The following is a 41,359-nucleotide window of genomic DNA, read 5'->3' as shown; positions in this document are numbered from 1 at the left end:
GAATTCTAACGAATTACCGATTCCTGTCCCACTCTCTAATTGTTATTCTTCATCCATTGACAAGACAGATAAGAATGCTTCCTGTGGTACTTCTACAGATCCAATGGCCTTCATCCGTTTCTTACCAGCTTTTTGTTTTTCAAGAAGCTTGCGTTTCCGTGAGACGTCCCCACCATAACACTTGGCCAAGACGTTCTTACGAAGGGCCTTGATATCTGTACGGGCTACGATCTTATGACCGATCGCTGCTTGGATAGGCACTTCAAACTGTTGACGAGGGATAATCTTCTTGAGTTTCTCAACAATCAACTTACCACGTTCATAGGCAAAGTCCTTGTGAACGATAAAGCTGAGGGCATCGACGGTATCGCCATTGAGAAGGATATCCATTTTAACCAATTTAGAAGGACGGTATTCAGACAACTCGTAATCAAAGCTTGCATAGCCACGAGTAGAGGATTTCAATTTATCAAAGAAATCAAAGACAATTTCCGCTAGTGGGATTTGATAGATGACATTAACCCGATTTTCATCGATGTAGTCCATGGTCACAAAGTCCCCACGTTTGCGTTGGGCCAATTCCATCACAGCACCGACAAACTCTTGTGGCACCATGATTTGTGCTTTGACATACGGTTCTTCGATCGAAGCGATCTTGGTTGGATCTGGAAACTCAGAAGGGTTTGAGACATCCAGTGCTTCTCCATCTGTCAAATTGACCTTGTAGATAACAGACGGTGCTGTCATGATCAAGTCAATGTTGAACTCGCGCTCCAAGCGCTCCTGGATAACGTCCATATGAAGGAGACCCAAGAAACCACAACGGAAACCAAAACCAAGGGCTTGAGAAGTTTCTGGTTCAAATTGAAGACTAGCGTCATTCAATTGCAATTTTTCCAAAGCTTCCCGAAGATCATTGTATTTGTTAGATTCGATTGGGTAAAGACCGGCAAAGACCATTGGGTTCATTTGCTTGTATCCATGTAGGGGCTCACTTGCCGGATTAGTCGCTAGAGTCACCGTATCCCCGACACGGGTATCCGCAACAGTCTTGATAGAGGCCGCAATATAGCCAACATCTCCCGTCGCAAGGAAATCACGGCCGACTGCTTTAGGAGTAAAGATCCCAACTTCTGTGACATCAAAGGTCTTGCCATTGCTCATGAGCTGGATCTTATCGCCTGGTTTAACCATTCCATTGACCACACGGACCTGAAGAATTACCCCACGATAGGCATCATAAACAGAGTCAAAGATCAAGGCTTGAAGAGGGGCTTCAACATCCCCAGTCGGTGCTGGAACTTTCTCAACGATCTGCTCCAAAATCTCTTCAATCCCAATACCAGCTTTGGCAGAGGCTAGGACAGCTTCACTAGCATCCAAGCCGATGACATCTTCTACTTCTGTGCGCACCCGTTCTGGATCTGCAGCTGGCAAGTCAATCTTGTTAATGACTGGAAGGATTTCCAAATCATTGTCCAGCGCTAAGTAGACATTGGCTAGGGTCTGAGCTTCAATCCCTTGAGCGGCATCCACTACGAGAATGGCCCCCTCACAAGCAGCGAGCGACCGCGAAACCTCATAGGTAAAGTCCACGTGTCCTGGTGTGTCAATCAAGTGGAAGATATAGGTTTCCCCATCTTTAGCCGTGTAGTTCAACTCGATGGCATTAAGCTTGATGGTAATCCCACGCTCCCGTTCCAGGTCCATGCTGTCCAAAAGTTGGGCTTGCATCTCCCGACTAGACACGGTTTCGGTTTTTTCTAAAATTCGATCGGCCAAGGTTGACTTTCCATGGTCAATATGGGCGATGATCGAGAAGTTCCGAATCTTCTCTTGTCGTTTTTTTAATTCTTCAAAATTTGGCATAATCATCTTCCTAGTAAATTTAATCGTACTCTTCATTATAACAAAAAAGATAGGCCTTTGCCTATCTTAATTCATTATTTTCAAAAATCGCTTCTGCGTTTTATTACCCTCATAGCCTATTCGTTCGTAAAAGAGATGAGCTTCTTTTCGATGAGAGGCAGAATTTAAACGGATAAAAGCATAATGCTTGCTTTTGGCAAGTTCTTCAACTCGCTCCATCAATTGGCGACCGATCCCACGTCCTTGTGCAGATGGAAAAACCGCAAGACCCAAAATATTTAAACCAGCATCACTATAGAGGCTTTCATAGACTTCCGCTTCCACATAACCAAGAATATTTCCTGTTTGTTCCTCTTCATAAACAAAGCAAAAATGACCCGAATCAGGCGAATTAAATTTATTGATCTGAGCTGCCACTTTCTCAAGGGTCGAATCATACCCCAATGCTTGGTGACATAAATCTCTAATTTGACCTGCATCTTTGACTTGAACAGTACGAATCATAGCTCCACCTCCATGAACCCTATGGTATTATCTTAGATCATTTTCCTCAAAAAGTAAAGGAATATCTGATAAAATTCAAAATGAAAATCCGATTTAGATCAAATTCATCTTTTTTCGCATTTCTCAGGGATTTCTATTTACTTTTTCGATTTAATTCATTATAATAGTAAGGGTAAATACAAGGAGGTGAGTACGTTGGCCAGAGGTCGTGGAAAAGCAAGCCCTCAAGACAAAGAGGCATTACGGATTATATCGGAAAAGATTAGAGAATTACTGAAAGAACAAGGGAAAAAGCAGATCGAATTATCTCGTATTACTGGAATCCCTGCAAGTACCCTGACTGGATATGTAAAAGGAACTTCTCTTCCCGTTCCCGAAAATTTAGAGAAGATTGCAGCCTTTTTCCAGGTAGCAGTTGCTGATATTGACCCTCGATTGCGCAATGATTTTGTAGTCATTGATTCAGAGATTGAACGATTGTATAAACAGCTCGATGAAGGAAATCAAGAAAATCTTCTTTCTTACGGAAAGAGTCTCTTGACCCATCAGAAAGAAAGACAGAAAATTGAAAAGCAATACCACTCTTATTCTGTCTATGATTCTTTTGCAGCTTATCAAAATCAGAAACAAGCTGATATCGTCTGGTTTGATCAAAAGATTCCTTACGATTTGGCTTTTTGGATTCATACGGATTCCCTCGAGCCTAAATACGAAAAAGGTGCCGTTGTGTTAATCAAGCAAACCTATTATGATCAAGCAGGGGCAATTTATGCCATTGATTTTGATGGACAAACGTTGATCAAACGTGTCTTTCGTGAGGCCAACGGTATTCGACTGGTTTCCCTCAATAAGAAATATAGTGATCAAATCATTCCACTAGATGAGGAACCTGGGGTGATTGGAAAAGTGATTGATGGCTTTGTTCCTCTTGATTTGGAGGAAATCAAATGATTCAATTAATAGCGATTGACTTGGATGGCACCCTCTTACACGAGGACAAGAGTTTATCCAAAGGAAATATTGAAGCACTTCACCGGGCCCATGAAGCCGGTTATGACATTGTGATCTGTACGGGGCGCCCCTTAGCAGGTGTACGTCCTATCTTTGAAGAGATTGGACTACCTGATGGTAACTACTATATGATTATCAATAACGGGTGTACAACCTTGTCGACTAAGAATTGGGAGATCATTGGCAAGGAAGAATTAAGCCTTGAGGACATGCACCGGTTGCATGTTTTGACGAAAGATTCAGACGTCCAGCTGACCTTATTCGACATGGATCATTACCTAGTAGTCGCACCTGAAGCCAGTGAACTGGTTACGATGGATGCCGGCATCGTAAATAGTAAACCGACACCTGTCTCAGAAGAGGATCTACCCAACCTTGTTCCTATTTTTCAAGCTATGTATGTGGGGGATCCTTCTGCTATTGATGCCTTTCAAGCTCAGCACGAGGCTGCATTAGAAGCTGATTTTAATACTGTTCGTTCACAGAATATCCTATTTGAAATCCTTCCAAAAGGTGCGAGCAAGGCTTCTGCTTTACAAGCATTAAGCAAAACATTAGGCTACAGTCGAGACCAGGTTATGGCTCTTGGAGATGCCAATAATGACCTTGAGATGCTTCGTTTTGCTGGCTATAGCGTCGCTATGGGAAATAGCAATGCTGCTGTCAAGGAAATAGCTGACTTCATCACCTTGACCAATGATGAGGATGGTGTGGCCCATGCTATTCACAAATTAATTGAAACTGAAAAAGGAGAATGATTATGAAATACGCAAATCTGTTGGACCGTTTTATTACCTATGTAAAAGTTAACACACGTTCAGACGAAAACTCTACAACCACTCCAAGTACCCAATCACAAGTTGATTTTGCAACCAACGTCTTGATCCCTGAGATGAAACGCGTGGGTCTTCAAAACGTCTACTATTTGCCAAACGGCTATGCCATTGGGACACTTCCAGCTAATGATCCAAGCTTTACACGCAAGATTGGATTTATCTCTCACATGGACACCGCTGACTTCAATGCGGAAAATGTCAATCCACAAATTGTTGAGAATTATGATGGGGGTGTCATTGCTCTAGGGGATTCTGGTTTCACACTGGATCCAGCTGATTTTGCTCATTTGAACAACTACAAGGGACAAACCTTGATCACGACGGACGGTACTACTCTTCTGGGTGCAGATGATAAATCTGGTATAGCTGAAATTATGACGGCTATCGAATATCTGACAGCGCATCCTGAAATCAAACACGGAGAGATCCGTGTCGGCTTTGGTCCAGATGAAGAAATCGGAGTCGGCGCAGATCAATTTGATGCAGAGGATTTTGACGTAGACTTTGCCTATACTGTCGACGGTGGTCCTCTTGGAGAGCTTCAATACGAAACCTTCTCAGCAGCTGGAGCTGAAATTACCTTCAAAGGACGCAATGTCCACCCAGGTACAGCCAAAGGTCAAATGATCAACGCTCTTCAATTGGCCATTGATTTCCATAACAAACTCCCTGAAGGAGCACGTCCAGAATTAACCGAAGGCTATGAAGGCTTCTACCACTTGATGAACATCGATGGAACTGTCGAGGAAGCAAGTGCCAGCTACATCATTCGGGACTTTGAAACTGAAAGTTTTGAAAAACGCAAAGACCTCATGAAATCTATTGCCGATCAGATGAATGCGGAACTCGGTAGTGAACGCGTTCTCCTCACCCTCAAAGACCAGTACTATAACATGAAGCAAGTGATTGAAAAAGATATGACACCGATTACCCTAGCTAAGGAAGTCATGGAAGATCTTGGAATCACTCCAATCATTGAACCGATCCGCGGTGGTACAGATGGATCTAAAATTTCCTTTATGGGGATTCCAACACCAAATATCTTTGCCGGTGGTGAAAATATGCATGGTCGCTTTGAATACGTTAGCCTCCAAACCATGGAACGCGCAGTTGATACCATTATCGGTATTGTGACCAAAAAATAAGTAACAAAAAGGATTCGGATAGATTGTCCGGATCCTTTATTGTAGGTTAGAAAGCTTGACAATATCTTTGACCTGATCAATGGTCTGAATTAGGTGAAGGCTTGTCTCATTAATAGGAAGATAATAGACTTTATCTGCCAAAGATTCTGTAAAAGGACGATTGGTGAGTAAGATCACCTGTTGTCCTTTTTCTATCAGTTCTTTCGCCTGCTTTCTCACCTTTTGGTAAAAACGCTCATCACAGATTTCTAGATCATCCACCAAGACACAAGCCGCGTCCAAACCCAATGATTCATTGGTTCCATTTTGGGTCAGATAATAGGCTGCTCCCGCTTTGACCTCATATAAGCCAGCTGATGGCTCAACCGGAAGAAAGGCTGGGCTTGTTGCAACTTCTGCTCCTTTTTCCATCGCTACAAAGTTGGCTAGGACCTGCAAATAAATAGGGGATAATTTACTTAAATCCAAGAGTTCCTCAAACTCAAAACCACGTTTCAGAGCCTCTAAGATATAGAAGAGCCGATGGGGCATATGACGAGCTATTTTTTGGATTAACTCATCATCGCTCATTTCTTCAGGAAAGACAGTCAGCAGTTTTTTATCTTTAATGGTTTCTAAGGCCTGTTGGTAAGCTTCATCGATCCTCTTCCCAAATCCATAAACTGCCCCATAAGAGTGAATTTGTGTATTGAGACGAGCATTCTGTGCAGCATCTGAAAAGATCGGAATCTTAAAGAAAATATAGTCTAGACTGGGTTCATAGACAGCCTTTAGATCCTGTAATAAGGGGTGAGGCAAATGCTCGAGCGAGCGCCCCAATTGCAGCTGCACGCCTTGCTCAAACAAGGAATAGCCCAAGCCCATAGAGGCCATCGAGATACTATCTGAAGCAAATGGATTAACCTCTAAGATATAAAAAGCATAGCTCGTCGGATCTAGAGCAAACTTAATGGAAATGGCTCCTGTCAGCTTCAGATAGCGACTGATATGGATCGCCGCTTCACGAAGATTTTGAAACTCCCGGTCAGTCAGGGTAACCGCTGGCATGAATTGGTAAGAGTCACTGGAGTGAATCCCAACAGGATCAATGCTTTCAATAGAGGCCACCAGGTAGTGATTGTCTTCACGATCCCGCATGACTACAAAATCCAGTTCCTTAAAGCCATAGGTCGAAAACTCCAGCAAACACTGCTGACTTGGAGAAACCGAAAGTCCCGTCTCCACGGCTTCACACAAGTCATCCAGGTTATGAGCGATCTTTCGACCCTGCCCTTGCTTACTCGCTACTGGCCAGATCATAATAGGAAATTGAATGCCTTCAGAAAACTCAATGGCTTCTCGAACAGAACCAACCAGTGCGGAAGCGGGTACCTGATAGCCTAACTCTTGAAAGAGGCGTCGTTGATCCGCCTGCTGATAAAAGGTCCGGTAACGTTGAAGGCTCGGCCCGATAATCCTAATCGATGCGTCTTTGAAAAATCCAGTTTCTTCCAATCGAAACAAGAGGTTCAAAATCTGTTTATCCGCAAAGGCTAAGAGCAAACGGGATCCTGTATAAGAAAGAAGAGTCGTTCTAAAAGCATCCAGCTTGAGCTTACTGACTACAACCTGATCTGCAGCTTCTTGTGTAATAGCATTTTCTTCGCCCAGGTAAAGGACAAGAGCATCCCCATCCTTGGCATTCAGTTTTTCTGCTTCCTTTACCGCAGCCAAGAGGCTAATATCCTGATAAGAATCTCCACAAAGGAGAAGCAATTTCTGGTTTTGTTTCATCATTCCTTCTCCCTTCTACTTTCGTGAATTTTGGCATCAATCAATTCTAAAAATTCATCGTAAAAATAGAGATTTTCCCTTGGCCCTGGACTCGCATCCACTTGGAATTGAACCCCTAAAATCGGTTGGTAACGATGACGAAAAGCTTCAATACTATGGTCATTGACGTTTTCATGCGTGACCAATAAATCATGGGGTAGGCTATCGCGTGCGATACTATACAAGTGATTTTGACTGGTTATCTCGATTTTTCCAGTCGCAATTTCACGCACAGGAATATTTAAACCGAAATGCCCAACTTCCATGGGAGCTAGCTCAGCTCCGTAGGCTTGAGCCAGCAGCTGAGCTCCCAAGCCCATGCCCCAGATCGGAATCTGACCATTGAGCTTTTTGATCAAGCGACAAAGTTTTTTCACCTGATGGGGATCGCCAGGCCCACTGGATAAAATAACGCCATCGGGCTGCTGTTCCATCAGTTCATCATAAGAGATATCATAGGGATAGACCGTGACGTTACAGTCCCTTTGACTCAGCTGGCGTAAGACAGAGTGCTTGACCCCTAGATCAATCAAGGCAATACTCTTTCCAAAACCTGGTACAGCATAGGCCGTTTTTGTCGAGACTTGACGCACTTGGTCTTTGGGAAGAACCGTTGCTCGCAACTGATCCAGGATATGCTCGATCGAATCCCCCTTGTTAATGACAGTTGCCTTCATCCGTCCATACTTGCGGACAATTTTTGCCACCTGCCTCGTATCAATTCCTACAATACCAGGGATTTTTTTTCGCTTCAAGAATTCATCCAAGGTCATCTGCTGCCGCCAATTGCTCGGCATCTCCACCAGATGCTGAACCACTACTGCCAAACAAGTGGGTGTAATGGATTCAGAATCATCCCGATTGATCCCTGCTGCACCAATAACCGGGAAGGTAAAGGAGAGAATCTGGCCACTAAAAGCCTGATCCGTGATCAATTCTTGATAACCTGTCATGGCTGTGGTAAAGACTAACTCACCCGTCACATATAGGTCTGCACCAAAGGCTTCTCCTTCAAATACAGTCCCATCCTCTAGGACCAATAATCGTTTCATCGAACCCCTCCCTTCTTTTATTCTAATCCAATTTTATCATAGTTCCTCAAAAAAAGGAAAGTCAGATTCCATGTAGCGATCTACTCTGTCCTCTTTCTTTCCTTTCAATGAATTGTCGGTTATCTTATTTTGCACCGCGACCTTTAAGGACGGCTTCAATGATGGCCATACGGACAAAGACACCGTTGGTCATTTGTTCTACGATGCGTGATTTAGGAGCTTCTACCAAGTGGTCCGCAATTTCAACGTCACGGTTCACTGGTGCTGGGTGCATCAAGATCGCAGTATCTTTCATACGGTCATAACGTTCTTGAGTCAAGCCATGAAGACGATGGTAGTTTTCTTTAGAGAAGAGTGATTCGTAATCATGACGTTCGTGTTGCACACGCAAGAACATCATGACATCTACTTCTTCAATGACTTCATCGATAGTGACGAAGGTTCCATAGTCTTCAAATTCCGCACTTCTCCATTCGTCTGGACCTGCAAAGTAGAGGGTTGCTCCCAAACGTTTCAAGATTTGCATATTTGATTTTGCCACACGTGAGTGATCCAAGTCACCGGCGATACAAACTTTCAAGCCATCAAAGTGACCGAATTCTTGGTAGATAGTCATCAAATCAAGCAAGCTTTGGCTTGGGTGTTGACCTGAACCGTCCCCACCATTGACGATAGAGGCTGTGATCGTTGGGCTTTCAACCAATTCTTTGTAGTAGTCCACTTCAGGGTGACGGATGACGCAGACATCTACTCCAAGAGCTGACATGGTCAAGATGGTATCGTAAAGTGTTTCCCCTTTGTTCACAGAGCTTGTCTTCACATCAAAGTCAAGGAGATCACATCCCAATTTCAACTCTGCCACTTCAAAGGCTTTGTGGGTACGAGTTGAAGGTTCAAAGAAAAGATTTGAGATGATATGTTGGTCTTCGTAGGCTGCTTTAGCTCCGTTTTTGAACTCAATCCCACGTTTGATCAATGCCATTACTTCTTCATTGGTAAGAGTTTCCATTGAGACAAGGTTTTTAAGAGCGATTTGATTTTCAGACATGTTGATTCTCCTTTTATAATGTGAATGCAAATAGTTTACAATTTGTTTAAGCTTCTTTGATGAGGACGCGGTCTTGACCGTCTAGCTCCACCATCTCGACAATGATTTCCTCTGACTTACTTGTCGGGATATTTTTCCCAACAAAGTCCGGACGAATCGGCAACTCCCGATGCCCACGGTCGACGAGAACCGCAAGACTCACTCGAGCAGGACGACCGTGACTGACCAGATTGTCAATGGCAGCGCGTATCGTGCGACCTGTATAGAGGACGTCATCGATCAAGATAACTTCTCTATGAGCGATATCAACTGGTAAAACCGTTGTATCTTCTGTCGCCTTCATGTCATCTCGGAAAGGCTTGGTATCTAGTTCTGCTACAGGGACATCGATTTGTTCCAGCTGAGAGAGACGTTCTTGGATCCGGCGAGCGATGTAAACACCCCTCGTCTTGATCCCCACCAGCACAATCTGGCTTAAATCTTTGTTTCGTTCAATGATTTCGTAGGTGATGCGGGTAATGGCCCGTTTCATCGTCAAATCATCAACGACTTCTTTGGTTTTCATTCAGTCCTCCTTAGTTGTAAAAGAAAAACCTCCTTTTTCAAGGAGGTTCAGCAAATGGATGGTCTAAGAGGATAGAGTCTCGCCCTATGGTCCTAGCCATTGTTTTTCACAGTCTCCTTGCCTGCCTCACGGGACAGGATTAAAGGATTTATTTAATTGAGATAACTATATCACAGTTTCAAACGACATGCAAGAAAAAACTCAACATTTTTCAAAAAAATTTAAAAACCCGACTTTTCGTCTGAATAATGTTCGGTTTTTACTAAGAAACAGCCGATTTTCGCTTGATATTTTTGATCCCATAGAGCACATAGCCAGCTAAGAGATAGGCGATAAAGATGATCACCACCCATTTGCCCACAAAGGCCCAGCCGTATTTATTAACATTGATAAAGAAATAGGCAAAGGGACTATCTTTTGCACCTGGAATTGGCCACTTCAAGACCAATCCATTGAGAAGGGCAAAGAGCATGTAAGCCAGTGGAATCAAGGTCCAAAGGAAGGGATCGAGCTTACGGTATTGCTTGGATTTGTCAATCACTAGGGTATCAAAGAAGAACATCAAAGGAACGATGTAATGACAGAGGAAGTTTTCCAAACGATAAAACTTCTCTGGTGTCGCCAGAGGCGCCAACATAAAGTGGTAGATGACAAAGGTAATCATAATAGCCATAGTCACTGCCCCCTTCATGCGAAGGTAGCCTTGGGTCTGGGTCGAACGACCTCGAACCATGCGCCAAACCATGTCTCCCATAAAGAACATGACCAACATGTTAGATAAAATGGTGTAATAGAGCATCATGCCAAAGCCACCATGCTTGGTCAGTTGCAGATAAACACCGAGTACACTTAAGATAAACAATAGAAAACGATAGCTAAATAATAGTTTGAATTTCATAGTATTCTCCTGAAAGAAAAGGGGCTAGGCCCTTCCTCTTATCTTTAGATTTTCTTCACAAATTCTGATTTGAGCTTCATTGCACCAAAGCCATCGATCTTACAATCGATGTTGTGGTCTCCTTCCACGATACGGATGTTTTTCACGCGCGTCCCTTGTTTCAAATCCTTCGGTGCACCCTTCACTTTCAAATCTTTGATCAAGGTCACCGTATCGCCATCAGCCAATTTATTTCCGTTGGCGTCAATCGCTACGACACCCTCTTCTTCTTCGACCTCAGCTGGGTTCCATTCATACGCACACTCTGGGCATACCAAGAGCGCTCCATCTTCATAGACGTATTCAGAGTTACATTTTGGACAGTTTGGTAAGTTATTCATTTTTATCTCCTTATTCAAATTAACTTTCATAGTATACCATGAAAGCGAAAATTTGACAAATTCTGCTCGACTGTAGCATTTTCATAAAAAAAGGAGGCGACTTGGCCTCCCTACTTAGATGATATTTTTTAATCTTCCTGCAATTCTTGAATATCTCGAATCACGCGCACGCCTGCTTGATTCTTCTCGCGCAGTTCAGCATCAGAGTAAGGGAAGGTATTGATCAAGATACTTTCCATCCCGATACTTTGGGCAACAGCGACATCTGTTGTAAAGTCATTCCCCACCATGACAGTTTTCTCAGGGTTCAACTGGTGTTCTTTCATGACTGCCAAGAGGAACTCTGGCTGAGGTTTGCGAATACCTGTGTCAGACGACAAGTAAATGGCATGGAAAAGCTCTCTCAAACCAACCAAATCAATCTCCGGATTGGTAAAATCTGCTTGGGCATTGGATAAGAGAAAGATTCGGCAACCTGCAGCTTTCATATCCTCTAATACTTCTTTCGTATGAGGATAAAGCTCCAACCGCTTGCGAGAAAGGACACGGAAAGTCCGCGCAATCAAACGCCCCCACTCTTTGAGGTGGGCAACACTATTCCCACTTGGATGACCTTCTAAATACAATTGTACAAAGATAACCGTCAGATCAATCTCTGGGTAGGCAACTTGTTTTTCCTTAGCCAAGTCTTCTTCGGCTTGTTGCACCAACTCTCTATAACGCAGGCGCAGACCTTCTCCTGTGTAACTTGCCCCGTAGGATTGGTAAATCTGAGCCATGGTATCCCATAAAATGGGACTCGACTCATCGGTTTCGATGTCGACCAAGGTTCCATAAAAATCAAAAATATAGTTTTTAAATGCGTACTTGTGCGGATTCATCTCTTACTCCCGTAACAAACATCGTAAAGGTTGCCTTGCAGACATTGGCCCCATCTTGATTGGTAATATCGACATCCACAACTCGAGTCGTCCGTCCACTGTGGACACATTCGCCATGGATCGTGAGGACATCACCCAGACGCCCTGCTTTCAAGTAATTAATCGAGGATTGCAAGGTCACCCCATCGACCCCTTGAGAAACCACGACCAACCCACTGACTTGGTCACACAGGGTAAATAGATAGCCTCCGTGCGCATTTCCATAATAGTTGAGCGATGATTCCACGACCTTGGTTGTCACCACTACATGGCCATCTCTCATCTTTTCGATTTCATAATTTTCAAATGCAGCAATTGCATCAAAGTGAAAATCTTTCATATACTTGCCACCTTTTCTAGCATCTTTTCAACTCCTCTATCATACTACAATTAAGAAGCAGATACAAGCAAAGGGGCAATTCCTTAGAAGCAGAAAAGGAGACTCCAACTAAGTAAGAAGACGATACTAGGAACAATGTATTTTCTTGGGTGCTTCCAACATTCCCTCTTTAAATTCCATTTTCTTAAAGGGAAATAGATTTCAATCAGTAAGTGCAAAACAGCTTCAACTACTGCTAGAATCATCACTCCTAGTAGAAATAGAATCCCCAAGTCAGGCATGACCACCATTTTTAATAACAGAGCTACAAATAGATTGACAGATAGGAAATAAGTCAGCAATACACGGTAATACATCAAGTAAAAGAACCGACTCTTAGGTAGGGACTTGACATGATCAATCAAATCTTTATCAGCAGAAATGAGAGTGGTTAATGGCGTATTGACAGAAGCAATTGTTAAAAGGATGATGATTTTTAATGGAGCCTCATAATCCTGTATCAGAATGAGAAGGAGGAAGATGAGAGTAAAGACAAAATTGATGGAAAAATAACGCTCTTGAAACAAGGAAATCCAAAAATAATTGCCACTTCTTCTCTTTGCGACGAGCAGCTGATCATGTTTTGAAATCGCGATCAAGTCCTCATTTTTAAAAATAAAGACAGCAATGAAGGCTGAAAGTAAGATCATATAGGACACTTGTTGGACCCATAAAGAAGATCCTGTAAGAACAGTCGTTACAGAAATGAGCACTCCTCCTAGAAAACTAGGCCTGGTATTGAACTGGATAAAGACATAAAACACACTTAGTATCACCAGTAGAGAAAGGAGGACGAGCTTAAAGGATTGTAGCAGGTCTAACCTGACTCCTAAAAAGAGGATCAATAACAGCACGCGCTCTAGTAAATTGAGAAGAAAGGTTACCGTCAGAAAAGAACCTTTGAAACGATTGAGAGACAAAGGAAGCTGGTAATAGGCCTGGACCCTGTCCATCGAAAAGTAGGAATACAACAATTGAAAGGTTGATAGAGCAGTGACAATAGCCGTACTGATCAATAAGACTTGAAAGCTCGTAGAAAATTTGGCCCCAACAACATGGTAATAAAGAGCAAAGGCTAAGGAAGTCAAGAACAAGAAGAACCGATTTTTAGACACCAAATCTCTAAAAATAGCTAGTAGCATGCTCTACCCCCTCTGACGATTGACGTCATGAAACCAATCTTCTAAATTCGATTCAATCGCGTCTAGGTGACCACCTTCAATAGAATAAGCTGTATCACAGACTCGAACGATACTCTCTGCAATATGCGAACTCATCAGAATAGCGCCTTCATCTTTATACTGCAATAGTAAACCATATAGAAATTCTGTCGCATCAAAATCAAGGCCATCAAATGGTTCGTCCAAAATAAGGAGGGGAGGTTTGAGATAGAAAGCTGTGATCAGGAAGACTTTCTTCTTATTTCCCGTTGACAAACTACCGATATCGGTGTTGAGAAATTCTTCAAAATGAAAACCTGAGATCAGGTCCTGCAATACCTTTTCATCTCTCTTTCGATGATACAAACGACAGACAAAATTAAAATAATGAACAAAATCCCAGTTTAAAAAACTATTGTTTTCAGTAAAAACTGTATAGGTGCGGCTCTTATAGAAATTCGTATGAAATGAGGTCGCCTTATCTTCTAAGGTAACAGTCTCAATTGCATACTGCCGATGATCAAAGACACTACTTAAAGCTTTTAGCAAGGTTGTCTTCCCAGCTCCATTTCGACCAATCAACCCTACTACAGAATGATTGGGTACAAGCAAATTCACGTCTTTTATAATGGGCTTGTCTTTTTTATACCAAACATTTAGCCCCTTGATGTTTAAACACTCAGTCTTCATCGACGCACTCCTTTATAAAGGTAAGAAGCCCCAACTAAAAGCAACAGCAAAGCGTATAACCATTCCTTTTGAAAGGCAAAGACTAAGGCACCGATCAAGAAGCAAATTCCTATAAGGATTCTAAATTGTAATTTCATATCTTGCCTTCTTTCTATTCACAGTATGAAAGATTACAATTGTATTTTATGCTTATACTATAGTACTTTTTCTGAGCAGATTCAAGCACGAATGGAATATTCTTTCTTCTTTCACCTTAGAAACAAAAAAAGCTAGATCCCTCTAGCTCTTTGCTTAAAATCTTAATTTTTCCCAGTCGTCGTCTGTCCGTTTTCGATAATAGTACTCGGACAAATCTGGGTCTTCCATCACTTCCAGCAGAGGAAGCATGTCGTAAGATAAGTCCAACCTTTCTAATTGGTCCTTCTCAACCCAATAAACTTCTCCTTCATCAGACGATCTGAGCTGGCCTGTAAATTCTGTCGCTTTGTAGCAAAAGACGATGTAGCGGCCGCCCTCATCTTGTGGCCAGTCTTTGACTGCGACCAGTTTTGGATTTGTAATTGTCAGTCCTGTCTCTTCGTAGATTTCACGAATGACGGATTCTACAAGGCTTTCTCCTTCTTCGATATGGCCACCTGGAAAAGCATAGCCAGCCCAGTGAGTCTTTTCAGGTGAGCGGTATTGGAGGACTACTTTCCCATTTTCAAGATCTTCGACCATGCAAAGATTGCACAGTATAGTAGGCGTTGTACGTGACATATATTTCCTTTCTATGATATTGACAATTAATCAATATAAACTTTTTTCTTTATCTCTTTTTTCATCACAAAGGGATTTACCAGCTCATGGTATTCATCATAGGCATCCAAAAGAGAGCCTCTCTGAAAGACAATTGACTTCTCTTTTAAATAATATTCCGAGTGAATCGTTACCGGACCATGGCCATCAAAGGAATAGACTAGCTCAATAGCAAATACCAAGATCAGGCTAGCAAAGAGACTCAAAAGAACACTAACGAGATTCTTCCAATTTGGAGCATGTTTTCGATAGAAGCGATACCAGATGTGACTAAAAGCCGTCACAGCTCCAAGATACAGCCAGGGATTCCACAGGAGCGGTGTAAAGGCATAACCATAGAAGCTCAATATAAAGTTCACAAGAACAAAAAGCAACAGAATCAGATACAGGATCCGAAACATGTTCAAATACTTTCTCATGTTTGGTCTCCCCTTCGTAATAATTGGATTAAACTGGATCTCCTAAAGAAACATCAACAGAAAATGATAACCTAACCGGAGCCAATGTTCTATAAGGGGCGAATCCGGATCATTTTTTTTACTATCTAAAAATAGACTTAGCGACAACAAAAGTAAGCTAAGGGCTATAACTATTCTAAGAACGAGTCTCATACCGCCAAGAGCCAAAGAAACTAAAGAACCAATGAGTGGTAAAGGGGAAAATATAAGTGCTACTAAGCCGAAATAGATCTTAACCAATGATAAAACCAATAAACTATAAACGACAATCTTCGTAAAAAGAGAGACCCTTTTATCTTCTTTTTTCAGTTGTGAAATGGAATAGATAACATAAATCATATACATAAATAGAAACATATTTATTTCCCCTATTTCCTATAGATTTTATTCCTATTTTATACAACATCCGTTTAGAATACAACTTCTTACCTAGACTCACCCAACAAAGACAAGGACAGGATCAGAGTTTCTTCACTTCTGCTGCTACCTTCTGGAGATGGTGTTGCCGCATGCTAGCGGTGTTTACATCCCGACCGACTTCACCCAAGATGCAGACGCGCTTGGTTTTAATCCCACAGTGGTTCAAAACTGCATTCTTTAAGACAGAAATACCATAACTATCTGGAATGTTGAGAGGGCCTGAAAAGATCTTGTACCACCAAGTAGGCGCCATAGAGGTCGCATATATACTAGCTGTTTTCCCTTTGAGCAACTTCTTGAATTGCTTGCCTCTGAGGTAATTCCAGATAAAGCTGCCCTGATCATTAGCCGAGTAAGCAATCCCAGGCGTGAAGACCCGATCGATCCAGCCCTTCATGAGGCTCGGCATACTGCTCCACCAGATGGGATAGACAAAGATTAGGTGGTCCGCCCACTGGATCCATTCTTGAGAACGAAGGATAAAGGAATCTTCCTTCATCCGCTTTCGATAGCCGTAGCGAAGGACCGGATCAAAGTCCTCTTCATTGAGACTGATCACTTTAAGCTCATGGCGACTTGAGTCAATAGTTTCGACAATGGTTTGAAAAATAGCCTGACAATAACTTTCCTTATCCGGATGACCATTGATGACCAGAATTTTCATTCGTCTTCTCCTTCATTTCTTTAGTTCATTCTATCTCTTTTATTTTTTACTTGATTATTTGATAATGGTTCAAAGATTGATAGATACGTTCTTTAAGAATTTTTATTTGAAGAACACAACATCCGCAACTCCTTAACAGGTTTTCCAAGTTCAAGTATTTTTTCTTGACCATCAAAAGTAAAACCCATTTTTTGATAGAAAGCAATGGCTCGCTTATTATCTTTCAATACCCATAAATAAATTTCAGAGAAATGATCGAGAGCAGCAAATGCAGCATGCATTAAATGTTTACTCACACCTTTTCCATAGTAATCTTTTAAAACATATAAGGCGATGATTTCACCAGCTTGAATGGCTTCATCACAAAAATTTCCATAGCTGATAAATCCAACGACCTTCTTTCCATCCATCGCAATCAAGGTATTTTCTGGATACTTTTGACTAAAGAAACGACATCTATCTAATGTCATCGTCTCCTGATATTCCGCGGGTAAAAGATCGTCATAAGCCTCTCTCCACGTTTGCCAATGAACGAGAGATTTTCCTTCTATCTCTTCAGGAGTTTCCATTGTTTTAATGATAATCTTCATTCTTCCCTCCTATCTAATCCAAGGCCTTGACTTCCAACATCATATCGCGAATTTGCGCTGCCAGCTCGAAATCAAGCACTTCGACGGCTTCTTGCATTTGTCCTTGCAGCTTCTTGACCAGTTCCTTGCGCTCTTGGCGGTTGAGACTGGTGATATCCACTTCCTTGTCCTCTTCCTTGGCCACAGCCTTGGTAACAGAAATGAGGTCACGGATTTCCTTCTTGATAGTTTGTGGGACAATGCCATGCTCTTCATTATATGCCATCTGGATTTTCCGACGACGGGCTGTTTCATCGATGGCTTTTTGCATAGACTGAGTCATGGTGTCCGCATACATGATGACGTGACCCTCACTATTACGGGCAGCACGACCAATGGTCTGGATCAGACCACGTTCATTACGGAGGAAGCCTTCCTTATCCGCATCGAGAATGGCAACTAGACTGACTTCCGGTACGTCTATCCCTTCACGAAGAAGGTTGATCCCGACCAAGACGTCAAAGACACCCAATCGCAAGTCACGGATAATTTCTGTCCGCTCCAAGGTCTTAATGTCCGAGTGCATGTATTTGACCTTGACCCCCATTTCCTTGAAGTAGTCGGTCAAGTCTTCTGCCATCTTCTTGGTCAAGGTGGTGACAAAAGTCCGCTCTCCACGTTCTACACGCGCATTGATCTCACCTAAGAGGTCGTCCATTTGTCCCATGGTCGGACGCACTTCCACCTCAGGATCGAGTAGACCTGTCGGACGAATGATCTGCTCGATGACAGTATCGGTTTGTTCCATCTCATAGTCACCTGGTGTCGCAGACACATAAACAATCTGGTGGACATGGCTTTCAAACTCCCCACGACGAAGTGGCCGGTTATCTAAGGCAGATGGCAAACGGAAACCATAGTTGACCAGCATTTCCTTGCGCGAGCGGTCTCCATTGTACATGCCCTTGATCTGTCCCATGGTCATGTGACTTTCATCAATCATAATGAGAAAATCTTCTGGGAAGAAGTCAAGAAGAGTGTAAGGCGGCTCTCCTTCACTCCGGCCATCCATATGACGAGAGTAGTTTTCGACCCCATTGGTGTAGCCCATCTCCCGTAGCATTTCAATATCATACTCGGTCCGTTGTTTTAGACGCTGAGCTTCCAAGAGCTTGCCTTCTTTTTCAAAGACCTTCAACTGCTCTTCTAGTTCCGCTTGAATCTTGGCAATAGCCACTTCCATATGGTCGTCATTGGTCACGAAGTGAGTGGCTGGGAAAATAGCCAAGTGTTCCACATCTCCCAGAACCTGGCCTGTCAGAGCTTCAATCTCACGAATCCGCTCAATCTCGTCTCCAAAAAACTCCACCCGAAAGGCATGTTCATCGCGCGAAGCTGGGAAAATCTCGACCACATCTCCCCGAACACGGAATTTTCCCCGTTGAAAGTCGATGTCATTGCGCTCAAACTGGATATCTACCAAGTCATTGAGAAGTTTATCACGAGAAATCTCCAGACCGGGACGTAAGCTGACCACGCTATCGGCATATTCCTTAGGCGAACCCAAACCATAGATACAAGAGACAGAGGCCACAACAATCACATCGTTACGCTCCAACAAAGCTGATGTTGCGGAGTGACGAAGCTTGTCAATCTCATCATTGACAGAGCTATCTTTTTCGATATAAGTATCGCTCGATGGCACATAGGCTTCTGGCTGGTAGTAATCATAGTAAGATACGAAGTACTCAACCGCATTTTCAGGGAAAAATTCCTTGAACTCTCCATAAAGTTGGCCTGCTAGGGTTTTATTGTGGGCGATGACCAAGGTAGGCTTATTGACCTGGGCAATAACCTGGCTCATGGTGTAGGTCTTCCCCGTACCAGTTGCTCCCATCAAGATTTGCGCCTTCTCACCACCCTCGATGTTATCCACCAACTGTTCAATGGCCTGCGGTTGATCCCCAGACGGTTGGTATTTGGATACTAGTTTAAATTTGTTATCTGTTACTCGATTAATCATCTCTTTGACCTCACATATATAGACCTTATTTTACCATAAATCACTAGAATTCTCTGAGATGAGGAATGAAAGGGAAAACAACATATTACAAAATAATTAATTGGACACGCATTAGAGTGAAAACTAAACAAGACTCTCGCAATTACTTCGAAAGTCTTGTCTTTTATTCTAAAACAATGCAATACGTAATAAACATCAGTGTCCATGATATACAAAATTAGCAAGGTTTGCTCATCAGTATCATTTTTATTTACTACTTAACTTCTTGATTCCTTACCAAGAGGTAGAGAGTTACCCCAAGTGAACATACAAATCCAACAACGTAAATACAGAGTTGAAAATTGGAAGCACTACCTAAAATGGTATCCGCAACAATATTATAAAATAGATAACTAGTCAATGGTTCCACTACTCTTTCTATGAATGGTTGTACCAAAATAGGAAATAGCAGCAAAATAGCTAAACTCCCCATTGGACTTTTGAAAAAATAACTTAAAAAGTAAGAAATTAAAAAATATTGGATGGAGCCAATCAAATAGAAACTGAAAAGTTCTAAACTGACACCATTTTCGCTACTAAAAAAATGAAACCATACAAGCAGTACAATGAAATACAAGGTTGATTGTAGTACTACATCACATAATTCTACGAACAGGATCCGAATTGAACTTAAGATCCTTTTTCCACTTACCAAATAAACTAGTTTTGTTTCGTGTGATTGTAACTCAACAAATGCATTAACACACCCAATACTAACTGAGAGTATTGATGCAAAAACAAGAGCTTGCTTTATAGATAATTGTACAACAGTATCATTGATTGCAACTGGTAAAACACCTAAGAGACACACAAAACCTATAAAAAGGGACTGTATAGCTATCTGGTACTTCACGGGTTTTAAACTATATTTTTTGACAATAAGACTAAAAAATATTCTTGCCATTCTTCCTCCTCATTCGAATCATTTCTACAAGCATTATGAATACCAAGAACAAGATTCCTTCTACTACTAAAAGTGTAAATCCATATAATTGGCTCGTTTGAATCCCTTCAATTCGGCCAAAAGCAAATGCCTTTGCTCCAATCAAAGGCAAGAGATTTTCTATTTTAGAGGAAATTCCTCTTAGAATACCTGATAAAGTGATCACCAATAACAAAACAACTGCAATTAATGAAGTCACTGATTTTTTCGTTACTATTACGAAAAGTATAGCTAATAAAGTAAGAACGATCGCAAATATCATAACTCTTACCGTAACATCTAAAAACAAAGTAAATTCTAAATAATTCCTTAAAGTTGAATCTAGAAAAACGAGTAAAACAACAAAATTTACTATAGAAAATACTAAAGTAGAAAATATCGATAAGACAACTGAACTTGTAATAAAACCAGTAAGACGAACTTTCCAGTTAGGAATCAATAACTGAGTAAAATTATCATCACCAAATTGGTAATGGGTTGAATAAACAAGTGAAACTAAGATTGGTAAGAAAATAACACTTGCTTGGTAGGGTGAGGATAAGAGAGCATCCCTGACTGTATAGACTGGATTCGATGATAGCATAGATGGATCAAGGTTAACAGCCTGTCCATTTCCTTCTACTAAAGCATTTATCACCTGGATATTTTGAATTGAAAAAAATATGCTGACTCCTAAAATAAGAAAAAAAGTAATTTTAAAAGTAGGTAAACTACAATATTTATAGAGGTCACTAAAAAAGGAACGCTTCAACATATTATTCACCTTCTTTCCCTTCGAGCGCCTTAAAATATGCTTCCTCAAAAGATCCAAACTGTTTCAAAATGTCTTTGGTAGGAGCATCAATAACAATCTTCCCATTAGAAATACCAACCAGATGATCTACAGTTAATTCTAACTCACTCATATAATGACTTGTCATTAATACAGTTTTACCTTCATTGACAAAAGACTGCAAAAAATTGCGTACCCAGCGTATTCCTTCTGGATCTAGTCCATTGATTGGTTCATCTAAAATTAAGATGTCAGGATTTGCTAATAAGGCTGTTGCTAAACCAAGACGTTGCTTCATTCCTAATGAATAGTCTTTTACTTTTTTATTTTTAGCTTCACTTAACCCCACCAACTCTAAACATTCGTTGCACCTATTTTTGTCAACGCCACAAGCCAAGCCAATCCACCGAAGATGCTGAAATCCTGTTCTAGTTGGATAAGGTTGACAACTATCTAGGAATGATCCAACAATACAAAAAGGATTATCTCCCAATTGATAGTATTTTTTCCCATCGATCAAAGCCATTCCCATTTGACTATTTTCTAAACCAAGTAAAATTCTAATTAAAGTTGATTTTCCAGATCCATTCGGTCCAATCAATCCGGTAATCTCACCTTTTTTGGCTTTGAAAGACACGTTTTGAAGGACAATTTTATTATTATATTCCTTATGTAGCTTTTGAATTGTTATCATTCATTCTTTTTCCTTTCTGACTTTTAGTGAAATTCCACCTTCACTTGGAGCAAGTATAACAGGAGAAAATCAGGAAATTCTCAGAATAATTATTTTTTTCATTTTCAACAAATTGCATTCTAGATTTGCTATAATATGCTCATATAATTGGAGGAACTATGAAGTATAAAATTTTAGCCATTGACGATGATGAAAAAATCTTACGATTAATAGCGAATACATTAAAAGCGAACAACTTTCACGTGGAAACTCGTAAAAATATAGAGGAGATTAATATCTGTGACTTTACTGGATTCGATCTAATTTTACTTGACGTCATGATGCCTATTTCTGGTTTAGAAATCTGTCGTTCCATTCGTTCACAAATTACTACTCCAATTCTATTTCTAACCGCTAAAGATTTTGAAGAAGATTTACTAAAAGGAATACAAGCCGGAGCCGATGATTACATCACAAAACCATTCAGCATAAAGGAATTGATTGCAAGAATTCAAATGCATCTTCGGAGGGAAGAAAGATCTCACAACGCCTCTAAAGAAGAGATGGATTCAAATATAACTTTTTATCGAGATAGTCAAGAAGTTTATTATCAATCAAAGAGAATTTCATTAACCAAGAGAGAGTTTGATTTACTTTATCTTTTAGCAAAAAATGAAAACCGAATATTTAGCATAGAAGAACTTTACAATTATCTTTATCCTGTAGACTCTGATGCACAACTACGATCCATTACTGAATACATCTATCAAATCAGACAAAAATTTAAGATTCATCAAATTGATCCCATCAAAACAGTATGGGGAGGAGGATACAAATGGAAAAAGAATTGACAATCAAACAACTCATTAAACGTACCTACCTTAAAATCATTTGGCAATTTCTTCTATGTCTGATACTTTTTTACATAGTTCCAGCTCTTCTATCTTCTGTATCTGGAATTAATGAGAAAAATGCCAATCACTTTGCTTTATTTTTTAGCGTCAGTTCTTGGATTTATCTTTGCATCATTTTAATTTTTATCATTGTAATAAATATTAGACAATTATTAACCAAGATTCAAACAGAAATGAACATGGTTTATCATAGTGGTCTATATTTCACCAAAAATGAACATCACCATTTGCAGATTAAAGAATTCATTGAAACAAACGATCTGATCGAAAAAATGCAATCTGAAATAAAAAATAGAATTCAAAATGAAAAAGATCAAAAAAAAGAACTCATGTTTCAAGTATCTAGCGCTGCACATGATCTTCGTAGCCCTCTAACTGTCATCAGAGGAAATGCCGAATTCTTACAATCCACCGAGCAAACACCTCAAGTAATGGAATGTCTAAAAGATCTTGAGCAAGCAAGTATTCAGTTAAACGATTATTTTAACCACTTTATCCAATACTCCAAAACCTTTTACGACCAGGATATTCAACTTGAGAACATATCAATTCAACAAGTAACTCATCAATTGAAGGAACATATTACTCCTTTACTCCCTAGAAATACACATTTTGTTTTTACTAACACAGTAACTTCATCGACACAAATTGCCATTCATTCCAATCTATTTTTCCGAGCAATCACAAATATTATTAATAATGCAATACAACATCAAAAAGAAAATGATGCAAAGATCCAACTAACAATGTCACAAGAAAATAATCGATTAGTTCTAACTATATGGAATAATCAATCTACTTTTTCAAAAAATGTTTTACAACATGCTGGAAATCTTTTCTATAAAGAGGACCAAGCAAGAACACCCTCTCAAGAAAGTCACTTTGGACTTGGTTTATCTTTCGTGAAACGCGTCATGAAACTTCATAATGGAACTATGCATTTAGAAAATATTCATAATGGTGCACAAGTGAAACTAATCATTCCCATTATTATATAGAAAAAGCCGAACTCATCATTATGTGTTCGGCTCAAAACGCAGACAAACGTCATTTTTGGTGTTTGTCTTTTTCATATATGACTTTCAGACATTACACAGAGGTTAGTCATCAAACTTTTCTTTCCTCTCCCCTAAGCAATATACAATCACTAGGGATACAAAAAGAACTAGGGTGGTGATGATTGATCCTTCTGCTCCAAATGCCCCTCCGGTCAACCAGTCAGGTCCATCTCCCATGGTAAAACTAAAGATAGACGCATCTGCGCCTGTGCCACTGACTTGAAAACCAAGGAGATTTCCTTGTACATAGTTCCAAGTCCCGTGTTGGGCGACCACTAGCCAGATACTATCGGTATAGATAAAAAGCAGACCAGCTAGCACCCCATCAAGGATGATATTCAGAACGGATAAGAAGGTCACTCCTGCATTTCCCAGATGAAGAATGCCAAAGAGACTACTAGAAATCCCGATTGCTAAGGGAAGATTGGTTCTGGCAGCAATCCGAGTCAGGAGCCACCCCCGCGTAGCTACTTCTTCTGTACCACCTTGGAGGAGCCAAAATGGGAATAATCCTAGAATAAAGAGGATGGGTTCTAAACTTAATTCATTCAGCTTAAAAGTTCCGATTCCGCCCACTTGGTAGACAAGGGCAATCACACCCATTTGAAGCAGTGAAATCAAGATTCCCCAACCTAGATACTTGAGCCAATTTCTTTTTACAAAACCTAAGCTTGATAAGGAATTCTTCTCTATGACTTTCACCCAAAAAATAAAGAGTAAAAGAATAAATACAAAACTGAAGAGCTCATAATAGAGAATATAATGGAAGAAAAACTCTTGAATACTTGCAACCCCATTTCCTGGTGAGAAGAACTCGGTTAAGTAACCTATTGCAATGGAAAATGGGCCCACCAATTCACTACTGAGCCATAGTCCCCCTTCTATAAAGAAGGAAGCTAAAAACACGTAGAATAGTGTAGAAACGAAAACTGACACAGAAGTTTTCGTTTTGATACCTTGAATGATTAACCCTTTCTTCATCTAGTAACCTCCATTTATCTGATAGGTCCATTGTAGCAAAGAAAATCCGGAGCTGCAAGATCAACTTATGTTAGATAATCTAACATCAAAACTCAATTTTCTTGCAAAAACGACTCATTTCTGATATAATAGCTTTTGTAGAAAAACATAAGACCATTCATACTCGTTTTGGTATGAATGATTTGTTTTTTTAAAGCCCTCTTAGGGTATCCCTTCCATTGCTCTTCTCGAGACAGTGGATTAGATATAAAGGAGAACGAAATGAAGAAAAAATTACTAGCATGTTTGCTTTTCTTATTTCCATTCGTTGCATTCGCTGGTCATGCTCATGCTGAAACGATCAAGGTCGTTTTCGACACAGCATATGCACCATTTGAATTTAAGGATTCAGATCAAACCTATAAAGGAATTGACGTAGAGATCTTGGACAAGGTCGCTGAAATCAATGGCTGGGATTTGGACAAATCCTTCCCAGGATTTGATGCAGCGGTCAACGCAGTTCAAGCTGGTCAAGCGGATGCCATCATGGCCGGAATGACCAAAACAACAGAACGTGAAAAAGTCTTCACCATGTCTGATACTTACTACGATACAAAAGTTGTCATAGCAACTACGAAAGCCGATAAAATCACGAAGTACAGCCAATTAAAAGGGAAGACAGTCGGTGTTAAAAACGGAACTGCAGCCCAACGCTTCCTCGATAAAAACAAGGACAAGTACGGCTACAAGATCAAGACCTTTGATACTGGTGATCTCATGTACAACAGTTTATCAGCTGGTGCGGTCGATGCAGTGATGGATGACCAACCTGTTATTCAATACGCCATCCAAAAGGGTCAGGACCTTGCTATCAATATGGACGGGGAAGCAGTCGGTAGCTTTGCCTTTGGTGTAAAAAAAGGTGGAAATCATGAAAAGTTGATCACTGAATTTAACAAGGCCCTCACTCAAATGAAAGCTGATGGAACACTTGATGAGATTATCAAGAAATGGACCGGTGAAAGCCAATCAACTGCTAACAGTGCTGTTCCAGAAACAACTACTCCTGCTGGTCAAAAAGCAACCCCTAAAAAATCAAAATATAGCATTTCAAGTGATTCTTCCTTTGCACCATTTGTCTTCCAAAATGGAAAAAACAAATACACAGGGATCGATATGGACTTGATCAAGGCTATTGCTAAAGACCAGGGATTTACCATTGAGATTGATAACCCTGGATTTGACGCAGCGGTAAGTGATGTCCAATCTGGTCATGCGCAAGGAATGATCGCAGGGATGACTGTGACAGATGCTCGGAAAGAAACATTTGATTTTTCTGAACCATACTACACGGCCAATTCAATTCTAGCTGTTCAAGAAAACAGCAAGATTGATTCATATGATGACCTAAAAGGAAAGACAGTCGGCGTTAAAAACGGTACTTCCTCACAAAACTTCCTTGAAGAGAACCAAAAGAAATATGGTTACAAGATCAAAACATTCTCTGATGGGGCATCTATGTATGACAGTTTGAATTCTGGTTCTGTTGCAGCGATCATGGATGACGAACCTGTTATCAAATACGCTATTAAACAAGGACGCAAATTCAAAACACCTATCGAAGGAACTCCAAGTGGTCAACTAGCATTTGCCGTTAAAAAAGGTGAAAATCCTGAATTGATCGAAATGTTCAATAACGGTCTTGCAAACTTGAAGAAAAGTGGTCAATACCAAAAGATTCTCGATAAATATCTTAAAGCAGATAGCAAATCAAGTACTTCAAGTACAGCCGTAGATGAAACAACGATCTTGGGCTTGCTTCAAAATAACTACAAACAATTGTTAAGTGGTTTGGGTGTCACTCTTGCCCTTGCACTTCTCTCTTTTGCCATTGCTATGGTGATCGGTGTTATCTTCGGGATGTTTAGTGTTAGCCCTTATAAGTGGCTCCGCTGGACAGCTGAAATCTTTGTCGATGTCATTCGTGGGATCCCACTCATGATCCTCGCCGCCTTCATCTTCTGGGGAATTCCAAACTTGATTGAATCAGTCACAGGTCATCAATCCCCAATCAACGACTTTGTCGCAGGTACTATTGCCCTCTCTCTCAATGCTGCTGCCTATATCGCAGAAATTGTCCGTGGGGGGATCCAAGCTGTACCGATTGGACAGATGGAAGCCAGCCGAAGCCTTGGGATCTCTTATGGCAAGACCATGCGCAAGATCATCTTGCCACAAGCAACCAAACTCATGCTTCCAAACTTTGTTAACCAATTCGTCATTGCCCTGAAAGATACGACGATCGTTTCTGCGATCGGATTGGTAGAACTCTTCCAAACTGGTAAGATCATCATCGCTCGAAACTACCAAAGTTTCAAGATGTATGCGATCCTTGCCGTCTTCTACCTCGTGATTATCACCTTGCTAACACGATTTGCAAAAAAATTAGAAAAGAAGGTTAACTAATGGCTAAATTAAAAATTGATGTCCATGACCTCCACAAATACTATGGTGAAAATGAGGTCTTAAAAGGAATCTCAGCAAAATTCTACGAAGGGGATGTGGTCTGCATTATCGGACCGTCCGGTTCTGGTAAATCGACCTTCCTTCGTAGTCTCAATCTCCTCGAAGAAGTGACAAAAGGTCAAATTACAGTTAATGGATATGATCTAACCGATCCAAAAACCAATGTTGATTTGGTCCGTGAAAATATCGGAATGGTTTTCCAACACTTCAACCTCTTCCCTCACATGAGCGTCCTTGAAAACATTATGTTTGCGCCAGTAGAGCACAAACTGATGACCCGTGAAGAAGCTCAAAATGTCGGGATGGAATTGTTGGAAAAAGTTGGTCTCGCAGATAAAGCCGATGCCAATCCAAACAGCCTTTCCGGTGGTCAAAAACAACGTGTGGCCATTGCCCGTGGACTTGCCATGAATCCAGATATTATGCTCTTTGACGAACCTACTTCTGCCCTTGACCCTGAGATGGTCGGAGATGTACTGAACGTTATGAAAGACTTGGCCAAGCAAGGGATGACCATGATTATCGTCACCCACGAGATGGGATTTGCCCGCCAAGTAGCCAACCGTGTCATCTTCACCGCAGATGGTGAATTCCTCGAAGACGGCAAACCAGACCAAATTTTCGACAACCCACAACACCCACGTTTGAAAGAATTCTTGGATAAGGTTCTAAACGTTTAAAAAGATAAACTAACGAGTGGTTTTTGAAGCATCTAGCAAAATTGCTAGATGTTTTTTTTAGACTAAAAAAGCATTTTCAAACCTGAAAATGCTTAGAGTGAAGATATAAACATATTAAAAACTTTCCTAAGGTGAGTACGGACGTCAGCGAACTTCTACGAAGTTCCATGACTTAGTTTTGAACCTAAAGTTTCAAAACTCCCGAGTGCCTGAAACTAAATTGTTTCAGGCACTTTTCTCACGGCGGAAAGTTTTAATGTTCTCTTAATTCGTTAAACAAATTAGGTAGATATTTATTTCTTTACAGAATCACTTTACTTATTTACTTTAAAAATAGTTTGTATACCATTCTAACTAATCTGTTGCTGAGCTGTCTGCATCTTGTAGTAAACACCTTGCGCTTGCATTAGCTCTTCATGAATGCCATGCTCAACTATATCACCATCGACCATGACAAGGATCATATCGGCATTTTGAATAGTCGATAAGCGGTGAGCAATGATAAAGCTAGTCCGTCCCTTCATGAGCTGATTAAAGGCATCTTGAATCAAGACCTCCGTCCGAGTATCGATGGAGGATGTAGCCTCATCTAAGATCAAAATCTTAGGAACTGAAAGGAAAACCCGCGCAATCGTTAAGAGTTGGCGTTGGCCTTGGGACAAAGACTCTCCAGCATCTGAAAGATAAGTATCGTACCCTTGTGGCAACTGCCGAATGAAGAAATCTGCATTGGCTGCCTTAGCTGCTTCTATGACTTCTTCTCTAGTTGCATCTGGACGAGAAAAGGCGATATTTTCATGAATGGTCCCGACCTTGAGCCAGGTTTCTTGTAGAACCATACCAAACTGTTGGCGGTAAGAAGCACGAGTGTAGTCCGTAATTGGTACCCCATCAATCGTGATCTCTCCAGAATTAACAGGGTAGAAACGCATGAGCAGATTAATCAAGGTCGATTTTCCTGCTCCTGTAGGTCCTACAATGGCAACCTTACTGGCTGCTGGAACCTGAATGGTTAGATCTTTGATCAAGGTCCGCCCCAAATCATAGCCAAATGCAACGTGTTCAAAACCAATCGCACCTTTAACATCCTGACTATCCAGAACCCGTTGCCCTGTCTCTTCGACCTCAGTTTGATCCAAGACGCTGTACAAGCGCTCTGCGCAGGCAAGGGCACTTTGGAGTTCTGACAAGACAGAGGAGATATCATTAAAAGGCTTGGTGTATTGGTTGACATAATTGAGAAAGGTCACCAATTGACCAACAGTAAAGTGAGATCCCGAAATAATGCGTACAGCACCAAATCCAGCCACTACTGCATAAATCAAGGCATTCACAAAGCGAGTGGCAGGGTTGACAGTTGAAGAATAAAAGACAGCGGATTGGGAATAATTGGCATAGCTTTCATTCGTCCCTTTAAAAGCCGTACGGAATTGATCCTGAGCATTAAAGGACTGGATCAAACTTTCCTGGGTCAAAGACTCTTCGATCAACTGAGTTTGAAGACCACGCGCCTTGGTCTGCTTTTGGAAAAGCGTATAAGAACGCTTGGCAATGAAACGAGCAATCAAGAGAGATAATGGAGTCAAGACCAGAACTGCTACCATCATAAAGAAATCCAATTCTGCCATGGTCACGATGGTGACAAGAATGGTTAAGAGGCCAACAAAGAACTGGTTAAAGACCATCAGAAGACCGCTATTGAGTTGCTCTACATCGGTCGTAAGGCGACTGACAAAGTCTCCGCTCCCTTGTTTATCTAGATAAGACAAGGGCAATCGGTGTACTTTTTCCATCACTTCTGCTCTCAGGCTTTGGCTAAACCGATAGACCAATTGATTGTAGACAAGAGGATTGATCCATTGAATCAAGGTATTGGCCACAATGACCAGAACCATTTGGATCAAAACAGGCCATAAGACTGTCATCCCTTGAGGATTAATGACCAAGTCAACCGCATGTCCAATCAGGATCGGTAACCAGACTGTTAGGGCCACTTGAGCGATGGTTCCGAGACTAGCTAAAATCAGGAGCCCGGGATGGTGAGCAAAATCTCTAAACAGACGTTTTACATAACTAGAACGTTTTTGACTCATGCTTCCTCCCTCCCGTGTTGTGAATAATGAATTTCTTGATAAATCTCATTGCTAGACAAAAGGAAATCGTGATTTCCCAGTCCTACTTGATGTCCCTTGTTCAAGACTAAAATCTGATAAGCAGACTTGAGACTATTGGTTCGTTGAGATACTAAGATCAAACTCGTATCACTCAATTCTTCTTTTATCGATTTTAAGAGACGTGCTTCCGTCAAATAATCCAAGGCAGAAGTTGAATCATCCAAAATCAAGAAAGGAGCCTTCTTCAAAAGGGCACGCGCAATGGTCAACCGCTGACGTTGGCCTCCTGAGAAATTTCGGCCAAAGGCTTCCACTGGCTCATCGAGTTGTCCTTCTTTTTCACGGACAAAATCAGCCGCCTGAGCTATTTCTAGGGCCCACCACAAATCATCATCCGATAGACCTTCTTCCATCCCTAGTAAGAGATTCGAGCGGATAGTCCCTCTAAAGAGCTCTGCCTTCTGTGGGACAACAGCCACCCATTCCCGCCACTCCTTGAGAGTTCTAGGAGAGTGACCTTGATGATAGAGGGCTAATTTCCCCTGACTAACGGCATACAAATGACTCAATAACTGAACCAGGGTGGATTTCCCAGATCCTGTACCACCGATAATTCCCAACATCTGTCCATGATCCAGATCAAAGGAAATATTTTCTAGAGCTGGGCTTGAAGCCGTTGGATAAGTGAAAGAGACTTTCTCTGCGCTGATCGCTTCTTGCTCTCTTGCAGTTTCTTCTGGCAGAGCTTCTAAGAGGTCTTCTTCCTTCAAATCAAAAATCTCTTGGACACGCTTGGCTGATATATAGCTGACATTTAAAGACGTAACCAGCATAGCCAGTTTGATCAATTCTGTTAAAATTTGTAATAAATAATTGACCAAAGCGACCAACATCCCTTGGGTTAGAAGGCCAGCAGAGTTATTCAATTGTCCCTGCCAAATGACACAAACCAAGGTCGTATTGACCACAAGGAAGGTCAAGGGACTGACCAAACTAGACCAGATACCAGCACGAATTTGCCAAATCTTGTAGTCCTGATTGACCTCTCTAAAATCTTCTAATTCACTAGCATCTTGTCCAAAGGCCCGAATCACCCGCATCCCTTGAAATTGCTGACGCGTCACCGTAACCATCCGGTCTGTGATTTTCCGAATCTTAGCAAAGAGCGGATTGACAATCCGAGACATGATGACAATAATCAAGGTTAAAATCGCCACCATCCCCAAGAACCAAAGAGTAAGTTTAGGACTGATGGTGAAGGCCATGATGATAGATCCAAAGACAATGATCGGTGCCCTCAAAAAGAGACGCAAGAATTGGTTGATCCCAACCTGGATTTGATAGGTATCAGAAGTGAGACGGGTTACCAAACTAGAAGTCCCGATCCTATCGCGCTTATCCTTTGGAAGCGATAAGATCTTCTCATACAAATCCTTGGTCATCTCGCGGGTAAATCCGACAGCTGCTTTAGAAGAAAAATACTGAGCCGTAATAGCTACGACAACACCAAAGCTCGCAAATAAAAACAAAACACCAATTGTCATCACCACTGCGCTCGTTTCCTTTTTCGGAATGACCTGATCGACTAAGTGGGCGATGATTAAGGGGACACACAATTCAAAAATAGCTTCTAAGAGTTTAAATACGGGCCCTAGAAAAGTTTCCCATAAATAGCCCTTAAAATACTTCAATAATGATTTCATACGACTCGATTCTTTTTTTATAGATATACATATTTTACCACAAATTCTTAAGATGAAAAAACTCTCCCTGCATAGCAGAGAGAGTTGAATACTGACCAGATGAAGGTCAGAAATCTTATTCCTTCTTTGTTACCTTACTTAAGATCTTTCCCATTTTCCCCAATCCAAACATCAAGAGAGGGAAAGATAGGAATGTTATCAGGCCTAGCACAAGAAAGACTGCTACAAATCCACAACTATCAATGAACCAACCAGTCAAAGGGAAAATGACAATCATAGATAGACTAAACATCATCGAATTGATACTCAGCATGGTTGCTCGCACACTGGATGGCAGATAAGCTTGTAAATCATTGTAGTAGATAGGTTGATAAACGGCATAAAGGGCATTGGTCAAGAGATAGACACTCAGATAGGCAAATGGAGTCTTGAATGTTACCAAAAGCAAGACCAAACCTGTCAGTGCAACCAGAATCGGAAAGACTTGATTACTATTCCATTTTTTCCCGATTTGACTGGCCAAATAAACCGCTAGGAGATTGAATCCACTACCAATTAACATGATGAGCGAAACTTGCCAACTGGCTAAGTCACTAATTTTCTGTTGGTAGTAAAAATAAAACATACACATGATGGTCCCTACCAACTGATAGGTGAGCATCCAGTAAAACAAGACTGGTTTGTCCCGCCATTCTTGTTTCACTACCTCCAATATCCGCTTTAAGGTCAAATGATTTCTTTCATCACTCTTGCTCTCTGGCTCTTTCATCAGAAAGATCAAAAGAATGGAAAGCAAGGAAAGACCAATAGCAATATAATAGGTCCAAGCCAATGCTCCGTGAATAAAGAAGCCTGCCACAACTGTACCTAAAGTTCGGGTGACTTCGGCCACACCAGACAAGAAGCTAGAAATCTGAAGATAACGGTCCTTTTGTCCCGCTTCCACCGCTGAATCAAATAAGAAAGCTGTACTGGTCCCCGAGTCAAAATTATAAGACCAAGCATTGACCATCATAGCAATGGCATAGATCCAAAAATTCCCCTGACCAAATAAAATCAAGATCGAGGATCCAATATTGGACAAGCGAGCCAAATAAAGATTGGTCTTGTAGCTAAAGCGATCGGCCAACATACCAGATGGGATCTCACATAAAAGGCTCGTCCCATGAAAGATACTCTCTAATAAACCAATCTGAAGCAAAGAAAGACCATTTTGAATAAAAAAGAGAATCCAAAAACTGGTGATTCCAAAATAAGATGTAAATTCCAGACCTGCTAGGAGTGAAATATTGCGTTTGTAAGTTCTTTTAAACATTGTTTTTCCTCTTTCAATAGATTATATAAGTGTTTCTAAAAGACTTACTTAGAGTTGCCTACATCTTCTCCACCTCCTTCATTTTTTCTTGATTCATTTCTTGACGCAGCTGGGCCACTTGATTAGACAAGGACACCAACAATTCGGTTTGCAACTTTTGAATTTCCAGTAAATCCGTCTGGTCTTGCTGCACCATATGATCAATCTTCGTATGCAGTAAGCGAATTTCCCGTTCAGACTCCATATTGACGTTAAAGTCATTTCGCGCTTGCAGGCGATCATAATCTGCTGCCCTGTTTTGGCTCATCATGATCAAAGGAGCTTGAATCGCCGCAATCGTAGAAAGTGCTAGATTCAGCAAGATGAAAGGGTAAGGATCAAAATTCCAGCCAAAGGGATGCAAGACATTAATCAACATCCAAATAGCCATCATCAGGATAAAACTAATGATAAAAGTCCATGAACCACCAAAGCGTGCGACAGAATCCGCCACCCGCTGGCCGAAGGTATAGCTGGCTGTCAAGCGGTCTTCAACGTTAAAGGGACGCTCGCTTTCAGGCATGACAGCTGTCACCTGCTGTTTAATGGCTTCGTTTTTATCATTGGCACGATCAATAATCTGACCTAGATAATCCATACAATATTGGCTCAAATTTTTATAGGTGATAAAATCATCCATTTGACTTTCAGGATAGGAAGTCTTGAGCATCTGTTGAATGGAATGGTCCAGATCTGCGATCAAAGCCCCCTGACCATCCTCGTATTCTTTCCCATCGATGATGTCTATTTTCAGCATTGAGTTTCCTTTCATAGTTTTTTTGACGCAGATAAAAGTGAAAAACGCCTAATGGCGTTTTTACGTCTATTAAGGTTTGATACGGTGCAACATACGTGGGAATGGAATAGCTTCACGGATGTGTTTAGTACCAGCTGCGAAGGTTACCATACGCTCGATACCGATACCAAATCCACCGTGTGGGACTGTACCGTATTTACGAAGATCAAGGTAGAATTCATACTCTGTACGATCCATGCCAAGTTCATCCATTTTTGCAACAAGGGCATCGTAGTCTTCCTCACGCATAGAGCCACCGATGATTTCTCCATAGCCTTCTGGAGCAAGCAAGTCTGCACAAAGCACGCGCTCTGGATTTCCAGGAACTGGTTTCATGTAGAAGGCCTTGATAGCTGCTGGGTAGTTCATGACAAATGTTGGCACACCAAAGTGGTTTGAAATCCAAGTTTCATGTGGTGAGCCGAAGTCATCACCATGCTCAAGATGCTCGTAGTCAGCATCTTCATCATTTTCATGCTCTTGCAAGAGATCAATGGCTTCATCGTAAGTGATCCGTTTGAATGGCTCCGCAATATAGCGTTTCAAGAGCTCTGTATCACGTTCCAAGGTTTCCAAGGCTTGAGGTGCACGGTCCAAAACACCTTGTAGAAGAGCTTTGACATAAGCTTCTTGCAAGTCAAGTGATTCATCGTGTGTCAAGTAAGAGTACTCAGCGTCCATCATCCAGAACTCAGTCAAGTGACGGCGAGTCTTAGATTTTTCAGCACGGAATACTGGTCCAAAGTCAAAGACGCGACCAAGGGCCATAGCACCAGCTTCCAGATAAAGCTGACCTGATTGGCTCAAGTAGGCTGGTGTTCCAAAGTAGTCTGTTTCGAAAAGTTCTGTAGAATCTTCTGCAGCATTTCCTGAAAGAATGGGACTATCAAACTTCATGAAGCCATTCTTATCAAAGAACTCATAAGTTGCATAGATAATAGCATTACGGATTTGCATGACAGCGACTTGTTTGCGTGAACGCAACCACAAGTGGCGGTTGTCCATCAAGAAGTCTGTCCCGTGTTCTTTAGGAGTGATTGGGTAATCTTGAGATTCACCGATCACTTCGATGTCTGTAATATCCAATTCGTAACCAAATTTAGAACGCTCGTCTTCTTTGACAATACCAGTCACAAACACTGATGTTTCTTGGCTCAAGCGTTTGATGGTATCAAATTTTTCAAGCCCCACTTCTTCGCCGAATTTTTCGATAAAGTTTGGTTTAAAAGCCACACCTTGGAAAAAGGCAGTCCCGTCACGCAATTGCAAGAAAGCAATTTTTCCTTTACCTGATTTGTTGGCCACCCAAGCACCGATGGTCACTTCTTGACCAACATAGTCTTTTACTTCGATGATAGTAATCCGTTTTGTCATCATTCATCTTCCTTTTTTCGTTAAACTTGTCCGAAGACATTATCTTCTTAATTGTATCATAAAAAGGCTTTCAGTGCTAGGCTCTACCTGTGAAAACCAGATTTTTTTTAAAGAAAAAGATCCTCAGCTCATTACTAAGGATCTTGTAATTTTATTTTTCCATAAAGGCCTTGAGTCGGCGAACAGCTTCTTTAAGGGTATCCAAATCTGTCGCATAAGACAAGCGAACATTTTCAGGGGCACCAAAGCCAGCTCCCGTTACTAAAGCAACCTCTGCTTCTTCTAAAATTGCTGTGGTAAATTCCGTCACATCTGTATACCCCTTCATCTCCATGGCCTTCTTGACATTTGGGAAGAGATAGAAGGCTCCTTGAGGTTTGATGGCTTCAAAACCAGGTACTTCATTCAACAAAGGATAAATAGTATTCAAGCGCTCTTCAAAAGCTTGACGCATGATCTCAATAGAAGATTGATCTCCTGTTAGGGCTTCGATTGCGGCATATTGGGAAACGGTTGTTAAGTTGGATGTTGTTTGGCTAATCACCTTGGCCATAGCTCCGATAATCTCAGGATCTCCTACAGCAAAACCAACCCGCCAACCAGTCATAGCATAGGTTTTAGAAACTCCGTTAATCACGATAGTTTGCTTGCGAATCGCTTCTGATAAGCTAGAAAGAGGCGTAAAGGTATTGCCATTGTAGACCAATCGCCCATAGATATCGTCTGCCAAAATCAAGATATCATGCTCGACAGCCCAATTTCCGATTGCTTGGAGTTCTTCTTTACTGTAGATCATTCCTGTTGGATTGGATGGCGAATTCAGCAAGACTACCTTGGTCTTGTCTGTCCGTGCTGCTTCCAGTTGCTCTACCGTTGCCTTGAAGTGATTTTCTTCTGTTGTTTGGAAAGTAACAGGTGTGCCTTCTACCATCTTAACCTGGTCTACATAAGAAACCCAGCAAGGGGTTGGAATGATGACTTCATCACCTGGATTGATGACAGAAGTAAAGAAGGCATAGAGGATAAACTTAGCACCAGTACCGACCACAACCTCATTTCGGTTCACAGCATAGCCATAAAACTCTTTCATATAGTCGCTAATGGCTTCCTTCAATTCTGGAAGTCCAGATGCGACCGTATAAAAGCTAGCGCGACCATCCTCAATGGATGCGACTGCTGCTTCTTGAATATTTTTTGGAGTCGCAAAGTCAGGTTGACCAAGGGTCAAACTTAAGATATCACGACCTTCTGCTGCCAAAGCTTTGGCACGCGCATTTGCAGCCAAGGTCACACTTTCTTCCATTTCCAATACACGATTTGATAATTTCATATTTCCTCCTCAAATCTTAAAAAACACCGGTGACTTTCCCAGTCTTGAAATCCACCACATAATAGGAGCTCCCAGCCTTGACTTCCCAGATCGGTTTGCCTTTAAAGCGTCCAAAAGTTACCCGATCAATCGCGTCCTGACTCTTCTCTTTGACGACAAAAGCTGCCTCTTTAGAACTAACTCCTTCTTTCAAAGGGTAAGTATAGACTGCATCATCCACCTGCCCTACTAAGACCGCTAGTTCTTTCCCCTCTTGGTCCTTGCCAATAAAGGAAAGATACGCTTCTTTACCATGAAAGAAACTCTCCGTCTCAATAGTCGCAATCGAAGAGTGAGACAGAGCTATTTTTCTTGCTTGCGCCATTTGATCCTGCAAGCGATCAGAAGTTTTTTCAGCAAGAAATAGCCAAGAAAAAAGGACCGTCAACGCTAAGATACAGACTCCTATTATATGTTGCCATATTATAAAAAGATTATTTTTCTGTTTCACTCCCCCATTATACACCAAAGCCACCTAGAATTCTATAGATTTTCAAGAAAGAATTGTTACTAACATTTCATACCTGTTACAATGTTTTAGTATAAAATTGTTTGATAAACAAATTAAAATTAACACCTTTACTATCATTTGTTCATAGTTTAATAAATTTGTCACAATTTTGTAACTAATTTGAAAATAAAATTAAACGACAGAAATACTATTTATTGATAAAATATAGATATGGAAAATTTAAAGAGATTATTCAAAGAAGCAAACGTAGATTTAAAAACTATGATCGTCTTCCACAAGGCAGAACGATTGATCCGTGCGTCTGAGGCTCATATCTTTAAAAAGCACCAGTTGACACCAACTCAATTCTCTGTACTTGAGACCTTGTACAGCAAAGGCGATCTCCGCATTCAAGATCTGATTGATAGCATTCTTGCGACCTCTGGAAATATGACTGTGGTTATTCGCAATATGGTCCGCGATGGTTGGATTACACGCGAAACCGATCCAGAAGACCGCCGTGCTTATCTTGTATCTATTACAGATGCCGGTCGTAAAAAGATCGAAGAAGCTCTTCCAGATCATATCAAAAATATTCAACGCTTGATGCAAGTCTTTAATAGTGGCGAGCAAGCTGAGTTGACAGAACTCTTGAAGAAATTCAAACATATCGCCTAAGCCTACTGCTCAAGACGATTCTGACTCCAAAATCCTCTATTTTGGAGTTTTCATCGTGCATTCTCTTTATCTAACAGATCAAAAAAATATTCCTGACGCTTCTCAGGAATATTTTTATTTATTCTTTCACAAAGACCCATTCCTTCTCTTGCGATAAATCCTTACGATAAGAGAAACCTGCCACTTCTAGTGATTTCAGATCTTCTAGCTGGGTGATTTCTTTCTTCATCATAGCTGTCACCATGGCCCCACGTGCTTTTTTTGAAATCGTCGAGTGAATCTTCAGTGTCCCACCACGATTCTCCATGAATTTGATCCGAGTCATTCGCTCACGAATAGCTTTTGAGAAGACCTGTTCAAACTCAGAAGACAAAAGGGATAAGACCTGTTTCTCACCTTCTACTGCCTGATCATAGTCCTCTTTCCAGAATGCCTTTAGAGACTTTCCAGCTGGTTTTAGCTTCATCATAAAATCTAAGCGATGGGGAGCAATTCCTTCATAGGCAGGTAGTACACCGTATAAAGCAGTCGTGATCAACAAATGTTCCTGCAGATAAACCTGCTCTTTTTGGGATAAGTCTTGACGCTCGATACTACGGTACATGAGGCCATCAAACAGTTCCAAAGCAGGATAGGTTTTAGCACTCCCAGCTAACAGAGCCTCAATTCTTTCTTTTTCTACTAGGGCTCTTTCTTCTGAGATGCCGTAAAAGGTCGCTAATTCTTCTAGGGAGAATGCCTTCAAAGCTTGAAGGATGGTTTTTGTGTTCTCTGACAAGGGTTGGGGCTCGACGATACGAGCCTGTTCGTTCAGTTCTTTGGCGGATGGAATTAATAGTTTCATAGGTCTATTGTACCATATTTTTCAAATTTTCTTGACAGGAGTTTTTATAAATGTTATTATCTAGTTATAAAAACTAGATTAAAGAAAGGTGAAGATTTCGTGTCCACTTTTTCCTATCCAACGTGGGAGCAACTGCCTGAGCTAGACCTCTATCTCGATCAGGTCCTTCTTTATGTCAATAAAACCTGTGCACCTGTTCTCTCTTCTTCAGACAAGGGCTTGACGGCTGCCATGATCAACAATTACGTAAAACATGGCTATGTCGAAAAACCAGATAAGAAGAAATACCAGCGTAGACAGGTGGCTCGCTTGATCGCTATTACAACCTTAAAAACGGTCTTTTCTATTCAGGAGATCGCTTCTACTTTAAATTTCTTGCAGGATCAGGCAAGCTCAGATCTTCTATATAATAGCTTTGTCGCTTATCTCAATGAGCAAAAAGAGCCGATCGCTCCCATCATTCGCTCTGCCTGTCAGACAGTTCAACTCTATCTTGAAACCCTATCTTATATTCAACCAGCAACAACGGAGGAAGAAACTGATGAATTACACCATGAAACTAAGTAAAAAATTATCCTTTGGAGAAGAGATCGCAAATAGCGTAACCCATGCTGTTGGCGCCCTCCTCATGTTGATCTTGCTTCCAATCTCAGCAGTCTATAGCTTTGAGCAACACGGTCTTCTCAGTGCTTTTGGGACTTCTATCTTTGTGATCAGTCTCTTTTTGATGTTTCTGTCTTCGACCGTCTACCATGCTATGTCTTATGATTCACCTCAAAAGTATGTGCTTCGTATTATCGACCATTCCATGATCTACATCGCGATCGCAGGTAGTTACACACCGGTTGTCCTTACCTTGATGAACAACTGGATGGGCTACAGCATTATTTTGATCCAATGGGGGACCACCATCTTTGGTATTCTCTACAAAATCTTTGCCAAAAAAGTCAATGAAAAGTTCAGTCTCGCTCTTTACTTGATCATGGGCTGGTTGGTCATCTTTATTATTCCCCAAATCGTTAGCCAAACCAATCCGATCTTCTGGGGTCTCATGCTCATGGGCGGTCTGTGCTACACGGTTGGAGCTGGCTTTTATGCTAAGAAAAAACCATACTTTCACATGATTTGGCACCTCTTCATCCTTGCAGCTTCTGCTCTTCAGTATTTAGCCATCGTTTACTTTATGTAATACTGCCACCACTCTTCGGAGTGGTTTTTTTGTGATTTTTTCTGTACAATAGTAAAAAACTGTATGGGGACAGTCAGGATGAAGACGAGCAAATACCAACAAATTATTCATGTACTAAAAAAAGCCATTCAAGATGGAAAACTGGAAACTGGAGAGAAAATTCCCTCCGTTCGCCAGCTAGCTAGTCAATTTTCTTGTAGTAAGGACACCGTGCAACGGGCCTTGCTGGACTTGACTTACCAGCACTTCCTCTATGCTAAGCCTCAAAGTGGCTACTATGTTTTGGAGCAAGCACCTAATCGACATGAGGATCTTCCACTAAAATTAGAGAAAGACCGCAACCAGGCTTTCGAGGGCTTCCGAACCTGTATCAATGAAACCTTGATTGGACGGGAGAATTATCTCTTTAATAACTTTTCGGACCAAGCAGGCTTACTCGAAGTACGGCAATCCATTCAAGGCTTATTAAAGGAGGAAGGGATTTATACGACTGCAGATCAGATTGTTTTGACTGCTGGTACTCAGCAGGCACTTAATATCCTCAGCCAGATTGACTTTCCCAATAAAAAATCTCAGATCTTGATCGAGCAACCAACTTATCATCGGATGAACCAACTCCTAGATTCGCAGCAACTTGCCTACCGTACCATTCAACGTAATTTAACGGGGATTGATCTCGAGGAACTTGAAGAGATTTTCAAAAGTGGCCATATCAAATTCTTCTACACGATCCCTCGTTTTCACTATCCGCTTGGTCATAGCTATTCGACCAAGCAGAAAGAAGCGATCTTGCAACTAGCTGACCAATATGATGTTTACCTTGTTGAGGACGACTATTTGGGAGATCTTGATGGCAGCAATGCTCCATCTTTTCATTATTTGGATCAAAAGGACCGAGTCATCTATATCAAATCTTTTTCGACCAATCTCTTTTCTGCTCTTCGCATCACTTCCATGATCCTTCCCCAAGCCCTTTTAAAGCCGGTCTTGACCTATAAGACGATTCTGGACTATGATAGCAATCTCATCATGCAAAAGGCCTTAAGTCTCTACATTGATAATGGTATGTATCTGACCAATAAAAAACGACTCCTAGCCAGAAAAAAAGAGGAAGAAGAAAGATTGAAGACCTTGATGGATCAGTCTTCTCTTCTCCCTCATCTGACCCTGACCCACGATGGGATCCTACTAGATCTTCATCAGGTCAAATCTCTTGCTGCCTTAAAACACAGTGGACTCCCGCTTGATTTCTTTGAAGCAGCCTACATCACTTCTTGTCCTTATCAACTCGCCAAGATCAAATCAGCAGATGCTGCCAACGTTTTACCAAAACTTACGCCTTTTTTTGAAAGAGAAACCCTCGTATAGACTATACGAGGGTTTTTCTTATTTCTTTAATTGCTCATAGATCAGTTTAGCATTTTGAAGGCCGATCCGATAATCGAGGCGAATCAGGCGAATCGCTTCCATCTCTGGTTCTTTGAGGTACTTCTCTTTTTGTTCCTTAGAAATACTACCTGGTTTAAGAAGATAGTGAGTGAATTGATTTCTGACTTTATTGAGCTCAACTTGAAGGGTGAAATAAAGTCCAAATAAGACAATGACAACTCCCATCAGGATCAGATCGTTTGACATGGTGTATGCTCCCTTTTTCTGTTCTTTTCTTTATTGTACAGCTTTCAAGAAAGAAAAACAAGAGGCTGGGACAAAAGTCCTAGCCT

41 protein-coding genes are annotated in these 41,359 nt (G+C 41.2%); 11 read left to right on the top strand and 30 right to left on the bottom strand.

What is annotated here, in order from left to right; translation table 11 throughout:
- Positions 1-42 precede the first annotated feature (42 nt).
- Entirely contained in the window at positions 43-1,869 is a 1,827-nt protein-coding gene (lepA, locus tag O3605_RS09495; protein WP_009731117.1) for a translation elongation factor 4, read from the bottom strand.
- 66 nt (positions 1,870-1,935) lie between these two features.
- A complete protein-coding gene (locus O3605_RS09490) occupies positions 1,936-2,373 on the bottom strand; it encodes a GNAT family N-acetyltransferase (protein WP_371586029.1) in 438 nt (145 codons plus the stop codon).
- Between the two features lie 195 nt (positions 2,374-2,568).
- On the opposite strand from O3605_RS09490, the gene O3605_RS09485 reads away from it, so the two are divergent.
- From O3605_RS09485 to pepT, 3 genes are read left to right on the top strand one after another with little or no spacing between them, the layout of a single operon-like run.
- On the top strand, positions 2,569-3,324 hold the full coding sequence (locus O3605_RS09485; RefSeq protein WP_049486142.1) for a LexA family transcriptional regulator: 756 nt from the start codon (positions 2,569-2,571) through the stop codon (positions 3,322-3,324).
- Complete coding sequence (locus O3605_RS09480) at positions 3,321-4,142, top strand: Cof-type HAD-IIB family hydrolase (protein WP_371586027.1); 822 nt, start codon at positions 3,321-3,323, stop codon at positions 4,140-4,142. Before O3605_RS09485 ends, O3605_RS09480 begins: the two co-directional genes overlap by 4 nt.
- A 2-nt stretch (positions 4,143-4,144) precedes the next feature.
- On the top strand, positions 4,145-5,365 hold the full coding sequence (pepT, locus tag O3605_RS09475) for a peptidase T (RefSeq protein WP_045759509.1): 1,221 nt from the start codon (positions 4,145-4,147) through the stop codon (positions 5,363-5,365).
- A 36-nt stretch (positions 5,366-5,401) separates the two neighbouring features.
- On the opposite strand, the gene O3605_RS09470 is transcribed toward pepT, so the two are convergent.
- The 18 genes from O3605_RS09470 to O3605_RS09385 form a co-directional block, all read right to left on the bottom strand.
- Positions 5,402-7,141 carry an ATP-binding protein gene (locus O3605_RS09470; protein ID WP_371586025.1) on the bottom strand — a complete coding sequence of 580 codons (1,740 nt, stop codon included), beginning with the start codon at positions 7,139-7,141 and terminating at the stop codon, positions 5,402-5,404.
- Positions 7,138-8,229, bottom strand: a complete 1,092-nt coding sequence (locus tag O3605_RS09465; protein WP_070505511.1) for a carbamoyl phosphate synthase small subunit — start codon at positions 8,227-8,229, stop codon at positions 7,138-7,140. The genes O3605_RS09470 and O3605_RS09465 overlap by 4 nt, the downstream gene beginning before the upstream one ends.
- 124 nt (positions 8,230-8,353) lie before the next feature.
- Positions 8,354-9,277, bottom strand: a complete 924-nt coding sequence (locus O3605_RS09460) for an aspartate carbamoyltransferase catalytic subunit (RefSeq protein ID WP_003016291.1) — start codon at positions 9,275-9,277, stop codon at positions 8,354-8,356.
- Between the two features lie 46 nt (positions 9,278-9,323).
- On the bottom strand, positions 9,324-9,842 hold the full coding sequence (pyrR, locus tag O3605_RS09455; protein ID WP_003001719.1) for a bifunctional pyr operon transcriptional regulator/uracil phosphoribosyltransferase PyrR: 519 nt from the start codon (positions 9,840-9,842) through the stop codon (positions 9,324-9,326).
- A gap of 262 nt (positions 9,843-10,104) precedes the next feature.
- Complete coding sequence (locus O3605_RS09450) at positions 10,105-10,740, bottom strand: Pr6Pr family membrane protein (RefSeq protein WP_070505509.1); 636 nt, start codon at positions 10,738-10,740, stop codon at positions 10,105-10,107.
- Positions 10,741-10,784: 44 nt separating this feature from the next.
- The gene (locus O3605_RS09445; protein ID WP_003016288.1) at positions 10,785-11,120 is read right to left on the bottom strand and encodes a zinc ribbon domain-containing protein YjdM; all 336 of its coding nucleotides are present in this window, start codon (positions 11,118-11,120) and stop codon (positions 10,785-10,787) included.
- A 128-nt stretch (positions 11,121-11,248) separates the two neighbouring features.
- On the bottom strand, positions 11,249-12,001 hold the full coding sequence (locus O3605_RS09440) for an HAD family hydrolase (protein ID WP_070505507.1): 753 nt from the start codon (positions 11,999-12,001) through the stop codon (positions 11,249-11,251).
- Positions 11,976-12,380 carry a PaaI family thioesterase gene (locus O3605_RS09435; RefSeq protein ID WP_003016342.1) on the bottom strand — a complete coding sequence of 135 codons (405 nt, stop codon included), beginning with the start codon at positions 12,378-12,380 and terminating at the stop codon, positions 11,976-11,978. Before O3605_RS09435 ends, O3605_RS09440 begins: the two co-directional genes overlap by 26 nt.
- A gap of 83 nt (positions 12,381-12,463) precedes the next feature.
- Positions 12,464-13,561: a hypothetical protein gene (locus tag O3605_RS09430; protein ID WP_371586022.1), complete on the bottom strand. Its 1,098-nt coding sequence runs from the start codon at positions 13,559-13,561 to the stop codon at positions 12,464-12,466.
- 3 nt (positions 13,562-13,564) lie between these two features.
- Positions 13,565-14,269, bottom strand: coding sequence for an ATP-binding cassette domain-containing protein (locus O3605_RS09425; RefSeq protein ID WP_371586020.1), 705 nt, complete (start codon positions 14,267-14,269; stop codon positions 13,565-13,567).
- A gap of 291 nt (positions 14,270-14,560) precedes the next feature.
- Positions 14,561-15,028 (bottom strand): 8-oxo-dGTP diphosphatase, encoded by a 468-nt coding sequence (locus O3605_RS09420; RefSeq protein ID WP_371586018.1) that lies wholly within the window; start codon positions 15,026-15,028, stop codon positions 14,561-14,563.
- A 26-nt stretch (positions 15,029-15,054) separates the two neighbouring features.
- Positions 15,055-15,486, bottom strand: a complete 432-nt coding sequence (locus O3605_RS09415) for a hypothetical protein (protein ID WP_371586017.1) — start codon at positions 15,484-15,486, stop codon at positions 15,055-15,057.
- Between the two features lie 499 nt (positions 15,487-15,985).
- A complete protein-coding gene (locus O3605_RS09410; protein ID WP_070505495.1) occupies positions 15,986-16,609 on the bottom strand; it encodes an NAD(P)H-dependent oxidoreductase in 624 nt (207 codons plus the stop codon).
- 92 nt (positions 16,610-16,701) lie between these two features.
- Positions 16,702-17,199 carry a GNAT family N-acetyltransferase gene (locus O3605_RS09405; protein ID WP_070505493.1) on the bottom strand — a complete coding sequence of 166 codons (498 nt, stop codon included), beginning with the start codon at positions 17,197-17,199 and terminating at the stop codon, positions 16,702-16,704.
- Positions 17,200-17,212: 13 nt separating this feature from the next.
- The gene (gene uvrB, locus O3605_RS09400; protein ID WP_070505491.1) at positions 17,213-19,201 is read right to left on the bottom strand and encodes an excinuclease ABC subunit UvrB; all 1,989 of its coding nucleotides are present in this window, start codon (positions 19,199-19,201) and stop codon (positions 17,213-17,215) included.
- 253 nt (positions 19,202-19,454) lie between these two features.
- Entirely contained in the window at positions 19,455-20,144 is a 690-nt protein-coding gene (locus tag O3605_RS09395; RefSeq protein ID WP_070505490.1) for a hypothetical protein, read from the bottom strand.
- Positions 20,125-20,937 carry a hypothetical protein gene (locus O3605_RS09390; RefSeq protein WP_371586014.1) on the bottom strand — a complete coding sequence of 271 codons (813 nt, stop codon included), beginning with the start codon at positions 20,935-20,937 and terminating at the stop codon, positions 20,125-20,127. Before O3605_RS09390 ends, O3605_RS09395 begins: the two co-directional genes overlap by 20 nt.
- A gap of 1 nt (position 20,938) precedes the next feature.
- On the bottom strand, positions 20,939-21,649 hold the full coding sequence (locus tag O3605_RS09385) for an ABC transporter ATP-binding protein (RefSeq protein WP_070505486.1): 711 nt from the start codon (positions 21,647-21,649) through the stop codon (positions 20,939-20,941).
- A gap of 158 nt (positions 21,650-21,807) precedes the next feature.
- On the opposite strand from O3605_RS09385, the gene O3605_RS09380 reads away from it, so the two are divergent.
- Both O3605_RS09380 and O3605_RS09375 read left to right on the top strand, forming a co-directional pair.
- Positions 21,808-22,479, top strand: coding sequence for a response regulator transcription factor (locus O3605_RS09380; RefSeq protein ID WP_031575109.1), 672 nt, complete (start codon positions 21,808-21,810; stop codon positions 22,477-22,479).
- Positions 22,464-23,540 (top strand): sensor histidine kinase, encoded by a 1,077-nt coding sequence (locus O3605_RS09375; protein WP_070505484.1) that lies wholly within the window; start codon positions 22,464-22,466, stop codon positions 23,538-23,540. The genes O3605_RS09380 and O3605_RS09375 overlap by 16 nt, the downstream gene beginning before the upstream one ends.
- 102 nt (positions 23,541-23,642) lie before the next feature.
- On the opposite strand, the gene O3605_RS09370 is transcribed toward O3605_RS09375, so the two are convergent.
- Positions 23,643-24,581: a CPBP family intramembrane glutamic endopeptidase gene (locus tag O3605_RS09370; RefSeq protein ID WP_070505482.1), complete on the bottom strand. Its 939-nt coding sequence runs from the start codon at positions 24,579-24,581 to the stop codon at positions 23,643-23,645.
- 261 nt (positions 24,582-24,842) lie between these two features.
- On the opposite strand from O3605_RS09370, the gene O3605_RS09365 reads away from it, so the two are divergent.
- Together O3605_RS09365 and O3605_RS09360 are read left to right on the top strand one after the other, a co-directional pair.
- A complete protein-coding gene (locus O3605_RS09365; RefSeq protein WP_070505480.1) occupies positions 24,843-27,026 on the top strand; it encodes an amino acid ABC transporter substrate-binding protein/permease in 2,184 nt (727 codons plus the stop codon).
- Positions 27,026-27,766 carry an amino acid ABC transporter ATP-binding protein gene (locus O3605_RS09360; RefSeq protein ID WP_070505478.1) on the top strand — a complete coding sequence of 247 codons (741 nt, stop codon included), beginning with the start codon at positions 27,026-27,028 and terminating at the stop codon, positions 27,764-27,766. Before O3605_RS09365 ends, O3605_RS09360 begins: the two co-directional genes overlap by 1 nt.
- 350 nt (positions 27,767-28,116) lie before the next feature.
- Here O3605_RS09360 and O3605_RS09355 read toward each other — a convergent pair whose 3' ends face one another.
- The 7 genes from O3605_RS09355 to O3605_RS09325 all read right to left on the bottom strand — a co-directional run bounded on the left by O3605_RS09355 (position 28,117) and on the right by O3605_RS09325 (position 36,900).
- A complete protein-coding gene (locus O3605_RS09355; protein WP_371586011.1) occupies positions 28,117-29,859 on the bottom strand; it encodes an ABC transporter ATP-binding protein in 1,743 nt (580 codons plus the stop codon).
- Positions 29,856-31,583, bottom strand: a complete 1,728-nt coding sequence (locus O3605_RS09350) for an ABC transporter ATP-binding protein (RefSeq protein WP_371586009.1) — start codon at positions 31,581-31,583, stop codon at positions 29,856-29,858. The genes O3605_RS09355 and O3605_RS09350 overlap by 4 nt, the downstream gene beginning before the upstream one ends.
- Before the next feature lie 115 nt (positions 31,584-31,698).
- Complete coding sequence (locus O3605_RS09345) at positions 31,699-32,898, bottom strand: MFS transporter (protein ID WP_371586007.1); 1,200 nt, start codon at positions 32,896-32,898, stop codon at positions 31,699-31,701.
- A gap of 58 nt (positions 32,899-32,956) precedes the next feature.
- Positions 32,957-33,694: a DUF1003 domain-containing protein gene (locus O3605_RS09340; RefSeq protein WP_371586004.1), complete on the bottom strand. Its 738-nt coding sequence runs from the start codon at positions 33,692-33,694 to the stop codon at positions 32,957-32,959.
- A 69-nt stretch (positions 33,695-33,763) separates the two neighbouring features.
- Positions 33,764-35,110 (bottom strand): asparagine--tRNA ligase, encoded by a 1,347-nt coding sequence (gene asnS, locus O3605_RS09335; RefSeq protein ID WP_003007581.1) that lies wholly within the window; start codon positions 35,108-35,110, stop codon positions 33,764-33,766.
- Positions 35,111-35,258: 148 nt separating this feature from the next.
- Positions 35,259-36,437, bottom strand: coding sequence for a pyridoxal phosphate-dependent aminotransferase (locus O3605_RS09330; protein ID WP_371586002.1), 1,179 nt, complete (start codon positions 36,435-36,437; stop codon positions 35,259-35,261).
- Positions 36,438-36,453: 16 nt separating this feature from the next.
- On the bottom strand, positions 36,454-36,900 hold the full coding sequence (locus O3605_RS09325; protein WP_524539369.1) for a cell wall elongation regulator TseB-like domain-containing protein: 447 nt from the start codon (positions 36,898-36,900) through the stop codon (positions 36,454-36,456).
- Between the two features lie 258 nt (positions 36,901-37,158).
- On the opposite strand from O3605_RS09325, the gene O3605_RS09320 reads away from it, so the two are divergent.
- The gene (locus O3605_RS09320; protein ID WP_003001765.1) at positions 37,159-37,605 is read left to right on the top strand and encodes a MarR family winged helix-turn-helix transcriptional regulator; all 447 of its coding nucleotides are present in this window, start codon (positions 37,159-37,161) and stop codon (positions 37,603-37,605) included.
- Positions 37,606-37,723: 118 nt separating this feature from the next.
- On the opposite strand, the gene yaaA is transcribed toward O3605_RS09320, so the two are convergent.
- On the bottom strand, positions 37,724-38,449 hold the full coding sequence (gene yaaA, locus O3605_RS09315) for a peroxide stress protein YaaA (protein WP_371585999.1): 726 nt from the start codon (positions 38,447-38,449) through the stop codon (positions 37,724-37,726).
- 99 nt (positions 38,450-38,548) lie between these two features.
- Here yaaA and O3605_RS09310 point away from each other — a divergent pair, with 99 nt between their 5' ends.
- From O3605_RS09310 to O3605_RS09300, 3 genes are all read left to right on the top strand, one after another.
- A complete protein-coding gene (locus O3605_RS09310; RefSeq protein WP_371585998.1) occupies positions 38,549-39,016 on the top strand; it encodes a DUF1836 domain-containing protein in 468 nt (155 codons plus the stop codon).
- Positions 38,991-39,638 carry a PAQR family membrane homeostasis protein TrhA gene (gene trhA, locus O3605_RS09305; protein WP_003011253.1) on the top strand — a complete coding sequence of 216 codons (648 nt, stop codon included), beginning with the start codon at positions 38,991-38,993 and terminating at the stop codon, positions 39,636-39,638. Before O3605_RS09310 ends, trhA begins: the two co-directional genes overlap by 26 nt.
- Positions 39,639-39,701: 63 nt before the next feature.
- Positions 39,702-41,006: an aminotransferase-like domain-containing protein gene (locus O3605_RS09300; RefSeq protein WP_371585997.1), complete on the top strand. Its 1,305-nt coding sequence runs from the start codon at positions 39,702-39,704 to the stop codon at positions 41,004-41,006.
- Positions 41,007-41,024: 18 nt separating this feature from the next.
- Here the strand turns inward: O3605_RS09300 and O3605_RS09295 are convergent, their stop codons facing one another.
- Positions 41,025-41,273, bottom strand: coding sequence for a hypothetical protein (locus O3605_RS09295; RefSeq protein ID WP_061590618.1), 249 nt, complete (start codon positions 41,271-41,273; stop codon positions 41,025-41,027).
- Positions 41,274-41,359: the final 86 nt, after the last annotated feature.

Origin of the sequence: Streptococcus sp. 27098_8_99, from assembly GCF_041431935.1 — a bacterium.
Classification (GTDB): Bacteria; Bacillota; Bacilli; order Lactobacillales; family Streptococcaceae; genus Streptococcus; species Streptococcus parasanguinis_D.
Note: the sequence above shows the minus strand (reverse complement) of the source record. Positions and strands in the feature narration are given on the sequence as shown.

Coding starts and splice junctions, on each gene's coding strand:
- lepA (WP_009731117.1), bottom strand. CDS start 1,869: ATGCCAAATTTTGAAGAATTAAAAAAACGACAAGAGAAGATTCGGAAC.
- O3605_RS09490 (WP_371586029.1), bottom strand. CDS start 2,373: ATGATTCGTACTGTTCAAGTCAAAGATGCAGGTCAAATTAGAGATTTA.
- O3605_RS09480 (WP_371586027.1), top strand. CDS start 3,321: ATGATTCAATTAATAGCGATTGACTTGGATGGCACCCTCTTACACGAG.
- pepT (WP_045759509.1), top strand. CDS start 4,145: ATGAAATACGCAAATCTGTTGGACCGTTTTATTACCTATGTAAAAGTT.
- O3605_RS09470 (WP_371586025.1), bottom strand. CDS start 7,141: ATGATGAAACAAAACCAGAAATTGCTTCTCCTTTGTGGAGATTCTTAT.
- O3605_RS09465 (WP_070505511.1), bottom strand. CDS start 8,229: ATGAAACGATTATTGGTCCTAGAGGATGGGACTGTATTTGAAGGAGAA.
- O3605_RS09460 (WP_003016291.1), bottom strand. CDS start 9,277: ATGTCTGAAAATCAAATCGCTCTTAAAAACCTTGTCTCAATGGAAACT.
- pyrR (WP_003001719.1), bottom strand. CDS start 9,842: ATGAAAACCAAAGAAGTCGTTGATGATTTGACGATGAAACGGGCCATT.
- O3605_RS09450 (WP_070505509.1), bottom strand. CDS start 10,740: ATGAAATTCAAACTATTATTTAGCTATCGTTTTCTATTGTTTATCTTA.
- O3605_RS09445 (WP_003016288.1), bottom strand. CDS start 11,120: ATGAATAACTTACCAAACTGTCCAAAATGTAACTCTGAATACGTCTAT.
- O3605_RS09440 (WP_070505507.1), bottom strand. CDS start 12,001: ATGAATCCGCACAAGTACGCATTTAAAAACTATATTTTTGATTTTTAT.
- O3605_RS09435 (WP_003016342.1), bottom strand. CDS start 12,380: ATGAAAGATTTTCACTTTGATGCAATTGCTGCATTTGAAAATTATGAA.
- O3605_RS09430 (WP_371586022.1), bottom strand. CDS start 13,561: ATGCTACTAGCTATTTTTAGAGATTTGGTGTCTAAAAATCGGTTCTTC.
- O3605_RS09425 (WP_371586020.1), bottom strand. CDS start 14,269: ATGAAGACTGAGTGTTTAAACATCAAGGGGCTAAATGTTTGGTATAAA.
- O3605_RS09420 (WP_371586018.1), bottom strand. CDS start 15,028: ATGTCACGTACAACGCCTACTATACTGTGCAATCTTTGCATGGTCGAA.
- O3605_RS09415 (WP_371586017.1), bottom strand. CDS start 15,486: ATGAGAAAGTATTTGAACATGTTTCGGATCCTGTATCTGATTCTGTTG.
- O3605_RS09410 (WP_070505495.1), bottom strand. CDS start 16,609: ATGAAAATTCTGGTCATCAATGGTCATCCGGATAAGGAAAGTTATTGT.
- O3605_RS09405 (WP_070505493.1), bottom strand. CDS start 17,199: ATGAAGATTATCATTAAAACAATGGAAACTCCTGAAGAGATAGAAGGA.
- uvrB (WP_070505491.1), bottom strand. CDS start 19,201: ATGATTAATCGAGTAACAGATAACAAATTTAAACTAGTATCCAAATAC.
- O3605_RS09395 (WP_070505490.1), bottom strand. CDS start 20,144: ATGGCAAGAATATTTTTTAGTCTTATTGTCAAAAAATATAGTTTAAAA.
- O3605_RS09390 (WP_371586014.1), bottom strand. CDS start 20,937: ATGTTGAAGCGTTCCTTTTTTAGTGACCTCTATAAATATTGTAGTTTA.
- O3605_RS09385 (WP_070505486.1), bottom strand. CDS start 21,649: ATGATAACAATTCAAAAGCTACATAAGGAATATAATAATAAAATTGTC.
- O3605_RS09380 (WP_031575109.1), top strand. CDS start 21,808: ATGAAGTATAAAATTTTAGCCATTGACGATGATGAAAAAATCTTACGA.
- O3605_RS09375 (WP_070505484.1), top strand. CDS start 22,464: ATGGAAAAAGAATTGACAATCAAACAACTCATTAAACGTACCTACCTT.
- O3605_RS09370 (WP_070505482.1), bottom strand. CDS start 24,581: ATGAAGAAAGGGTTAATCATTCAAGGTATCAAAACGAAAACTTCTGTG.
- O3605_RS09365 (WP_070505480.1), top strand. CDS start 24,843: ATGAAGAAAAAATTACTAGCATGTTTGCTTTTCTTATTTCCATTCGTT.
- O3605_RS09360 (WP_070505478.1), top strand. CDS start 27,026: ATGGCTAAATTAAAAATTGATGTCCATGACCTCCACAAATACTATGGT.
- O3605_RS09355 (WP_371586011.1), bottom strand. CDS start 29,859: ATGAGTCAAAAACGTTCTAGTTATGTAAAACGTCTGTTTAGAGATTTT.
- O3605_RS09350 (WP_371586009.1), bottom strand. CDS start 31,583: ATGAAATCATTATTGAAGTATTTTAAGGGCTATTTATGGGAAACTTTT.
- O3605_RS09345 (WP_371586007.1), bottom strand. CDS start 32,898: ATGTTTAAAAGAACTTACAAACGCAATATTTCACTCCTAGCAGGTCTG.
- O3605_RS09340 (WP_371586004.1), bottom strand. CDS start 33,694: ATGCTGAAAATAGACATCATCGATGGGAAAGAATACGAGGATGGTCAG.
- asnS (WP_003007581.1), bottom strand. CDS start 35,110: ATGATGACAAAACGGATTACTATCATCGAAGTAAAAGACTATGTTGGT.
- O3605_RS09330 (WP_371586002.1), bottom strand. CDS start 36,437: ATGAAATTATCAAATCGTGTATTGGAAATGGAAGAAAGTGTGACCTTG.
- O3605_RS09320 (WP_003001765.1), top strand. CDS start 37,159: ATGGAAAATTTAAAGAGATTATTCAAAGAAGCAAACGTAGATTTAAAA.
- yaaA (WP_371585999.1), bottom strand. CDS start 38,449: ATGAAACTATTAATTCCATCCGCCAAAGAACTGAACGAACAGGCTCGT.
- trhA (WP_003011253.1), top strand. CDS start 38,991: ATGAATTACACCATGAAACTAAGTAAAAAATTATCCTTTGGAGAAGAG.
- O3605_RS09300 (WP_371585997.1), top strand. CDS start 39,702: ATGGGGACAGTCAGGATGAAGACGAGCAAATACCAACAAATTATTCAT.
- O3605_RS09295 (WP_061590618.1), bottom strand. CDS start 41,273: ATGTCAAACGATCTGATCCTGATGGGAGTTGTCATTGTCTTATTTGGA.